A 57,671-nucleotide genomic window follows, 5' to 3' on the forward strand; every position below is an offset into this window, starting at 1 on the left:
AAGCCAAGAGGAGAAGTTCTTGTGCTTATCTCTTCCATTACCGGGCTGGAAGCCGTTAAGGAGAAAATGGAGAAGCTGGGGTTTACAGTTGATGTTATAGCGAGGAAAAAGGTTTCTTTTGAAGAATTAATGGTTGTTAGAGGAAAAATTTTGTGAACGAGTCTATCTTGAAACTAATATTCCGATATCATATGGAATAACTGAGTTCAAAGAAACATCTCCATGAGTTCAAAACTTAGAATATGAAACTACAGAGTAAATCTTAAAAATAGTAAAATAGTAGTAAAAATTGTTCAAAATTTTGGAATTCAGAAGCAGTAAATGCTAAAGTAACTCTCCTTATTCCATGCAGGTGGTTATACCTTCAATTCATTGAAAATACTTGAAAGGAGGAATAATACCAGCGTCGCTTAAACCAGAAGCAAAGCAGTGTAACTTTTTGAAGAGAAACTAATAACAGTTAGATAATCTCGTATCAAGTTAGGTCTTTTTTATGAATCTCAATCTGCTAGAGAGTGAGCGATTAATACCAAAAAGATTACTAGAATCATGATGACGGTCACATCTATCAGGGCAGTTGACCACAGCCCAATATCGTATGACCTCAAGATTTTTCTTAGGTTCTTCGAGCTCAACAGAAGTCCCGAAGAGAGCACAAATAATATCACTGCTATCACGCTCACTGATATCCAATGATGGCCCGTAAGTGCAGTCAACGATTGTCTGAAATCCTTTGATATATCATGAGTAATGATAATGCAGCCGGTTAAAAATATGGTAATTACGGCTGACACGATGGAAGTCGATGATTCCTTCATTTTAAGGTCTCCATCCCTGTCTGTCCAGCATTGGATATGATTGCTCCCATCAGGAACATGAACAGTACCATAAAAAGTGCTAGGCAGGCAATCATCATTAAGGCGTGCCTGGACTTAGCATCATCCTGAAAAGTATTTCTGTCAAGGCTGGACAGGGTAATGGATAGAGCAAAAGCGATTATGGGCAGAAAGACAAAGATGTGCTCTTTTGCCTCCATTATAACCTCGTGCGCCCAGGGATGCGGTCCTGCCAAGATTACAGGTCTTACCTGAGAACCATAGGCTGTTAAGTAATTGTAACCTCCTACAATCCAGCATCCTGCGGTTATCAGGAATGCAGAAAGATAGCTTGCTAACTTAGCCCTAGCAAGTGACTTATATGTCGGATACCGCATCTCCAGAATGATCCAGACCAGAACAAGGGCAGCCAGACCTCCAGATATCGAATGCAGGAGAACCAGGCTTTTTGTCACGCCAGTTACGCCATTATGCAGACCCCAACCAGCATCGATGACTAAGATTGGCGCCAGAGCGTATCCAATTATTCTGTGCAATCCCCTATATTTTGCTCGATTCTTAAAAATCAGGCTTGGAATATCCTGAAGAGTCACAACGAGAAGTATAAACAGCCCCAGCTTTCCGTGAACAGATGATAGTAGGGATTCTCCGTGTTGCAACCTCATCCACAAACCATAAATAAACGATCCCAAGACAAAGGATCCAAAGTAAATGCCAGACTTTCTATGAAGTTTAAAGATATTTCCTGATTTTCTCTTTAGCCTTCCCTTGAGCATAGCCCCAGTTGTGATAGCATAGCCCATAAGTAACAGGCTGATGATAGCTATCAGAGCATGGCCTATCCAGTTTTCGTACGCCAGAGCAATGCCACCAATAATCAAAAGTAAAGCTAGACCTATGTATATATCCGATATCGCTGATCTTCGATTTGATTCCTCAGAGATTTGGGCTCCCCCCTTGTCCCTATCAAATGCAAAAAACACTATGAAAAACATAGCTACTTTCCGTATGAATTCTTATTAAATACTCATGATGTAAAGTTGAAGTGTGATATCTATTTTGTATCATGCCTAATATTTCGAGCTTATTTTCTCAAAGTTCCAAAAAAAGGAAAACCCTTTATGATTTCAGGTCTTTGTGGTTTTTTCAAAGTTCCAACAACAGGAAAACCCTTTATTATGCCAGGCCCGTGTGCTGACTTATTCAATTCTTCAGTGAGATCCTTCCCTGCAGTGTGTCCCTTATGTATGCCACCTTTCCAAAGATCACTATTAGACACGTCATAGACTTTACCTTGATAGGCAACGTATGTCGTCCCATTTTTACCGTTATACTCTGCAAGTTCTTTAAGTGTATATTCTTTTGTTTTCGGTATCTCTGTCACATTCTGAATTTCAATTGCAGTCTGTCTTTCAGTTGCCTCTTCTCCAGCCGGAGTTACAGCCTGTTTTGGAGTTCCTGTTTCATTTGGAGTTACCGGTTTATTTCCCATACATCCTATTGCTAGGAATAGGCCTAACAACACTATCATTATAATCAGTGCTTTTCTCATTATTTCCCCCATAAAAATATAAGTTGCTTTATAATTTAGATTTTGCCGTTTTTCTTAAAACGACTTCTTCTCAAATATTAAATAAAAAAGATTGTTTTGCAAAAATTTAGTTAACAGAGTTTAAATATAATTGGAAATAATTTCCTGGGGTATACCCAAAAGTCAATGGACAACAAAGAGTTTATCAGCGCAAAAGAAGCAATTTTGAGAGCCGACATCTCCCCTTGTAGTCGATCTCTTTTTCCTTCTCTTCTTGTATTATCCGCTCAATAAGCTCAAAAGCCCTCTTTGAACTTAAATAGTAGTACTTTAGAATTGACAGATTAACGAAGGCAATCGTAAATTCCCTGCGGGTAGGTCAAAAACTTCAGTTTCCATGTTATTTTGATTATTCAGTGATCTTCATCCAGGAACACATCCTTCTCAATACTAAGTCTCAGATGCTCGTTGGTAGAAATCCTACACTTATGTAGACCAGATACCAGCTTGCCTTCATGACTTGATAATTTGATTATCATAAAATCTATGTGTTTTAGCTTCTTTTGAGCCAATTCCTATATGGCAAATTGCAGGAAATTCTTGGGCATACGCAGGTCTTTTAATGCAAACTATGTGTAAATTTATTAAAGAGCTTATCCCGAAACTCAAAATCTGGGTTTTGAATCTCGTATTTTAGAACAGTCAATCGAATATACGATCATGGAAAATGATCGTGAGAACTCCTGATGATTAGGGATAAAATAGGCGCTTTGGAGAGGCTCAAATTTAGTATTTTTATAAAATATAAAGCTTTATAAAATGCTGTAGTGATAATAATTTGCAGAATTTAACTAAATAAATAACTAAATAAAAGCGGTTTCTGATAATTATAGAATTCTTAATTATATTTCTATGGTATTTATATTTTGTGACGAATATAGTCGGTGTGAGCAATTGTGAAAACACTCTCAGGCATGTAAATCATCAGCATATAATATGTAAATAGACATCCCTATATGTAAATGATTTACCAATAATATTTGCTAATGAGGAACGAATCGAAAGACATTCAATAAAGAAAACTATATTCCTAAAACATATTCCTAAAACTATATTCACAATTGCATCTAATTAAGTAAAAATATGGAGGGTTACAAATGTGGCATAGCTACTGCAGATATGATAGATATAGGCACTGCTGGTGGTGCACAGGTAATTGCCGCGGTGGTAGATACTAATAAATCTTAGAAATTTTTAGAGCCCAAATTGAAACTATTAGGATTTACACAATTGAAAGTACAAAATATTGAAGGTTTAATGCTATCAATTTATTAATTTAACTGCGTAAGTCCTATCTATATAAAAGGATACACACATTAATTTTGCCTATATGTTTCCTACCTTTTTTTGCGTTGAATATATGGTTGTTGGCAGTAGACTGTATTCCGATTGTCTATAGAATTGTTGAGTTTAGGAAAGCATACCCGATCCAAACTCTAAAAGTAATTTTATTGTTAACCATCCTGCAGGTAGAAGGTAGGCTGAACCAACAGGTACTCTAAAAGAACAATATACAAAAGATTATATCTCTCAAAGCTAGACTAATTCTATGGCCGTGTGTAAAATCTAAAATTATAAACGTAACAAGGATAAGCAGTTCATATAATTTACAATCAAAAGATTGTACCTATACTAATCATTTTAAAAAATTGAAGAAAACCTGGAAGATTTTTTTGCTCCTGTTACCTATCCCCCGATAAAGCAACCCAAAGAATCTTCATTCAGTATGTTCTTTAGATTAGGACATCTTCCAGGCAATTCTTTATTCACATACCCTACCAGTCAGTCACTTTCCCCTTTATTTTGACCCATCCGTTTTTTTCTTATTGGTCTGCCCATTGATTTTGATTCGTTCGTTTTGGTCTTATTCTCTAACTCTCGTGGAGTTACAATCTATAATTATTCCTAAACTTATTTAAAATAAATTATATCAAAAATTGGTTCTGAACAAATAATATCTTCGTATAAAATGTTTTTTTAATGAACAACATTTAAATATTTATTATTTTATTATTAAATGACTTATTCTAAAGATATAAGGTTACACTTATTCATAAAAACCAAAGCGTATTAAAAGCAATATTTTACCATAAAATTGCTGCTATTCCTTTGATTTGGAGATCGCTTTTCAAACAAATAACTAATATAAAAGTCAAAAATAGCTATCTTTTTAGATTATGCTGCTATTATTCAATTATCCAGCTGTTCTCCTAAAATTACTTTTATAATTGCTTTATTTGAGCAATTATTGAGAACTCTATCTATCAAGATCTGGTTATGGATGGGCATTGTTTATCACTGGTCATTTTTTGCATCCATTAACCCTGTTGCGCATATTTTTGGCGTTCTTTTTGTACTAAGGGATTAATATTCTTATTTGAAGGAATTGTTAGAAACAATCTTGCATTTTCATTTGGAAAAGACTGGTATTCTGCTGTTGGTATAGTGCTAATGCTCTTGGTCCTATTGTATACCCAATTATGGGGCAGTTCCTGGGCCATAATTACCCCAACACTTCGATTTTTTGTTTACCATGCCCGATAACTATCTTCACAATCGGTGCCTTTTTGCTGGCTAATAGACCTCCAAAGTATGTAGCTGTAATCCCTCTGTTATGGTCAGTTATAGGTTTTTCGGCCTCAATATCCTTAGGTGTAGAAGAAGATGTCTCTTTACTCATAGCTGGTCTGATTGGAATGGGTGCTATCATCATCAAACGTGTGAAGGTAACTCAGAAAACAGGCCAGATAAGCCAATAATTTTGGAGGAAATTCTGCATTTTTCTGACCTGCCCTCTAACATTTTCTGACTTATTGCTCTCTGATAGCTTCTAACTTGTCTTCCTGCGTGAATTAACTGGATCAGAGATAATAGTATCAGGCGGGATTTTCTGGCTCAACTTATTTAATTAATTCACCCTTATATACTGAATACTAGATGTCCGCCGACTTTTACCTGTATATTAAAAAACCAAAAGAGGTTCTGGATACTTGAGTCTTTACTCAAGCCTGTATGCTGATTAACAATTCGATTTTTATTCATCTGCTATTATGAAAGTTGATTCTGAACTCATTTATTCCATAACCTATAGGAATATAGGTTTTATGACCGATAACCTAATATTCAACGTAAAAAATTGTAAGAAACGCATAGGCAGAATTTACAGATCTTTTGATACATTGTCGAATAGACCTAATAATCAGTATCTTTGAAGTGCAGATTTATAAATAGTCCATCATTATTAAGTTGTTAATATTTCCTAATGGAACTTCCAGCCTAACAGTTTCTTATTTTTCATTTACTCAAGCAGTGTGTTCTATCATTACTGAAGTCCGGAATAAAAAATTGAAAACAAAACCGAGTGTATTGTTGGAAACATTAACCAATTAAAAAGGACAGCTAAAGTATCCTTGTTACTAAACCCAGAATCAAAGATATCTTTGAGGCTTTTCTAAGGAATATAACTTATCATTTTTAATTTTTTTGTATCCCAAGTTCTATATTCTATTAATATTAATTACCACCTCGAATATTATATTTAGAACTGGCAAGTTATGGACGCTTTTAAACTCAAAGCGCTTGTCTGATTTACTGGAGATAAAACTGGATGTATTATGATGAAGCCGCAGATGCGGTTCTAAAAACCCTGAACACGTCCGAAAGCGGGCTAAGCTCGGCAGAAGCGGAAAAACGGCTTGAAAAATACGGAAAAAACGAACTTCAAGAAGGAGAAAAGACTTCGGTTATAAAACTTTTTCTTTCCCAGTTCAAGAGTTTCCTTATTATAATTTTGATTGCTGCAGCACTGGTTTCCGCTTTCCTTGGAGAGCTTGTCGATGCTTTTGTGATCATGTTTACTGTGATCCTTGCCGGCGTGCTCGGTTTTGTTCAGGAGTACAGGGCAGAAGAGTCGATCAAACTTTTGAAATCATTGACCAGCCCCGAAGCCCTAATTATAAGGGACGGAAAAGAAGTAAAAGTTCTTTCTTCCCTACTTGTTCCGGGCGATGTTTTGATTTTGCAAGCAGGAGACCGGATTCCTGCGGATGCAAGATTGCTTGAGGCTCTCTCTCTGAAAGTAGACGAATCCTCCCTTACCGGAGAATCCGTTCCTGTAGAAAAGAGCACAAATATTTTTCCTCCCGAAACCCCACAGCCTGACAGGAAAAACATGGTTTATACCGGAACCTCAGTCACTTACGGCAGGGGAAAGGCCGTTATTACGGCAACAGGTATGAGTACTGCTTTTGGGAAGCTGGCCGGGCTTCTGGGAGAAATCGAAAGGGAGAGAACCCCCCTTCAGGAGAAACTTGATCAGTTCGGGCGCTGGCTCGGGACTGCAACCCTTATAGTTGTGGCTTTTGTGGCTATACTTGGGATCTTCCAAGGCTTCGATCCTTTCGAAATGTTCCTATGGGGAGTTGCCCTTGCTGTTGCTGCAATTCCGGAAGCTCTCCCGGCAGTTGTGACAGTCGGGCTTGCTCTCGGAGTCCGAAGAATGGTAAAAAGGCATGCCCTTGTAAGAAAACTGCCATCAGTCGAAACGCTTGGCTCCACCAACATTATCTGTACCGACAAGACCGGGACGCTTACACAGAACAAGATGATTGTTGAGAAGGTGTACGCAAACGGAACTCTCTTTACTGTTACAGGTGAAGGATACAAGCCCACAGGAGATTTCTTCAAGGGAGACAGTCCCGTTTCTAAGGATGTACACCTTCACAGGCTGCTGGTTACAGGAGCCCTTTGTAACGATGCAGGGCTGGCTGAGGAAGAAGGTAAATGGGATATTATAGGCGACCCTACCGAAGGAGCTCTCGTAGTCGCCGCAGCTAAAGGAGGTCTCTGGAAAAACGCACTTGAGGAGAAACACGAGCGTAAAGGGGAAGTTCCCTTCTCTTCCGAAAGGAAAATGATGACTACTCTGCATACATCTGAAGATGGACTGTATGCGCACTCAAAAGGAGCTCCTGAGGTTATCCTTGCCTCCTGTACGAAAATTCTCCTTGAAGGACGTGAGGAAGAGTTAACCCCGGAAAGGAAACAGGAAATCCTGAATGTCGTAAACGACCTGGCAAACCAAACCCTCAGGGTTATGGGGTTTGCCTACCGTAAGGTTCCGGAAGACATCCTGCCTGAAGAAGCTGAGAAAGAGATGGTTTTCTCAGGGCTTACAGGTATGCGCGATCCTCCAAGAGAGGAGGTAAAGGTTGCAATTGCTACCTGTACCAGCGCAGGAGTTCGAACCATAATGATTACAGGCGACCACAAGACCACGGCTTTTGCGATCGCAAGGGAACTTGGGATTTACCGGGAAGGAGACCTTGTTCTTACAGGCACCGAACTTGAAGCCCTTAGCGACAGAGAATTTGAAGAGATCGTGGAGAAAGTCTCGGTCTATGCAAGGGTTTATCCCGAGCATAAGCTGAGGGTGGTTGAAGCTCTCAAGAAAAAAGGCTATATCGTTGCAATGACCGGAGACGGAGTAAACGATGCTCCTGCCTTAAAAGCCGCAGATATGGGCATTGCGATGGGTATTACAGGCACGGATGTCAGCAAGGAAGCGTCAAGCATGATCCTGACCGACGATAACTTTGCGTCCATCGTGTCAGCCGTTGAAGAGGGCCGGAATATCCTGAAAAACATTAAAAACTTTATTGCCTATGGTCTTACCTGTCATATAGGTCTGGTTCTCATCGTCCTTGTTGGAGTGCTTGCCTGGCAGACCCTGCCTGTTATTGCAGTCCAGATTCTCTGGATTAACCTTATTACGGACGGTCTGCCTCCAATGGCGCTTTCTCTGGAAGCTCCTGACAGAGGACTTATGAAGCAGAAACCAACTAAGGCAACAGAAGGGCTGGTTTCCAAGAGAATGCTTATAGCAAGCCTTGGACTAGGACTTTTGATTGCAATCCAGTCTCTCTGGGTCCTTCACGAGTCTCTCAACAACGGGGTGCCCCTTCCAAAAATCCAGACTATGATCTTTACCCTGGTGGTTATTTCCCTGATGTTCAACGCCTTTAACTGGCGTTCGGAGAGGTATTCGGTCTTCTCTTTGGGAATCTTTACCAACAAATCCCTTATTTATGCCGTATTGAGCACAGTAATCCTGCAGCTTGCTGCAATTTACTTGCCTATTATGCAGATCGCTTTCCAGACTGTTCCCCTCTCGCTTTCCGACTGGGCAATGATAATTCCACTGGCTTCGACTACACTTATAGTCATGGAGTTTGTTAAGTATCTGGAATGGAGAACGCACAGGTAAAGTAAGGAAATAGGGTTTGCTTTTAAGCATACCCTTTTCTATTTTTCATTATAAATTTTCAGAAATTGAAGGCTTTTTAGGAGCAATAAGGGTTAATCCCCGCCTTTTCAAAGGTGTGATACAGCCCGTCAACTTTCAACATAGTAACTTTTATTTAGGTAAAAATGCGTATATATTCGTTATGCCTAAAGTTAATCATTATAGAATCTACCCAACAAAATCTCAAGTGACAAAGTTAAATGAAACTTTGGAATTGTGTAGATGGGTCTATAATGAAACTTTGGCACTCAGAAAAAATGCTTGGGAAACGGAACAAAAGAGAATCAGCTATTATGATTCTAAGAAAATGATTCCTATCTGGAAAAAAGATAAACTAGAACTGAAAAATGTTCATTCTCACACTCTTCAAGATGTAACTATGCGTGTTGATCTTGCTTTTCAAGCTTTTTTTCCGTAGAGTAAAAGCAGGGGAAAAACCAGGATATCCAAGATTCAAAGGTAAAGGTTGGTATGACAGTATTACTTACCTGCAATCAGGGTTTTCCTTAAACAGTAATATATTGGGTCTCTCCAAAATTGGAGATATAAAAATCAAGTTACATAGACCATTTGAAGGAAACATTAAACGTTTAACTGTAAAAAGAACTTCAACCGGAAAATGGTTTGTATCAATTCTTACTGATTTTGATTATTATACCCCTCTTAAACATTCTGATAAATCAGTAGGTATTGATGTAGGTATTCTTTCATTTGCTACCTTATCAAACGGAACTTATATTCCAAATCCTCGATTCTACATTCAAGAAGAAAAAGCTCTGGCTAAAGCTAATAGAAGATTTTCAAAGACAGAAATGGGTACTCTTGAAAGAAAGAAATGCCTTAAAACATTATGTAGAGTCCATGAAAGAATCGCTAACAAAAGAGAAAATTTTACTCAAAAACTCAGTAAAAATCTTGTAGATCATTACGGCATAATCTGTTTTGAAGATCTTAACATTAAGAACATGTCAAGAAATCACAATCTTGCTAAACATATCCTTGATGCTGCTTGGAGTAAACTCGTAACTTATACTTCCTACAAAGCTGAAAATGCTGGTAGAAAAGTAGTTCTTGTTGATCCTAAGAATACATCAAAGATGTGTTCAAATTGTGGAATGTTGGTAGAAAAAGACCTGTCAGAAAGAACTCATAATTGCCCTTTCTGTGGCTTATCTATTGACCGTGACCTTAATGCTTCTATTAATATTCTCAGATTGGGACTACAATCTGGCCGTAAAACCGGAAGATGCCCCTCACTTCAGTGAGGGGAGTAGTCACATTTGTTTTAACTTACAGATACTTGCTCGTTTGATCACAAACGCTCGCTCGTTTGATCCGCGTTGATTTTTCTGGATTTGATGGCTGAATCATTTTGGTTCCTGATTATAAAGCCGGAGTAACTGAACCTTAAACTTGAAAGCCTGACTAACTAAGCCCTTAAACTTGAAAATGTGGAACATAGCTAAATGACATTAAATAAAATGCCCCTCTAATCATTTATAGGACAAAAAACAATAAGTATGAACATTATGACCCCAATATACAGGGAAAATCCCACTTGCCCGGAATTTATCATAGGCATCGAGCCGCCAGCCAACAGGACGGAAAAAGCGCTCTGGTTTATTTTCCGGGGCCGCGAGATTCTCCTAAAGCTTAATAAAAACCCCGGAGCAATTCCTAAACTGCTGGACTTTGGAGAGCTTGGGCTTTTGGGAATTCGGGAACAATATCTAGGAACCCTTGAGGGAACTCACTGTTATTCAGTTGAACTTTCTGAAGACGTACAGGCGCCTGAGGGAATGAGGTTTGTGGATCTCAGACAGGCGTATTCGGAGATAAATGAGAAGTGCTTTGCACTTGTGAATAAAGCAGTCCAGATTATGGAGTGGGACAGGACGAACCAGTTTTGCAGCCGCTGTGGGATAAAAACCCTGCAAATGCCCGGAGAAAGGGGAAAAGAGTGTCCTGACTGCGGGGAGCTTTTCTATCCGAGGATCTCACCTGCCGTGATCGTACTTATCCGGAAAGGGCATGAGATTTTACTTGCAAGGTCACCTAATTTCCCGCCAAGCATGTATGGTTTGATAGCCGGTTTCGTTGAGCCAGGGGAATCAGCTGAAGCTGCGGTAGTCAGGGAAATCAGGGAAGAAGTGGGAATTAAGGTCAAAAATATCAATTATTTCGGAACACAGGCCTGGCCGTTTCCTAATTCTCTGATGATCGGGTTTACTGCAGAGTACGATTCAGGGGAGATCCAGCCAGATGGGTTTGAAATCGAGGATGCAAGATGGTTTTCGGTTGAAAATCTTCCTGATTTGCCTGGAAAAATTAGTATTGCGAGAAAACTGATTGACCATTTCCTTAAAGAAGAAGGGATTGAAGTTTAAAGCCGGATTGATAATTCAATTCAGAATTTTATTCTTCCCGGTGCACCTTTTTTAATTCTTTTTATCATTCTCAGTATCATTATTAGGATGTCCATCGGACTTGCCATGTGCCCGGTTTTTTTCGATCCATAACCTGAGAAGGAACATTGCAATTCCAATTGTCATCACAGAGCTTATTGAAGTAGAAACCATATCCCCATACTTGGAAGGATAAAAGTTATTGCGGAAATCAACTCTGTGATAGTAGTTTTTAACCGTATACTTTTGGGATAGGCTCATTATAAAGAAAAAATCCATGCTATCAATTGTTTTTTAATATCCCTTAATTGCTTTCACAACTGCTGTTAATGATATTATTATGATTGTTATTACTAATACTGTTTTGATGGTCATCCAATATCTCCAAACTCATTGAATAAAACAAGTTAGAAATATGTTCCAATTGTGGTATTCTTTTTTAATTCTCTAGACTCGGCAGCAACCACATCCAGTTTATTTTTATAAGTGCCTTTATCTCCATCGCGTTCAGTAGCATCGGGATAAACTTCAAGGCTAATATCAAATTTTATGGCCTTATTGTTGATATTATCACTCATTTCAATATAAGTTTCATATGTGGTTACTCGGGAAATTAATCGAAAGTGTTGATATTCTTCTCCTACTAATGATACTTCACTTGCAATCGGATATAAAATAGGACTGTTTTCATTAATAGGGTCTTCATTGTTCATCTGCTCCAATACTACAATCTTTGAAAAGGAAATATCTGCAAGAACAGATTCGTTTGTCCTGAATTCTAGCATTAGACCATGTTTGGTATTTACAATAGAAGTGTCCAGTTTCCATTGAGTGATTTGTTGTCGAGTGACTCAGTAGTATTTTCAAAATATATTCCTCTTATGTACTTCTCTGGCGTGTGGAAAACACGCTCTTGTAGGAGACTTTTGAAAAAAGATGGTTCTTCCTGAGAAGGTGTGAGTGCAAAAACTCCTTCTTTTGTTGCAGGAATTGGAACTAAAATTTTAGTTGTTCCCAAGACTTCAATTCCTGAAAGACCACTTATTTTAACAGTATATTCGTAATGTGGCCTTAATTCGTCAGCCCTCCAGTCTCTTAGATTCATTTCAACAACATATAGCCCACTTAATACTATCAATAGGAGTATTAAAAAGAAATAAGTAATTATTTTTTTCACTGTTTCATCATCCTTAATTGAAAAATGAGAAAATGAGAAGATTCACCTTCTCATGTATTTAACAAGGCCTATATTTTACTTGGTAGATTTCATAATTCTTAGGCAAGGCTATCTAAACTTTGTAAATTATTAAAGTAAAGAACCATATGCTCATTGGGCATGAGAAGTTTAGTCTTGTCTTCCAGTTTGCCTGAACTTTGCACATATATTAAAAAAGCAATTACACTATATGAAAATTTTTAATTTTCTTATAAATATACTCACTTGAATTTAATATTTATTTGTCTTCGGTTAAGATATGAATCATTACAAATGTGTTATTTTGTCCCATCCGAACAGGTTAATGGTCAATTTGTATCTGAGTGGCATTATATCTCACATTCCGTAGTATTTTTTTGAAAATCAATATTTTTCATGATAGCGTTTTTGGAACAGATGCAAATAAGATCGCTCCAGATAGGTTAGATTCTTTTAGAACAAACCAGCGATTTCCAGATGTTACTGATTATGACCTCGGGCTGAACTCACCTATCTCGTATGGAGTAGGCGAGAATCAAGAATATGAAATGAAATAGAGGTGAAAAGAATTCAACCTCATATTCTAAAATTTAAGATTCTTCTTTCTTTTTCTTCTCAGATGCTACAGGCTCGGTTAAAAAGAATCCAAATGATGAAAAATCTTTGACATCCATTTTGTGAGATTTCTCACCGGAAGAGATAGCAGGAGTGATGAACCGGAAAAACTCACTGGCAAACTGCTCGTAGCTGAATCCCTCCGCCCCGATCACCAGTTTCCATTTAGTTTCCATTGACAGGATACCCATGAAGGAGATCATAAGGTACATCGAGGTAAGAAATGGATCGAGATCGGCACGGATTGTACCATCATCGATACCCTCCTGGATCGCATCCCGCAGGAGCAGACGGCAGGTACCGTATCCTTTTCCAATCTCTGCGGTACACGGGTTCTCTTTGGAAAAACGCTCCGAACCGTAAAAATGGATCATCCGAAGATAATCAGGGTATTCCTGTGCATATTGGTAATAGGCCTGACCCATCAGGGCTACCTTGACAATGCCCGGCACCTGTTTTTCCATGCATTCCATGTATTTTTCTTTAAGTATCCGGATACCGCGGAGTACAATAGTTGCGAAAAGTGTTTCCTTATTTTTAAAATATAAATAAATAGTAGCCTTATTCAGTTCGACCTCGCGGGCGATATCTTCCATGGAAACATCTTCATAACTTCGAGAAAAAAAGAGAAGCTCGGCTGCATCGATAATCTCTGTTTTTCGCTGTTCCTTTTCTCGTTGCCTTCTATCGGCGATTCCCATAGTTTCACTTCACCTGATCCATAATTATAGGCTTGTATTAATATTATGACTGTTAATTATATGATTTAATTATATGATTTAGTTGTATGATTTAGTTACATGATTTAATTATATAATTCAAGGAATGAATGTACTCCAATTTTCCGCTTTTACCAATCAGGATAATATTCGGGATATATTCATTAGATAAAACATTCAGGCTCCTTCGGCTGGCTATATAGCGTATGGAGACGCACTGATGCGTCTTTAACCAGCCCGGGTTTCATAGTTCTGGCACTTTGTGGGCAGTTTTTGATACACGCACAGCAGGTAATGCATTTTTCTATATCAATCAAACGGGAATTTTCCGCATCAACAGCACCAACAGGACACAACTCTGCACAGGTTCCGCACTGTGAACACCCATCACTGACTGCGATAAAATCAACAGTCCACAATTTTGTAACTCCTCCATAAGGATAAGTGCCAGGCACATTCACATCAGAAACCTGAGAGATCGATGAAACAGACTGCAGCTTTTCACGTATTTTCTGTCCGAATACTTCTGCATGATGTAAATCATCTTTATCGGGACGTCCCTGTGCTGTTGGTGTCTCGGAATTTGAGAATGAGTGTTCCCCGATATATGCTGCACAGGCAATGGGAATACAACCACATTTCGTTACAATATTTTTTAGCTCAAGTAGTGCATCGTCATACACCCGATTACCATAAACCACAACACAGACCGTTGGTGTATTATGAGCCTGAATTGCATTCAGCCATTCATTTAATAATGCTGGCACTCTCCCCATATATACGGGAACTCCAACAACGAGCAATTCATTTTCCAATGTCTTCAATGGTTGGTTTCTTGCATCCGGTCTGGTAATATCGATTAATTCAACGGTGCCTGGATTAATACCATGCGCAATGCCCTGAACAACCGCTTTTGTTGTTCCGGTAGGTGAAAAATAAACTAATTTCACAGATTCTATTTCCATTTCATTTCCTCCATCAACTGTGTAACTCCAAGGTATATTATAACTATTGGTGATTAAATAACTATTGGTTAGTAAGTAACTGCAAGTTAGTTTAAGAATATTTCCAAAGGAAAAAAGATTAGATACCGACAAGACTTTGGTACTAATTTTGCTTGAATCAGAAATCGAATAAAATAGTAGTAAAATTTCTCGCTTAAAATCAAAATAGGGGAATTTCTACACAGCCCTCTTTACTTTAACTAATTCTTAATATGAACCTATCCTGGAAATCGGAGCTCTATTGACTTCCCTCAACACCCACATGCTGCGGAGCAGCAGATATCGGGCGGTTGCTGACAAAAAAGAAGAATCTGCGGGAGCTTAAAAAATGCATTGCAATTTACACATTCGGTTGCAACCTATAAAGTTGTTAACCTGTATCTGCCTGAACTGCCGAAAAATCCCTGCTAATCTTGAATAAAAGTTAGCATTTATCTTATTTTAAAATGATACAATTTTTAAGTCAGCCTCTTATTGAGTATATCCTATTGATATACTTAGAAACTTTGCGATGCATAGCATTTAATTATTATTGATCTATCTATATAATATGGTAGACAATACGACACACGAAGATATAAACAAAAGGCTTGATAATATAGAAAAAATTCTCATGGAAATCAGGGATGAACTGAGAGCATCAAATCAAAGAGTAAGAGAAGCAAAAGGCGGAGGAATAGAAGTAAAGGGAGAGTAAAATTAGGTACTGTGTAGTCTACAGGGTATGGGATAAATTTTCGGTAAGCTCCAAAGTTGTTCAGGAGGGTAAAACCCGTCAACTACGCAGAGCCGAATATAAGTTTTAGATCCTGATTTTTTTCTTGTACTTCTTCGGGAAGCCTGTAGATTCTATGGGACATCTCTTTATGCTAATTTCTCCATCCTCTATGCTTCCACTATTTTCTTCGACTTTTTCCTTTACAGCTCGCAAAATATTAATTATTGTAAAATCGTTGTATTGTGTTTTGATCCGAACTATAACATTCTCTAAATTATCCTCATATTCTCTCTCAACCCACTTTTTAGCATCTCTTATAGCCTCAGCCTCATCTTTCCCCAGTCCATAGATCGCATATCCTGTTGCAACTTCTATGTATATTTCTTCCGCTTCTGGTTTCGCTTCACTATGCATACTTATTTTTTGATTATTCCCTAAGGTTTTTTGATTACTCCTTAACGTGGATGTTGTCGGAAATATTGGCAGTACTCCAGCTACACTGCTGGTCAGGTGATCAAAAATTTTAAGACGGTGTACTGAACTTTAAGGTATTTTAAATTTACATCACTTACTTTATGTTATAATCTTTTCTTTTTTGTTACATATTATGCAAAGGTAGGAAAATCAATTTTGAAAAAAATTTAATTTATATTAGGAATTTATTTCCGAAAAATAAGATCATCCGCTAGCTGAGGATAGATTTTCGTATAAAAGTCTTTCTAAAAAAAATAATTATCTATGTATTATATACTGGCTATGAATATGCTTAATTGTTATTTAATATGCTGAATTGTCATCTCTAGAATTTATCCTATCCGCAGCAAAAAACCAGACATAATAAGGCTGTAAATCCGGAAGGAAAAAATGAGGAAACAGTGATGAAATTAACGACCGCACATTATCTGAACCATTCAGGTACAAATTACGAAATAGGTCAGCATCTAGGGAAATGGATTTTGGCGACGCCAGAAGTGGCAAGGAGACTGCAATCGCCGCCAGGTATGTTTCCCGTTAGAACACAGGAAAAAATCGCGGCAATGTTTGAAATGTTTGATCGTTATTGTCCCGGTGTCAATGAAGAGATTAAGGGTTTTGCCGATATGGTCAACATTGACCCGGCACAGGTATTGTTTTATTCCATAAGTTTCTTTGCTCACGGATGCAATGTGATGGCGCTAAGGCCAGAAAAAAACCTGGAAGGACATACTATTTTAGCTTACACCTACGATTTTACCGATGTACTGGAGGAGATGTGCCTGGCGACTACTTCCGTTACCGGTAAATATAGCCATACAGGTTCTCAGTGCAATATTTTCGGACGGGCCAATGGCGTAAATGAACACGGATTAGCTCTCTGTCAATCGTCCAATGGTATACCCGTAACGCCTATTGAAGGTTTAGGATTGGATCCTCAACTTTCTGGCCTGAATTTCTGGTGCGTTATCCGTGCTCTGCTGGAAAACTGTAAAAATATCTCCGAAGCTTTGGAATACCTGGAAAAGATGCCTATTTCCTATAATATGAATTTGATGATGGGAGATGCATCCGGGGATATTGCGCTATTTGAGAATCTCCACGGGTTTAAGGCATATAAGATTGTAACCGCCTCAGATCCTAAAGGATTCCTCTGTGCTAGTAATCATGCCGTTTTACCTGAAATGTTAGCACAGGAAAATGACCGCTGGAAGGGTTCGGTAAAACGTTTTGAGGTAATCTGGAACACTTTTACTGCCAAACAGAAAATCTCCAAGGAAGATATCAGGCAACTGATTTCAACCAGCTACCCCCAAGGCCTGTGCACCCATTTTTATGACCCACTGAATATGTTTGGAATGTTATATGGAGGCATCTTTGATATCGAGGAAAAGACAATAAACATTACTTTTGGCACGCCACAGCATAATCCTTGGAGAAAGTTTAACGTGGGAGTAAAGGATACAAATCAAGTTTTCAAGGTTTCCTTGCCTTACGAGCAGCCGCCAAAGGACTTTTTTGAAATGACGGAAGAGATAATCTGAACATTAAATCGGAATGATATTCCTGTAGAGATATTTTTATAAAAACCCAAAACTGCAGACCTATTCCAATATCGGAAGATATCAAGCAAAGTACCTATGTGCTTCTTATCGTTTTTGCATTTACCCTTGTTTATCGAAGGAAACAAGTATATTCCTATATACTTTAGAATGATTGAGAAAACAAGCACATAGAGATTTGTGGAATATTTTGCCTGGAATGGACAATTTTATTTGAAAAACAAAAGTTCTTATAATTTTAACTCAGATGATTTCTTGGAGTTTTTTTACTATTTTTTAGTATTTTTTTGACTGTTTATATATTACTGAGATGTGTCAACATGCAATATATTTTTATATATTCTGTTAACAGATCCCTACTTGAGCCTCAAAAATAAAAAAGAAATATATCATGTTGTATCGTATTAAATGAAGGTGTAAACATGGGAAACAGATACCAAAAATAGATTTTGAAACCTGGAAAAGAAAAGAGTATTGTCAGATATATAAGAATGTAGTGTAACCTCAATATCGTGTGAGTTTTGAACTTGATGTGACGAACTTTAAAAATCGCGTTAAAGAATACAATTGGCCGTTTACGATGGCATTTATATTTGCCGTTACGAAATGCGCAAATGAAATCGAGGAATTTCGGTATCGTTTTCTTGATGGTGAAGTTGTGTTATACGAGTCCATTGACACCTCATTTACATATCTGGATAAAGAAACAGAATTATTTAAGGTAGTAAATGTTCCCATGCAGTACGCAATTGAGAAGTTTGTACAACTGGTAACCGTAACGGCAGAAAATCAAAAAGAACATTTTACAGGACCTGTAGAAAATGATGTATATCAATTCTCGGCCTTGCCGTGGATAACATTTACGCATATTTCGCATACGGATTTCGGAAACAGGGAAAAAGCGCAGCCCATATTTGATTGGGGAAAATATCAAGAAAGAGAAGGCAAATTTATGATACCGTTTGCAGTTCAGGTTCATCATGCATTTGTTGATGGTATTCATATTGGCAAACTTGCGGATGAGCTACAGAGATACCTGGATGAAGTGTAGATTATAAGCATAATGGAAAGGATCAGTAGTTCACTAATTTTTACTTTTCTTTAAAGTTATGTCCTCAGAATATTGGGTTTTACAGTAACTCTTGTGCATAAAACATTAAAATTACAAGATGAAGGTGCCTTGAAAAATAATGGTTTTAGTGCTGGAAAAAGATATAGCAATAAATGTTAACCAGAGATAATATAAGGTTTAAATTATATTCTTAGAAAAGTAAAATACTAAAATTTGCCTTTACAGGGGAAAAGGTTTTGAGGTTTTGTCAGGTCTGCGGGGAAGAAATAATTTACATGCTTAAATTCTGCTGGAAATGATTTTTTTCTAATGGACTTGATGATGTCTTCTTAATGTGAATATAAAAAAGTTACTTGAGAGCACATAGTTGAGGATATTTTATGAAAGGCGCCAAGTGTACGAATCCAATGGATAAAAATCAATTAGGTGAGCCCCTTCCAAGCAGAAACCAAACTGTGGGGGATACTCCTGAATTAACTACAGTAGCAGGAGCTCCGGTGGAAAGCAATCAGGATAGCATGACAAGCGGTAAACGCGGGCCTCTTATGCTTCAAGATATCTGGTTTTTGGAAAAATTAGCACATTTTGACAGAGAAGTAATCCCAGAGCGCAGAATGCATGCAAAAGGCTCAGGAGCGTTTGGAACATTTACTGTAACTCACGATATAACCAATTACACTAAAGCAGCCATATTTTCTGAAGTAGGAAAACAAACTAAAATGTTTGCACGCTTTTCTACTGTAGCGGGTGAGCGTGGAGCAGCTGATGCAGAGCGTGATATCCGTGGTTTTGCTTTGAAGTTTTACACTGAAGAAGGTAACTGGGATATGGTGGGGAATAACACGCCTGTGTTCTTTTTTAGAGACCCTCTAAAGTTTCCTGATCTGAACCACGCTGTTAAACGTGATCCGCGTACCAATATGCGGAGCCCAAATACTAATTGGGACTTCTGGACATCTTTACCCGAAGCTCTGCTACAGGTAACTATTATTATGGGTGACCGTGGACTACCTTCTTCTTACAGGCACATGCATGGATTTAGCAGTCATGCTTACAGTTTAATAAATAAAGATAATAAGAGAGTATGGGTAAAGTTCCATTTCAGGTCACAGCAGGGCATAAGAAACCTCACCGACCAGGAAGCTGAAAAAGTTGTCGGAATGGACCGTGAAAGCCACCAAAGAGACCTTTACGAAGCCATTGAAAAAGGCAAGTTCCCAAAATGGAAAATGTATATACAGGTTATGACAGAGGAACAGGCCAATTCTATGAAGAATAATCCTTTTGATCTAACTAAAATGTGGCATAAAAAGGATTTTCCACTGATACCGGTGGGTGAATTTGAATTAAACAAGAATCCTGAAAACTATTTTGCAGACGTGGAACAGGCTGCTTTTTCACCAGCTAACGTAGTCCCGGGGATTGGTTTTTCCCCGGACCGTATGTTACAGGGACGTTTGTTCTCTTATGGAGATGCACAGAGGTATAGATTAGGTGTAAATCACCATCAAATACCTGTGAATTATCCTCAGGGTGTTAAAAACTATCACAGCTTCCATAGAGATGGACAGATGAGAGTTGATGGTAATAGAGGAAGTCAACTGCACTATGAACCCAATAGCTATGGAAATTGGAAAGATCAACCTCAATATGCACTTCCGGTTGAAAAAACAGGTTCAACAGATATCTTAAGGTATGATTTCAGAGAAGATGACAGTGATTATTACACCCAGCCAGGCGAGTTATTCAGAGCTATGACTCCTGATCAGCAACAGGTTTTGTTTGAAAATACTGCCAGAAATATGGGAGATTCTACTCTCCAAATCAAGCACAGGCATATTTACAATTGCTATCAGGCAGATCCCGGATATGGTGAAGGTGTTGCAAAAGCATTGGAAATAGATATATCAACCGTTGATTTAAATTTGCCAGCGCGTACTTCAAGAAAAGCCAATTATGAAGCAAACAATAAACATCCTGAATTAAATCAACCTACAATGAAAAAAGATTCAGGCAGGGAGATTGATACGAATGGCGATCCCTACATTGAACCCGAAAATGATCCCTGGCTTTTGTAACTATTGAATAATGAAATGTGGCATTAGCGGTACTATCAGGTCTAAGAGGAATAGACAAATTTATAGGCTCGAATGTAGCTGAAATAATTCCTGGCCCTCATAGACTTGACAATACCTTATTTTTAATGCTCTTGGAGTATGGTAATGATTTGACTCTTAATCTGTTCTCAGGGTTATCCAGGCCATTACAGTATACCCTTAAGCAGGAGAGATGCAGAAAGCAGCAGAAATAAAGTATATCTTGCTCATATATTTCCTTTCCTTCAATGAACATTGCTATTAATTCGTCTGAAACTTCGGGATTTTCATCATATTCAAAGAACCTCTCTGCGTCTTCTCCTTCAAAAACAAGCCCGAGTTCAATAGGTTTTGCTATTTGCGAATCTTCTTTTTATGATTCTACTATCTGTGTTTTAGTGTTATTTATTTTAAAATAAAAACTGTACATTTTAGTCTAAATACGCTAATTATTTATAAACTTCTATCGTAAAATATAGGACATGAATTGTTTTTAATAAGGCCTGTGCATTACTTTAAATGATTATAACCTGAAAAATAATCCAATCCAGCTTATACAACTTCGTATTTGCAAATTGATAAAAATTATTAATTATATTACTAAGTTTTGAAAAACTTGCTTTATTATTAAAAACGTAACTTTTTTATGAAATAAATTACAATACAATTTAAAAAAATAGTAGTCATGAAAAGAATATTTTACACTGCCCAATTGAACAAATTATCATTCTTAGGACTTACGCAGTTGAACTGAGTAATCAATATGCTTTAAAAATTCAACTCTCTAAAATCTATATTATCTCAATGTCTATTGTGCTTGATTATGCACTTCAAGTTCGTAAGTCCTAATTCTCTGTAGGAGATAATAATCATGGAGGAAGATTTTTGCAAAGAAAACTTAGAGAAAATTGAAAAAAGATTCTTCTCCATAGCTGAGATAACGGGGCAATTAATATTTGACGGTGATGCAAAAACAGGAAAGATTGAATGGTCCGGATCCATAGAAGAGTTTACCGGTTACACTCCGGAAGAATTCAGCAAATTTGATTTCGCTGCCTGTAAAACATTGATACATCCAGAAGACAGAGGAAGAGTATGGAGTGCTTTGGAGAATTCTCTAAAGACCGGAGAGAGATTTGGGCAAAAGTTCAGGTTCAGAAAAAAAAATGGGAGCTATATTTATGTGGAAGACATCTCGGTTTTTCTTAAAAATGAAAATAATTATGTATACAGAGGAATCGGCTTGTTTAAAGACATCACAGAAAATAAACATGCTCAGGAAAAACTTAAGGTAAGCGAAGAACACATCGTGAAATATCTGCAAAACTTCAGAGGTATTGGATTTGAGTTAGACAATAATTTCAATCTCGTGCTGTTGCACGGAGCTGTAGAGGAAATTACAGGCTATAAAAGTGAAGAGTTTCTATCAGGAAAAACAAGTTTTGCTCAGCTAGTGAACCCTGAGGATAAAAGCAACTTTCTTCAAAATCGGAAAAAACTAAGCACTGGATCTAACTCCCTAGTTGAACAAGAATATAGAATTTTGAATAAGAATGGGAATATAGTTTGGGTCTTTGAGTCTATTCAGTTTGTACACGATATAGATAAGACAAACCAATTTTACCAGGGTTTCATTCAAGATGTGACTGAGAAAAAAATTGCTAAAGAAATTATTGACAAAGCTGAAAAACTTCGCAAAAAAGAAATCCACCACCGGATTAAAAACAATTTGCAGGTAATCTCCAGTCTCCTAGAATTAGAGTGCGAAAACTTAATGTCCAGTAATCTTGAACATGAAAAAATTACTGAAGCATTTCGAGAAAGCAATAATCGAATTGTATCTATGTCTATAATCCATGAAGAGCTGTATAACTCCAAAAATATGGAGACAATCAACTTTGCTTCATACCTAAAAAAATTAACAGATGATCTTTTCAAATCATATAAAGTAGGAAGTTCTGATATACAATTGATCTTAGACGTGGAAGATATTTTTTTTGAAATGGACAATGCAATCCCTTTGGGTATCATTGTCAATGAACTCATTTCTAATTCCTTGAAATATGCTTTTCCAGAAGATAGAAACGGGAAAATTCACATCAAACTCTACAGGGACGTTAATAATAAAAAAGAGGTTTTGACTTCTCTGTGCAGACATTATACATTAGTTGTTGAAGATGATGGTGTTGGTTTACCCGATTCAATTGACTTTAGAAATACTAGTTCTCTAGGCTTACAGTTAGTAAATATTCTTGTTGATCAAATCAATGGCAATATCGAACTTAAAAATGAGTCCGGAGCAAAATATACAATACAGTTTATGGATTCTCCAATCTAAATGCTTTCAATGAAATAACCTATGAAATTTATTAATTTTAGTTAAATCAGCTTACTAAGGATGGTAGTAATCATGATAACATCTATATATGATACGTTATGGGAAGGCTATTATTCGAGCTACAAGGGAGTTGCAAGCCCTCATCGAAAGCCAGGTCTTTTTAAATGGCTTTATGATAACTACATATTTCTTCATCTTTCTTGCGTTGATTCTTCTAGTGTCTACAAGCTTGCCGACTTCAAAGCATGTCTGGCTCTAGTGGATACAGCCATTGATGACTGTTGTGATAATGCATCTTTTATAGAGGAGAATGGTGGAGACAAATTCAGTTATGAAATGTTAAGTATCCTTTATAATGCGGACAAAATTGTACCCGGAACTTACAATCCATTACAACTTAACTTAGATAATCTTTATACAAAAACTACATTTGATATTTTTTCTGATTTCCTTATGAATCATCTAACATCCCTTCCAAGATACCATGATTTCAAAAGTGAGTTTTTCCTATCAATAAGAAACGTAGCCGGGTCAATGGAGTTCTCTTATATTTTGAACAAAAATAAGATTGCATACCCTTATTCTCTTGTTGTCCAGAATAAGGGTCCTTCCACAATGGTTGCAGTTCTCTCAATACTTGATTTGATGTCCTCCGAAAGTTTTGATGCTTCGGAACTTGGAAAAGCAATAGCTCTTTTTAATATGGCAGATGTTGTAGCAATGCTAAATAACGCGGTCAATACATGGAAGAAAGAAATAGTTGAAAGAGACTACAGTAGTCCGGTAATTTCATTAGCTCTTGAGAAAAAACTTATTAAATTCAGTGATTTCGAAAATCTCAGCACAGAAAAAATAGAAGAAAAGCTGTTACCATTATCTTTAATGGTAAATGAAGATCTTAACAGAAAGTTATTGTTTATGGAAGAGTTTGCTGAGATTTATGAAATAAAAAGCTTTGATGCGTTGAGGTATATTAACAATTATAGAACTTATGCATTTGAAAGCCAAAAAAAGAATAAAGAAATTTCTCAAAGACAAACAGGTTCAATTTAAAGAGTGTAAACAGGTTTTAGATAAAAACTATATATTCTCTTAAATGGCGATAATCTGAAAAAAATACCCTAAGTCAACTTATACAAAAGACAATGAAGCCTTGCAATCTTATGTCAAGGATGTAAGGATTCTCATCCCTCAGAAATAATGAGACCCTCGGGGCTGCAATTCCTAAGGACCAGCATAAAACCCCGTGCCTGGATATTCTCCTAATAACTGGTATGCGCTATGCTGAAATGCTCAGGCTCTACGACCATAAAGAATGGTACAACGAAAAAAGAAACATAATTCACCTTTCAGAAGTACAAAGAAAACACAAAAGAAGACAGTTAGAAAGAACTATTCACCCTCTGCCTTCAATGTTCAACTACACGCTTAAGGATATCTGGGAAGCTCGCAGGCTTGGAAGGAGAGAGCCAGATTTTCAGGTTTTGCAGCTTTTTCTTTCTTGGGCTCTCGTTGGATTCGAGGGCAATCTCGGCTGAAAATAGGCTTATGCTGTCCTTCCTGTACCTTCCTGTGAGACGATCTGAAGCCGGTTCTAGTACGCCCTTCAAAAAATAACGGCTTGTAGGGCTTCTATTGGCTTGGCTTTTTTGTCTTCTCTGATAGCGGGCTGGAACAAATCCAATTTTTTATTTCCATTACGCAGTATAAGGCTCCGTGTTGAGAACTCGTTGATTTTTCGAGATAGCCCTGAAAATAGTTGCCTACGGTCTTGTCTGCGGCTGTCGAGAAAGGAGTCTCCTACCTTATTGAGATAAAATCGAGGAGTTTCGGTATCGTTTTCTTGACGGTGAAGTTGTGTTATACGAGTCCATTGACACCTCATTTACATATCTGGATAAAGAAACAGAATTATTTAAGGTAGTAAATGTTCCCATGCAGGACACGATTGAGAAGTTTGTACAACTGGTAACCGTAACAACAGAAAATCAAAAAGAACATTTTACAGGACCTGTAGAAAACGATGTATATCAGTTCTCTGCCTTGCCGTGGATAACATTTACGCACATTTCGCACACGGATTTCGGAAACAGGGAAAAAGCGCAGCCCATATTTGATTGGGGAAAATATCACGAAAGAGAAGGCAAATTTATGATGCCATTTTCAGTCCAGGTTCATCATGTATTTGTTGATGGTATTCATATTGGCAAACTTGCGGATGAGCTGCAAAGATATCTGGATGAAGTGTAAATAAGCATAATGGGAGGACCGGTAGTTCATTAATTTTTACTTTTCTTGAAGTTATGTTTTCAGAATACGTAGGTTTAACAGAAAAACATCTGCATGTAAGAAATATGTGAGTGAGCCAATACCTTACACAATTTTGATTCCCAGAATCCACGCAGCGAGTTCTATTGCTTGCCCGACACTAACTGTAGCTCCTCTGAGTTCGTTGCGTGTATCGGATACTGTGATCCCGTCAATGATACAATCCGATAAGTCGATGTCTTTGAGTGAGGTTTTAAAGAAATCCGTTCCAGTGAAATTAACTGCTTTCAGCATGGGCTTCTTTAACCGAATCTCGGATAAGAAGGCTTCCGTGAAATTACAGTCAAGAATGGTGCAGTTCTCCAATACAGAACTTGAAAAATCTGCATATCGAAAGGAACCATCCGCTAAAGAGGTTTCTTTCATGTGGCTCTTGCTGAAGTTGCTGCCATCGCCCTTGCACGTTAATATTTTGGAGTCTTTCCAGTAGCTGTCCATAAAAATGCAATTTGCAAAATTGCAGTTATCAAATACCGAATTGTAAAAGCTGGCTTTTGAAAAATCACATTTGTTGAACTGGCATTCTATAAATTGTACTGATTCAAATTCTATCCTTGCGATGTCGACATCCGAAAGCATCTCGCCTTCAAAGCGCACCTTCTCTATATATTTATCATCAGATTGTGCAGCTATAATTTGGCTTTCCAGCATGCTTCCATCTCCATAGACTGATGTTTCTAAATGATTATTGACAGAATTATTTATTTGTTTTTTGTGAGTGCCATCTCATATTTGTCCATTGGCATTATGAGAATCTTCCATATAAGCCAGAAGCGATACAGGATATAGATATTATCTAATGATAGATGAGTGAGCCTTGCAGTGTTATGCGGTATATTGGACGTGGTGGCGCGCAAACAAACCGGAAACGGCTCTTGCATGAAGCGGCACACTATTACAAACGGAATCTTTGGAAGAACAATGAATGCTGGGTAATCACATTATCAAAATAGGCAAAAGTATAAAGGGAGAGTTCACCGTTATAAGCGATTACTAACTTTTAAGCAGTAAATTAATCTTAACTTTTCTAAAGTTGTGCTTATAGCTCTTAATTGTTTTTAATATGTCTTAAATATATGAATATGAAAAAGCAATTAAGTAGCTTTTTCAGAAAAATCACGGAAAGTCTAACTATGAATAATTTTAAAAAACTAGGCCTCAGTAATGCTGTTTTGAAATCAATAGATGAACATGGCTTTGAAAGCCCTACAGCAGTACAGGAAAAATCAATTCCCCTAATACTTGCTGGGGAAGATGTTATAGCCGGAGCCGCAACAGGTTCCGGAAAAACACTCGCATTTGCTTCCGGCATATTACAAAATTCCGAAAAAGGAAAAGGAATTCAGGCTTTGATCCTGACCCCTACAAGAGAACTGGCGGAGCAGGTGGCAAATTCTTTCAGGAAATTCTCAAAATACGACCCGTTAAATATCGTATCTATCTATGGCGGTGTAGGGATCAATCCACAAATTAAAGAATTAAAGAATGCCGAGGTTGTTGTGGGAACACCCGGCAGGCTACTCGATCATATCAGCAGAAATACCATCAAATTCAATAATGTGAAAACCCTTGTCCTTGATGAGGCAGACCAGATGTTTGATATGGGATTCAAAATGGATGTAGAAAAAATTATCAAGGAATGTCCTCAAAACAGGCAGACCCTTTTGTTCTCTGCAACCGTTACAAAAGATATTGCCCAGCTTTCCCGCAAGCACATGGAAAACCCGGTTCGAGTATCAGTAGAGTCTTATATCGACCCGCAAAAATTGAATCAGGTCGTTTATAAAGTACAGGATGACATGAAATTATCTCTGCTCGTGTATCTTCTACAAAATGAAAAGTCAAACCTCGGGATGGTTTTCTGCAACACAAAAAGAAACACTGAAAAAGTCGCAAAAAACCTGAGAAAATCAAGTATCAATGCCGTGGCAATTCATGGAGGATTGACACAGAACGAACGAACTCGCATAATGGAAAAATTCCATTCCGGGAACATATGTGTCCTTGTATGCACAGATGTAGCCGGAAGAGGACTTGATATACAGGGTGTTTCCCATGTTTACAATTATGATATTCCCAGGGAGAGTAAACAGTATATTCACAGGATTGGAAGAACTGCACGAGCAGGAACAGAAGGAAAAGCGATAAATATCCTTTCCAAAAATGATCATGCTAATTTCATGAGTGTGCTGAAAGACAATGATGTAGATATTAAGGAACAGGCACTACCTGCTCTGAAGAAGATTGTAATTGAAAGACCGGAAATAAGATTGCCAAAGCCGGTAAATAGGATGAACAACCCCTCCAGAAAAGGTCATAAACCCAGGCACAAAAACTATTAGACGCCGTTCGTCTGTGCATTGCATTACAACTAACCATTTGATCGATTGGCATCGGCAGGAGCAATGGACTGCTCCCGCAAAACCCAGGCACGAGAATAAGAACGACGGCCAGTTCGTGCCACTACGATGTCAAAATGCACCCTTCCGATGCCTTCGGACCAATGAGCAGAGGTCGTCGACTGCGGGGTGGAAGATCTATGCTAAAATCAAATTGCGTGCGGCCACCCCAACCTGAACAGGCTGCCCGACAATTACCCCCGGTAATAACTGAATTTCTTCTTCTCCAATTTAAAAGCCTTAAATGCCTTTTCTACCATCTTTTTAGGGACCTATAGTGAATAGAAAAAACAGACTTTTACTTTGTTGCCAGAACTTCCACCACGACTTTATTTCCGTGCTCTCCGGAATTAACTTGAATTTAACCAACTCTCCCATGAAGTCAAAAACCGGACCATAGAACTCAATTGACTCAAAGCCGCGCCGAATTATATTATAGGGTTTTGAGGTTCCAGCCGGTGGTGAAGACAGTTTTCCTTTAGGTTTAATTCCATGCGCTCCCTGGTTAATTAGCTTTTATTATTCCTGAATGCTCGTAAATTGCATCTCATATTCTTTCTTTTCACGCGCCGCGCTCCGCTTGAACCCACCTGCGTACAGTAGATAAAAATGAAATCATTAGCCGCGCTGGGAAGTCTGACCCCCAAAATATCAACCATGTAGCCAGGGACGACCAGAATTTTGGCTTCAGAAAAATTCCTGCAGGTCAGCAGGAAAGTGAAAGTACTCGGTTGAGCCGTTTAAAAGGCGAAAATAAAAAAATCGATTAATTCATTACGGGGTGTTTCATCCTCTCAGGAAGGAATTAAAAAAATGATTATTAATACTTTCTTATGAAGTTGTTTGAAAAATTTATCTAAATGATTGATCTAAATAAACTCAACTATTTACAAATTTATATTTACATGTACGTGTAATTGTACAAAAAAAAGCATTTAGAGGAATGATACATTAACAAAGAGATTATATACAGAAACTATTTTCTTTTTTCTAAATTTTTAGGCAGAAGTTGCCATGTTTTAAATATTTTGATTTCAGAATCATTCAAACGATAGGAAGAGAAAACGATAATGAACCATGCAGGATACGATTGAAAAGTTTGTACAACTGGCAACCGTAACGGCAGAAAATCAAAAAGAACATTTTACAGGACCTGTAGAAAATGATGTATATCAATTCTCGGCCTTGCCGTGGATAACATTTACTCATATTTCACACACGGATTTCGGAAACAGGGAAAAAGCACAACCCATATTTGATTGGGGAAAATATCAGGAAAGGGAAGGCAAGTTTATGATGCCGTTTGCAGTCCAGGTTCATCATGCATTTGTTGATAGTATTCATATTGGCAAACTTGCGGATAAGCTGCAGAGATATCTGGATGAGGTATAGATTAATCAGTCACTAATTTTTTACTTTTTTAGGTCTTCAGAATACTTAGGTTTTACGATAAGAACTATACATTTTTTTAACCTCAAAAGGAGTTTTGAAGCGAAATTATTTCAGACAAAGCATCAGTAAACAATCAAATCAATGATGAAGTAAATACCTTACATTCGGAATAATACTTACAATCAGGACTCTTTTCAAATATGCAGGTCTATTGCCTTATTACAATGATAATTTCTTCATTTTTTGTATGTTCCTTTTGTGAGCCCCATTATTGCACCTATTGCACCAGCGCCAATAGTAAGGATTGATTTATTGTTGCTTATTAGTTGACCAGTTTGTGGATCGGTTAATGCTACCATAAAAGACGAGATTAGATATATTGCTAACATAGCAACTATTGCAAAGAATAATATATTTACTATTTTTTTAGCAGGAGTTCTGTACGGTTCATCTAGCAGTTCTGCTAACCCCATAAATAATTCAAACAAGCCTGGTTCGGAGCTAGGTTGTTTTGTTGCTACATTGGGTTCCTTTTTAGTTCTTGATTTTTTTTGTGTTTGTACCATGTAGACTCCTTTTGTTTATGGTTAATTTTATATTTTTATAAAGTGTTACATTAATACTTAGTTAACATTTAGTAAATTATCTCTTTTAGTATATTAACACAGCTTGCTGTTTTTGTGTGAAATCATAAATCTAATGAAGTCTCTAAATAGAAAATTGCTTGAAATAATAAACATGATGAATAAACAGATTTTATTGTATAACTTTATTGAGACAGAAAGGTTAGCAAAATAATGTATGCTTTCTATTCTCGAAAACCAAAAAGGAAAATTTATAAACACCAACTTGATATGATTTTACGGTGTTTGGCAGTTGGTCGACCAAGATAAAATTCATAATCAATGTCCAAGCGTTGATCAAATAGAAAGTACTGTCAACTTCACAGTCCCTAGTTTTGAGCTCTACTTCTTCGTATTTCCGGCCATTGCCGACTTTATCAAAACTACTCTGAAGAAATGTTCCTGGTGTTAGAGTCAGTACGTTTGTCATATGTTATGCAAGTTCCCTGGATGTTAAAAAAGAAAATTGAATTCTTATTAAGGTCTTTTAATTTTAAGACTTTTATTATACTTGCAATTTGTAAATATGTAATGCACGCAGTATATAGTCTGTCAGTAATCCTGGAGCTCGGCTACATATCACCATTTTTGAGAATCAGTTCACAGATCCTACATTCCACAGTATTTTTTTCAAAAATCAATAGTTTTTATGATAGCGTTTTTAAAACAGTATCAAGTAATTTAAGCACGTAATGGCACTTGGTGAATATTGAATAATATCGTTTTTTTGGTCTCTAAATATATCATATAGTTGCTTTTACATCCTGCATAAAAATTCAATAAATCTGTGTTAGATTGAAAATCGATAACATGAACCATTATAAAATCTGAAACGTTACTGTGGAAAAAGTGAATTACATTAAGTTAACTCTTTAATCATTTTGATGATTTCTTCCACATTATATATAGCTTCAATGACATCTTTATGATTAAAGTTTTTAGCATTGTTGTGAATTACATTATTTCGATTAGTATATGCCCTACTGACAGAAGCAAGAACTGTGTTGATTGATTCATCCATTTTTACTTTTCCAACATAAAATAATGAAAATTTTATCAAATCCATCAAGCTTACTGGTTTAAAAATTTTATCTAAGTCTAATATTTTATTAGAATCTTTGAGGATTGTAGGAGATTTTTTCCGTAGATAAGCTCTTAATGTAGCTTCGAGTGATATGAATAGTTCAATATATACTAAGTTAAAATGATACTCTGTAAAATGGACTTTTGCCATCTCTAAATATTTCCTTTCTATTACAATTTTGTCAGTTGAACTTTCAGAAACAATCTCTATATCGTCAAAATCTTCTGGAGAAGTTTTACACCCCAAGACCTCAGACATCTCCAATGAGACTGTGTCTGAATCACTACAAATATCTAGCAGTGTCCGGATTTCTCTAAGAAGTACATAATTACCAAGTTCAAAAGCCTCATTATTTGAGAATGTTTCCTCTTCTTCTCTCTCATCTATTCCCTCTTTCTCATAGTCTCCTTCCCCACTCTCATAGTCAATATTAATATCAAAAGGATTTGAAAAATTTGGGTTGATATCACTAAGCCATCGATATTTATCAGCACATAAGTCAAAAATATATATTTTAACTTCTGGAAAAGGAATACCTGTTATTTCAGAAATAACATTATCTAAATCATTTAGTGTAAAATGAAGCTCTTCAAATCTACTTTTTACTTCAGATACAGTTGTTTGGTAACTGCACCAATATATTTTCTCTCCATTTTCTATTTCTTCTTCTATCTCCTTGTCCTCAGGCTTAAAAATAAAATTAGTAATAGGGTCGTTTACCGGTGGTAGCTCATATTTCCAAGCAAATACTGGATATTTTCCGATGTATAATCTACTCCAGTCACCCATTTTTATCCTTCATCTACTTTTGTGATCTAATATTTTCTAAAATTAATAGTCTCACTGTTTTTTTATGATTTATGCATAAATAATGAGCAGCTACTAGCTAAAAAAAGAAACAGCAAAAGTGCTGTTTAACTTGAAAAGAAATTCTGTAAAATCTGCCCGATAACTCCAACAATAAAGGGAGTTACCAGTTCTTTGGGTATGCGTAGCTTTCCTTCAACGGAGATCTTACCTTCAACTGTGATAAAAGATAAGCTCTCTGAGAAGCCTTTATATCCCTTGAATTTCATTTTCATATTGTTTATTTCTCGTGAAGTTTGCTCAGAGAAAGGTATTCGCAATGCCACTCGCAATACCTTTTTCTGGTTCTTTCTCGTTTTTTTAACATATTACACATGATTATATTGCTGTGTTCTATTTAAAGTTTGTCTCATATTTAAAGGCATAATAATCTTTTATTTTCCAAAAGAAGGCATTTTACATCTTTTGCATCTTTTGCATCTTTTGCATCTTTTACTACTGGCAACACCTTCTCTGGGTTTTTATTGTTTTTTGCAAATTAACTAATGACTTAATTATATTTATATGTTGCCTACCGTTACTGTTTACAACGTCATTTTATATAAGGATAACTGGTAATTTCTATTTATGATGCAGTTTATATATAATAAAGGGCTATAAAATTAAACATTCATTTAATCAAGTATATACAGAATAATAATTATCGAGAAGACAAGTAGCTAATTCAGGTTTTATCCAGCATGGCTTATGAAAATTGTTTGTTCACTCAATCATTTCACTCAGATAGGAATAAATAGGCCCTGATTGAAAAAGTGGCCAGAATTGCAAAATTTCACAGAAAAACAGGAACATAAGGGCTTTAGGTTGCTTCGGGCTGCTAAACCCTTATATCCATCATTGAGATACTACTCGCCAGCCCAAACCATTGGTTCTCAAACAAACCGATAAAACCATCAGTGGATCCAATAGAAGACTCGGTAAAATTTCAAGATTTGAATAATAATTGAGATAGTATTTTACTTTAAAACCCCATCTATCCAAATGAAATCCCTCTTTAGATCGTGATAATATTTCCTAAGTATATCTATGTGAATTTGTGAATTTTTAGCTTCTTCGAGGGGTACGCAAAATAATTCTATTGGAGAATCTGGATTTCCCCCTAAACCCAAAACTACATAAAACGGGATTTTCCTATCGCGAGAATAAGAAAAGTATCTGTCTATTGGTCTGGATACGACCAATTAAAAAATCCATTTATCAGACGAGATCGATATTTGCATTCAACACAAAAAGTTTCATTTGTCGTTCTATCTCTGACCACCAAGTCTGGATTGCAATCTGACTCTACGTAACGATTGTGCTTTCTACACATATCCGTAGTCCACTCTACTATAGAAAAAAGTTTGTCATCAAATTTATCAACAACGTATCTTTCAAATTTATTTCCTTTTTCTACATTCTCAGATTCGACATCAAGCTCATTTTGATAAGCATCTGGTGATAGCTGCTCTTCTGAATGATAACAATTTTCGGCATTTTTCTCTGAATCAGTAGATCCAATATTCGTAAATCTATGATTATACCTTATATAACAAATGATTAAAGATATCAAAGCAAGTGCTATGAATACATAATAATATGTAACAATTATCTGCATAATTTCTTTCAAAATCTTTAAAATAAAGTATAAGCATATAAGTACGATTACAAGCTTATCTCTATTCGAGATTCCTTTTTTATAAGATCTGTAAGATCTCTGGTTATAGTATCTGTAATTTTGTTTACGTGTCACCATCGATAGCTCCTAAAATTCTAGCATAGGGCCATAGATACATTAGCTAAAAAAATATAAAAAGTTAATCTAGATTTGAAAATAAAATCATTTTTGAAAAACCACAAAGGAAAGCCAAGCAATGGACTCAAGGAAAGTAACATTGAGAATTGTCACTTTTCCCCCTTTCGCACAAGCCAGATAGGTGAGCGGGCAGAATGCAGAATAAAACGAAGGAAAAAAGTTAATTTTACTTATCCTCATACATCACTTTATATACTCTTATTGGATTAATTAAACAAATTTATTTCCATATATTTTAAAGAATTGTTTCATATCATATACTATATATAATGAATTGATCTTTTGTAATTAAGTTGCTCTCAGCTTTGGAATTCTCTCTCGCCGGGGAGATATGTGTGGTGTTACATCATGCAAATGACATACTATGGCAAAGGTGAACCTCGTCATCAAAACTAGGAACGAGATCCGCTTCGCTAGAATCTCGTTTCATTAAAGCGCCCAGCGCTTTAGTGAGGGCAACTACATGAGGTTTATTGAATCCTAAATATATTGGTGGGATAATTGGCAAATAGATTAACAAAAAATGAAAGAATGAAAGTTTTATTCGATAATTATTTTGAAGAAGGAATTATTTCCCCACTAAGAGAGATAGAATATAATGACAATTTTAAATCTTTCAAAAAATTGAAGTCTCAGAAATTACCTTATATATATGATGCCAATCATTTTTGTCTCTTATCGAACTCTTCATCAAAACAAGTCAATTATCTTCTGTTAAAAAAAGAGAAAGCTTACGTTACGTTTAACTTACCTAAAAAAGTTGGAGGCTTTAGGGAAATAAACGCTCCATCAAAAAGCATGAAGCACGTTCAAAGATGGATATTGGATCACATTTTATACAAAATTAGCGTTGGAGATTATGTTCATGGCTTTGTTCCAAAAAGATCAATTTTGACAAATGCTTCAATTCATGTAAGTCAAAATTTAGTTTTAGGAATTGATATAAAGGATTTTTTTCCAAGTATAGATTTCAATTCGGTTTTTAGAATTTTTAAATCTGTTGGATATACTCAAAAAGTTGCTCATTTTCTCGCGGCTTTATGTACATACAAAGGTAAGTTACCTCAAGGAGCACCAACTAGTCCAATGTTAGCTAACTTAGCTATTACAAGTCTTGATACTATAATCGACAAGTATTGTCGGAGAAGAAATTTTAAATATTCAAGATATGCAGATGATATTACGATTTCGGGGTCTCATAATCTTCCAATGCACAAACAAAAAATAATAGAAATTATCGAAGGGAATGGGTTTACTGTCAACGAGGAAAAAACTAGATTACATTCAAGAGGCTCTAGGCAAAAAGTAACCGGGTTGGTTGTTAATGATAAAGTAAGTATTGGTAGGAGTCGGAAAAAGACTCTAAGAGCAATTGTACATAATATCTTAAAAAATGGATATGAAATAGAGAATCGAGAAAAAGATCCTTTTTTTAAGGAGAAAATTTTTGGTGAACTAGCATTTGCTAGAATGGTGGAACCTGACTTTGCTAATCCTCTTATAGAGAAGCTTAAATGTGCTAACTGGGCAAGTTACGATGAACAGACAATCGATTCAAGAGAAAGTGAACTTTTCATGAGATCACTTGAGAAAAAAAGTTATCATAAACCTGTTGATGCGACTCAAATTATTGAATCTGAGAGCGATTTTTTAAAGGCTATTTCTTCTACTATTGCAGAATTGAAGCACTATATAGAAGATCGAAGGTGGATTGAACCATTTTGGGATGATGCTCGTGTAATTGAGATAAATGGTGAAAAGCATAAGATACCAGCAAGCCCTAAAAAAGAAACAAAAATTCAACCTACATTACATGTTTTTTTTAACCGAAATTTGCTTCCTTTAGGCGTACAAGTTTTAAGGGAAACAGACGAAGGAGTTGGAAAGCTTGACTTTAAATTCCTAGTTACGCTAAAAGGAAATATTCCATTAAATGTTTGTGCTGAGTTTAAATTAGCTCATAATGAAGAATTGGAACATGGTCTAACTAAACAATTGCCTTTATACTTGAAAGCAAGCCCTTCTAAGTCGGGAATATTTTTGGTTATGTGGTTCAAAGATGATAAAGGGAAGTACTTTAGCAAGCCAATTAGTCAAAATAAATCACAGATGCTTAATATGATAGAAGAAGCGATAAAAGAAATCAATAACAAAGAAAAATTTAAGATAGAATCAATTTTAATTGATGCATCTAAAAAACCTTCTGCTTCTAATAACTAATAATTTTTAGTTTTTTTAAGAATATTAACTGGCTTCCCCAGTTTATACAGAAAATAACTAAATGAAAGTGAAATCTGCTGTTTTGTTGAAGTTATCAGAATAAATTGGAATAAGCAAGAGGTCTTTTAAGAAGTTTTCAATATTTATCTTATTTACTTGGCATGAAAGTATGTTATTATTTATTTTTCACGTACTATTTCTTCTCTTTTTTCCCATATAAAGCTCCAAAAGCCATTCCAAGAGCAGGTCCGAGAGCAATCCCCAGGGTTAGATTGTCCATCATAAGGCCAAGTATCAAACCGAATGACATGCCAAGGGAAAGTCCAATCGCCATTGCGTCTTCTTTTTCATTTTTGCTCTCATTTTCTTCCTCTTTAGCACAGCTTTTAATGCATTTATTAGCCTTATCGAGCCTTTTCCCTAGACGTGAGAATATAAGTAAAACGGCTATAACAATGACAATAAAAATTACAATTATTCGTAGAGATGCAGAATCGATCATTATTTTGAATTTGCCACTTTACTATAAAAAGAGTGTGAAAAGAGAAAAGAGTTTAAAATGAAGTCAGTTCTCCAACAGGGAACTTTTTCAGCCGGAATAAGAAGGAATTTTCAGGCACAATTGAATTATTACAGGACAAAATATCAAAATATTTATCCATTTAACCAGATACTTTCATCTTATGAACAATCATAGCGAAACAGAAAGTTCAGGTTATAATTCAGTCCATGTTGACGCCGATAAAATTCCAGGATGGAATAAAGAACTTGAACTGGCTTTTTCTGCCTACAAAGGCCCTTACATTCCCGGAAGAGTTGCATCAAGGCATAAAACGGTCTGCGAGGTCCTTGTCTCTGGAGCTGTCGTACAGGCTGGAATCTCAGGTGCGCTTCTGAAAATTGGGAAGCAGCCGGTTGTAGGAGATTTTGTCGTTTTGCTTGACCAGCCTGAACTGGGCTCACGCATGGTTGTGAATATTCTGCCCAGGAGGACCTGCCTTTCAAGAGGGTCAGCAGGAGATGGGGGCGGGGAGCAGGTAATTGCTGCAAACCTTGATACCATTTTTATCGTGACTTCAGTTGGTAAGGATCTCAACCTTCGAAGGCTTGAGAGGTATCTTGCCATTGTGTATTCTTCAGGTGCAAACCCTGTGATTTTACTTAACAAAATAGACCTTGAAGATAACCCAACCCGACTGGTAGAAAAAGTCCGGTCTATTGCAGGTGACGTGCCGGTTATTCCGTTAAGCGCCCTTTCAAAAGCCGGGCTTGATGAACTTAGCCCTTACCTCAACCCGGGGGAAACAGTTGCATTAATAGGTTCGTCCGGTGTCGGAAAATCCACGCTTATCAATGCTTTTCTTGGCGAAACCGTCCAGAAAACCGGAGATATCCGGAAAGACGATGAAAAAGGAAGGCATACAACCACAGTCCGCCAGCTCTTCCTGCTTCCGAATGGAGCGGTTCTTATAGACAATCCCGGGGTCAGGGAAATCCAGCTTGGGGATTCTGCAGACGGGCTTGAGAAAGCTTTTTCCGAGATCGTTGATGCAGCCCGCAATTGCAAGTTTAAAGACTGTACTCACCGGGACGAGCCGGGCTGTGCTGTACTGAAGGCGGTTGAAGACGGGATTATTCCTGAGGAACTGCTTGCCAGCTACCACAGATTAACTGAAGAACTCGTATTTCAGTCAAAGAAAGTGGAGATCGGGCTAAAGCGGCTTGAAAAAGAAAAATGCAGGAAAATAGCGTTGGATATTAAAAAATACAAGAAATCTACGGGGAAGCTGTAAGATGAAGCGTATTTCTAGGCAGGATCCATCAGGAGTTTATTAATCTCTTAATTTGTCAGTCGATTAGCATTGTATTGTGTTTATTGTGTTTATAGTTTTTATTTTACTGCCTCGGCATGCTGTGTGATTTAATCGACTGAAGCTAATCGACTGAATCATCATTTTTTGTTCTCTCTAAATAGCGCAATGCCTAAAAATAAACAACACTTTTTTAACTGCATAGGTTTCGTGAAAAGCACGAATCCAGATTTAGGAGGCACTTATATGGCAAGTAATGTTTATTTTGCAGACCTAAGGGCGAAAAATCCTCAGGAGAACACTATCAGCAAGATTCAGAGACTTTTTGACGAAGCAGGTTTTGCTGAACTTCTTGGAGAAGGTGATCTGACTGCAATTAAGATCCATTTCGGAGAGTATGGAAACGACGGATATATAAATCCGGTCTTTGTGCGGCAGGTTGTGGAAAAGATCCGGGCAGCCGGAGCAAAACCGTTTATTACGGACACAAATACGCTTTACTCAGGCAGCCGGCATAATGCAGTTGACCACCTGACTACAGCGATTGAACACGGTTTTGATTATTCTGTTGTCAGGGCCCCGCTTATCATATCGGACGGTTTGAAGAGCCAGAGTGCTGCAGATGTAGAGATCGGGAAGAAGCATTTCAAATCCGTAAAAATAGGGTCGGATATTGCTGCTGCCGATTCTATGATTGTGATGTCCCATTTCAAGGGGCATATAGTAGCCGGTTTTGGAGGGGCTATCAAGAACCTCGCTATGGGCTGTGCCCCAGCAGCCGGCAAGAAGGATCAGCACTTCAGAACAAGTCCGCATGTTATTCAGGATAAGTGCATAGGCTGCCAGAAGTGTGTTAAAATCTGTCCTGTGGGAGCTTCGTCTCTTCTGGGAGAGGTTTCAATGATTGAACCCACTATCTGTATAAGCTGTGGGCAGTGCATGGAAGTTTGTCCTGCAGGAGCTATAACTATAGATTGGGAACACGATATTCCGGAGTTTCTGGAGAGTCTTACAGAGTATGCTTACGGGGCAGTAAAAGGAAAGGAAGAGAAAGTAGGTTATATAAATTTCCTGCTTAAAGTTACACCTGACTGTGATTGTGTGCCCTGGAGTGATGCTCCTATCGTGCCGGATATAGGGATTCTAGCTTCAAAAGACCCTGTTGCCCTTGATCAGGCAAGCTATGACCTCGTAAATAGGCAGAAAGGGCTTGTTAACTCCTCTCTGGAATGCAATCACGAAGCTGGAGCCGATAAGTTCAAAGGGACATGGCCAATGATTGATGGAACTCACCAGCTCAAGTACGGAGAAGAAATAGGGATGGGGCGTCGTGAGTATAAATTGGTTGAGATTTGAGCTAATGATTTGAGTTAATATAAACACAGATTGAAGTCTGAGTTTTTAAAGACCGGTTGAAATTCGACTCATTTAAAGAATTAATTCTTTGAAAAATCAATTCTCAATAATTTTTTCTTTTTACTTATTCCGTTAAGTTGAAAGCCCTGAGTATAGGCTCAGTTATAAAGATTAAATAAGTCAATTTTCAGGTCAATTTTTAATCGATTTACAACTCAATTTTAGTTGATATAATCGCAAATCTATTTTTTAAAAAGATAAATATAGCAGATGCCACCACTTAGTATATGAATTAATCTTACCCAACTTTACTGGAGATGAATTAGAGTGACCATCTGGGAATATGATGTTAAAGAGATAAGGTTCAGTGAGTGGTCAAAGGCAAAAGAAGATCTTAACAGCCTCGGGACTGAAGGCTGGGAGCTCATCAAATTTGCGGATGATATCGACGAAAACGGTATGATAGCAGCTGTTTTTAAAAGGTCGGTCGATTACGTTGATGCATCTCTATAATGTTCTTTTTTAAATTTATCGTTTTTATCCTATTTTTTTCTGTGTAAACTGCCATTTTAAGTGTTGGGCCTATAAGTTGTTTAGGTTTTCTTAATTTTTTAATTTTTATCTTAACCTGAGTTAAAAATTTATGATCTTTTCCTGTGAATAATGCTTCTTTTTCCTTGAGCAGTATAGATTTTCCATAGGTAACACCTTTTATTAACAATGCTTACTTATTTTGTTATAAGACAAAGTTTTAATCATATTAAATATTACTATATCTTAAAAAATTAATATCCAGATGGATAATTAATATCTAGATGGATAAAATTCAGAGTGACATGTGGAAAAGTAAGAATCAGGAGCCAGGGAATGGAAAATCAAATTGGAAATAAAGTAGAACCCGACAAGGAAGATTGTACACAAAATAAAGAGAGAAATCTGGAACTCAACAAACAAAATAAAGAGAGAAATTTGGAATTCAACAAGCAAAATAAAGAGACATATGGGGTAGAAAGCCAACTGAGTGCCGGAATAAAAGTAAAATATGGAAATGGAACTGAAAAAGTCGCTGAATTGATGCAAAAGCCTGATATAGATTCCGACCGCTTTTTCAAGCTTATCGATTCTTCTATTCAGGGTTTAAAAGAGTACAGGCTGATTATTTCGGCTCTTGAGCTCGGAATATTTGAAGCGCTCAAAACTCCGTTATCCTCAAGAGACCTGGCTGAAAAGCTTGGCTGTGATCCTCTGCTCATGCCTCACTTCTGTGAAGCTCTTTATAATCTTGGCCTGCTCGATCGGTTTGAAGAAGGGGCATTTGAGGAAGAGGGGAATGTACTGAGTAAGGAAAAAGCTGAGAAAAGAGACCTCGATTCCGAAGGCAGATGTGGATATAAATCGGAAGACGAATCTGAAGAAAAATCTGAAGAAAAATCTGAATCCCAAATCCAGAGCGGCGGAGCAAGAAACGGTACTGCCGTATACCTTGTTTCGGAGCTAAGTGCTGCTTATCTTCTGGAAAGCTCTCCGTTTTCGCAGCAGCACTACCTTGCCGGAAGGTTAAAGAATGTCGAACTCTGGAATCGTCTCCCTCAAATAATGAAAACTGGACCTGAGATTTTCGAGAAAGGAACTTATTTCCAAGAGGTTGTCCATTCAATGGCTGAAAACGCACGCTGTGGAATGCTTCAGGAAACCGTAAAAATCGTTACGGAGCATGTTGAATTCGAGAAGGTCAAAAAGCTGCTTGACCTTGGAGGAGGGCATGGACTTTATGCTATTGCTTTTGCAAAACTGAATGAAAAACTTCGAGCCTTTGTGTTTGACCTGCCTCCTGTCACGGAAAAAACAAAAGAGTTTATTGAAGAGTACGGAGCGTCAAATGTGGGCATAATTCCAGGAGACTTTTTTAAGGAAGAAATTGGGGATGAGTATGATCTTATCTTTTCTTCCTTTAACCCCGGAGGGAAAGTTCCTTCCCTTATCCCCAAGCTTGCCGAAGCCTTAAATCCGGGAGGAATTTTCGTAACCAGGCAGATGCCTGACGAGAAAATGGAATCCAGCTCGCTTCTCAGCCTTGACTGGAACCTCTGGACTTTTGAAGGGGTGAAAAAAGGAGGATCAGGTTACAGTTTCGAAAACAGTATTCCTTTCACCGAATATATAGGAATGATTGGCAATTACGGGCTTGAAGTCTTCCATCAACTTGATATGAAGGACGGATCAAGAATTGTATTTGCGCGGAAAGCAATCTGAAATTGTGTTTGCGTGGAAAGCAATTTGAACTTTGCAGGAAAAAATTATAGTCCCTAATGTAAGATTTGCATTTACTTTATAACGAAGACACGGAAAGCGCAAAAGAATTGACTCCCTATTTACTTTATTCTATATTTTCCTTGCTTTCCGTGGTTAACCTTTCACTTAACATTGGTGAAGAAATTCTGGTTTTTAGCTATGAATTGTTTAGAGTTATTGTTTTCTCTAACGAAATTTAGAGCGGGAGTGCGAACATACACGCTGCTTGCAGCGGAGTGTGCCAGCACAACTTTAATTTCTTCCTGCGGAGCTGGAAAAATCTGAAACAGCAATGTTATTATGCTGTAAAACAATTTCTAAATGGGGATTGCTGTGATAAAAGAAGCCATGTTCTACGAGAAAATCGGAGACAATAAAGTACATTGCGAACTCTGCGCCCAGAGTTGCAAAATTTCCCCAGGAAAAAGGGGCTTTTGCGGGGTCAGAGAAAACAGGGACGGAGAGTTATACACTCTTATTTACGGGACGGTTTCAAGCGAAGCAGTTGACCCTATCGAAAAAAAACCGCTTTATCACTTTTATCCGGGATCTTACGCTTATTCAGTCGGGTCAATAGGATGCAATTTCCGCTGCAAACACTGCCAGAACTGGTCGATTTCCCAAGCTTGCCTGGAGGACGCTTACACAACGGATATTCCGCCTGAAGAGCTTATTCAAAGGGCCCTCCTCTCACGTTCAAGCTCAATTGCATGGACTTATAATGAGCCCACTATCTGGCACGAATACACGTACGATTGTGCAAAACTGGCAAAAGCCTCAGGGCTTGCAACAGTCTATGTGACGAACGGGTATATGACTCCTGATGCCCTGAGGCACATAGCACCCTATCTGGATGCCGCAAACATTGATATCAAGGCTTTCACTGAAAAATTCTATCATGATGTCGCCAGCGCAAAACTGGCTCCTGTGCTCGAGGCTTCTGCTCTTGCAAAACAGCTCGGGATCCATGTAGAGATTACAAATCTTATTATCCCCGGAGTAAATGATTCTCTTGATGAGCTCAGGGAACTTTCAAAATGGGCATATAAAAATCTGGGGCCTGAGACTCCCCTGCATTTTACCCGTTTCCATCCCCAATATAAAATGCAGAACCTCTCCCCAACACCTGTGAAAACCATGCAGGAAGCCTGTAAAATCGCAACCGAAGAAGGGATGAAATATGTTTACATGGGCAACGTCCCTGGCAGTGAGCACAATAATACTTTTTGCCCGAACTGCGGAAAAATGCTGATCAAAAGAGGCTTTTTCGAAATTGAAAATTACGATATTACCCCAGAGAAAACCTGTCCTAAATGTGGGGAACATATTCCCATCGTAGGTGAATATGTCGGCACAAAACAGATACCGCACGAATACTAATATTAAATGCATATAAAAACTAAAATAGAAAGAAGAGAGAAATTTTAGGGCAAGCCTCCGAATGACTAAAAAGATAGTCTCTACAAGGAGGTCTGTCATTATATTTCAGAAAAAATATTTCCCGTACCCTTCCTGAAATATTTTTTGAATTCCTTCTCGCAGGGAAGGAGTATATTTCTCGGGTTCAGCTTTGATGGTTCCATGCAGTTCTTCAAGTTCAACCCATTCCACAGACATGGCTTCTTCCGGGTCAGGACGGATTAAGTTCACAGTTTTTTCCGAACACAAACCTGAAAATACCGTGTGGAAGGCTCCTTTGTTTTCGAATATGCATGGGATTTTAAATAATTTCCGGAATGGAACCGAGATTCCTATTTCTTCAAGCATTTCCCGTTCCATGCAGGCTTCATAAGATTCGTCTGCTACAGTACCGCTTACCGAATAGGTATAACGGCCCGGATACCACCGTTTTTTAGGCGACCTTTTCTGAATAAGCATCTTATTTTCAGGGTTGAGCAGAATAAGGTGAGCAGCCCTGTGAATGTGCTTTCCCGAATAAAACTCTTCTCGCTCGCGCAGCCCAAGAAAGTTATCGTTTTTATCAACTTCACTTATCAGCTCTCCCACGAAAACACTCCTGTTTGTTGGATTGTCCCACTAATCGGTTCGGTTGAGTATAAAAAGAAAGAATTTAGATTAGAATAAAAATGAAAAATGACAGGCTTCAATAAGAGGCTAAACCTGAATTAAATGCCGTGAAAGAAAAGAGAAACTCACTTTTCAGGTATTCTCAGGGTTCAGAAACTTCTTTTGGCCTTTCTGTGGATTTCTGGATCTCATCCAGAAGCTGGTCGTCGGTCTTGCCTCTTATGTCAATCCCAAGATTCTGGGCGGTTTCCTGTAACTTAGTCTTTGGAGTTGCAGGCTCTTTTAAGGATTTCTCAAATTCCCTAAGGTTTTGTTCGGATTCCTTCTGAGCTTTTTTGAATTCTCCCACTGAACTTCCCATGGATCTGGCTAATTCAGGAAGTTTAGCTGCGCCAAAAAGGAGCACAACTACTGCAAAAATCATTATGAGTTCATTTGTGCCTATCATCGCTTGACCTCAAGCTTTTCGTTTTCTTAAATAAATATAATTTAACAGATAATAATGATCTGAATATTGTAAATATCTATAAAGCTAAGATTTTTTATATTATATAAAGTTTCTATTTTCATTTATTATTTTTAATATATTATATATTTAACTCTTCTAACATTATATATTTAACTCTTCTAACTTTGTCTCTTTTTCTAATTATATTTCTTCCTTTTGAGTCTTCTACGCAGATCTGTCTCCTTTTATCTCAGCTTGATCCCAGGATTTCAGCTTTTCCGGTGATCTTCCGGTTCAGAAAGAGATTTTTCGGCTCCCTGTTTATCTTCTAGGTCTGTACCGGTTTTCACTGTGTCGGTTTTCAGTTCTGTGTCGGTTTTTATTTCTTTACTGCTGCCTGGAGTGTCCTTTTGTTCTTTCTCTTTCTCTTTCTCTATGGGAGTCACTGTATTCCCGGTTTTTCTAGTGTAGGCATCGAACTGATTGAGTTCAAGCTCGGCAGCGCGCTGGGCTTTTTTAAATTCTCCCATTGCACCTCCTAAAGACCGTGCAAGCTCAGGAAGCTTCTGGGGCCCAAAGAGAAAGAGAGCAGCAACGATAATTGCTATCAATTCAGGTGTACCTATCATATTTGGTTATTATCAACAATCTAATATAAAAGTTCTTGTAAAAAGATTAATGAACGGCCTTAACCTGGAAACTTATTAGAATTCCCTGTATTTAAACAAGAAACGATTTAATTAGATCTGCAACTAGTCCTCAAAATAGCCGAACTAACAGCAGGCTGAACTCAAATAGGACTCCCAGTAAAAGCGCTACAACAATTTGTGCAATGAAAGTCGGGTCAGGGGAAAGAAATAGCGAAATTGCCATAATACCACTGTAGACCAGTATTCTCTGCTTTTTGAGTGTCTGATATTCAACAAGCCCCATTTTCACGGCAAAAACCACAAGCAGTGGAAGCTGGAATACAAGCCCGAAACCTGCCAGGATCGTGGTTACGGCTGAAAGGGTATTCTGAACTGAAAGCTGCGCTGTAGCCATATCGCCTGAGTAAAGGAGAATGTACTTGAACATCACAGGCAAGACAACAAAATAACCTATAGCGGTCCCGAAAATGAAAAGCAAGAAAGACGCCGGGATGACTTTGAGGAAAAAGCGCTTCTCATGCGGATAAAGCCCTTTGCCTGCAAACCTGTAAAGCTGGTAAAAGAGCTGCGGAATCGAGATCGCAAGGGCAAAGACCAGACAGAGCTTGAGGCGAGCAAAGGTCCATTCTAGGGGTGAGTATGCTGTCATATAAATGTCAGTACTTATAAATTCCTTCCAGACAAGTAACATTCCTTTCGCCGAAAATGGGAAAGAGATAATTATTCCCAGAAAGAGCCAAATTAAAACAATTGCCAGTCGATTCCTTAGCTCGATAAGGTGGGCCACAATTGGTTCTTCGACATCTCCCGGAACACCGGAAGTATATGAGTTCACCCCCGAAGCTTTTCCGGCAGAAGTTGCTGTTCCGTTGCCTGTGTGCTGTGAGTTCATTTTTTCCGCTCTTACATGTACTGAATAAATATATTAATATTAAAGTATGTTAAGTGTGAATCTAAAACCTTTCTGAGATGTTCCGATTTTCAAGTGTAAGATATCTTCATAATCCATTTTACAATCCTTTTCACAATATCTTTCTACTATATATTTACGTGCTGATAGCTTCAGAAATTAATATTTATGACACTGAATCAGTATATATAACCAATTAAAAATAATTAATATAACCTGATTAAGATAATTTGATTAATATAGTTATCGGAATTAATATATGTTGAATACGATAATTTGTGTAATATAATTATGATACCAGAGAACTAAATTAAGATAATTAATAACTAAATTAAGATAATTAATATAATCTGGTTGAGATAACTGAGAACTTAATTAAGACAATTGATAGCTTGATTAAGATAATTAATGTAATCTGATGAATTGTATAATCAGATTCAGATAATTAATATAATATACTCGTTATAAATAATATAATCTATTAAGGTAACCACTGTTATTAATCTATTAAAGTAATTTCTATTTCCCGATACTTGAACACCATTGATTCCGTACTTGAACTTAATGACTTCCTTCAACTGAATTTCTCCTGAATGGCTGGAAGTTTCAGGAAATCTTTGAAGGATTCCATGAAAAAAACTGGATAAACCCAAAGCGAAAAAACAAAATAGGTAAAAGGAAAGTTGATGATAAAATCACCTCTTTGAATTAATGTTCCCTTAAATGAGACATCGAACTTTCTTTTGCTTTTCCGGATAGGTACTCCATATGTCTGAAGCCATTGAAAATCTCAGTGTAATCCTACTGACCCTGCGAAATAAGTTACTTGTCATTGCTGGGGTCCTTATTACAGCGATCATTCTCTCTTTCCAGTTTACTGAACCCCTCATAGAGAGGATGAAAGAAGATCTCCTCCCCGAGGGCGCAAAACTCGTTTATGTTTCCCCTCTGGAAGTAATGATGCTGGAGCTTAAGCTCTCGGTCATAATCGGGATACTCATTACCCTGCCTCTTATTGCATTTTACATATACAGGGCAATTTCGAGGCGGTATTCAATTCAGGTTCCGATTAATATAGGAAAAGGCCAGTTTGTTGTACTGGGTATTTCTGCTGTCATCATGTTCATCCTTGGGGCTTCGTATGCCTATTTTTTCATGCTGCCTATATTCCTCAAGTATCTCTATATGGATGCAGCCAGTTCAGGGGTGACTGCGACTTATTCGATCTTCAAATTTATCTCATTCGTAGCTTCAGGCACGGCAATGTTCGGCCTGGTTTTTGAACTTCCGATAGTGCTCACCTTCCTTACCCGAAACGGATTTGTAAAATACAGGACACTTGTAACCTATCGAAAGCACCTTTATGTCCTTATTATGATTATTGCAGCTGCCATTACTCCGGGAGCTGATGTGCTCAGTCAGATAATGATTGCCGTGCCCATGGTAATATTCTTTGAGATCAGCCTGGTGATTGTCCGGATACTTGGAGTGAAGAATAGCCTTCCCAAGCCTGAGACTTCCGCATCGACATTCGGGATTACAAGAAGGAATTAAAGAAAAGTAAAAGCTTAAACGAAAATGAGAACTGGAAAATAAAAAGAGTTAAAGAGTAGAAATAAGAGCTCAAGAATGAGAGAATAAGAATTCAAGAATAGAAATAAAAGTTTAAGATTGAATACAGGCGTGTTTGGGGGTGATATGATGATAGTTGAGAAAGCAACCCAAACACGCCTCTCATCATTCTTTTCTGCACTCGCCTATCAGCTTATATTTTGTTTTGACAGCACTTAAGATTATCGAAATTAATTTTATAAAACAGTTTTTTGGCTATTTTTGAGACTACCTTTCACAAAATATCGACTGCTAATATTTCTACTGTCTGGATTACTTTCAATACACTCAAGATAATCTTATTAAACAGAAACCCTTATTTGAAGAGTTCATGGAGCCACATCACGTAAAAGCAAATATCCAGGTAATTGCCGCATCCGTCATATACGGATTTTCAGGAATTTTTTTCATGTATATAAAGAACATGTCCGCAGGAGCTGTTGTGTTTTACCAGCTTCTTTTTGGGCTTCTTGCACTTGCAGGTTATCTGGCAGTTACCGGAAAACTATCAGGAATCAGGCTCCGGGGAAAAAGAAAAACCCTGATGCTGCTTGGGGCCCTCAATGCAGGCGCAATGGTCTCTTATTACATGGCTGTGAGCTTTACTAATGTCTCAATATCCGTACTTCTGCTTTATACTGCTCCTTTTTACGTTTTGCTGCTCGCTCCTATCTTCCTGAAGGAGAAACATAACAAAAAGAGCCTTCTTGCCCTGATTCTCTCTCTTGCGGGTGTAGTAATTGTGATCGGCCCTGAAAACCTTGTTTCTGGATCGGGAATTGAGCCAGGATATCTTGCTGGAGTGCTTATGGGCCTTTTTTCAGGCCTTTTTTACGCCTGTGTTACTATCACTTCTCGTTATCTCAGGAACGAGTATTCAGGTTTAGAACAACTTTTTATCTCAACCTTCGTAACGCTTGTATTATTACTTCCTTTTGTAAAACAGGCCTCAGTAACTGCCCTTGTTGAGAACCTGCCTGTTCTCCTCTTTCTAGGGGTAACAATCACTTCAGTGGGTTCGATTCTTTACTTTACAGGGCTTTTGCACGTCAAAGCCCAGAATGCAAGCATACTTTCCCTGCTTGAACCTGTAAGTACGATTTTTTTCGCTTACCTACTCTTAAAAGACCCTATATCCGCTGAAACCCTGCTTGGCTGTGTCCTTATTCTTTCCAGCTCTCTCCTGGCAAGCCTGGAGGAGGAAAGCAAAACCGAAAACGAACCTGTTTTCAGGGAAAAACTGCCTGCAGGTCCTGAGCTTGCTGAATGCTGGGAAAAGTAATTTGAATAGATCGAGTCCAGTAAGCTTTTTTTGAAAAAGCTTGCTCGAAAATCCCCAAGCAGTGGGGTGGTCAACCGACGTAAAGGTTGCGTTTGAGCTTGAGAGCCTTATCTCCAACTCCTAGCGACGGCGTAACCGGCGCAAAGCAAACCTTTTGAGAATAGGCATGACCTAAAACCTCTAGTAGTGGTATAATAAACTGACTAGATGTTTGCACTCAAGAGGGCTGAAGTATAACGAAAATACGAATAATCGTAATTTTTAGAAAAGCTCTAATAGTAGGGAAATAGTTCTCAGATATAACAAAGAAAATATTCTCAAATGTATTATTCTTAAGTATATTATTCTTAAAGAGCTCCTCGCAATCCGGATTTTATTTTTTTCTAATTATAGCTCTGTTTCCGGGCAAACAGGATAAAATTTATTAGTACATGTTTTATTCTATTAATCTTAAATATATTTAACTGATTGTTTCAAAAGGGCCTGGTATTCTTATGGTAGACGTAGTTAAGGAATTGGAAGCCCTGAGGCAGAATTTACTTGATCTGTCCCTTAGAAATAACCTTCTCAATTACCGCCCTTCTCAGAAAAGGACTATCTCGATCACAGGCCGGAAGCCGGAGGAAATTTACGAGCTCTTTGTTCTCCAGGAAAAATCAATGAGGTTCAGGGCAACAGCCCAGTTAAGAAAAGGCAGGAAAACTGGAAATGGGGAGGAAGGCGAAGCTTCGGAAAAGGAAAACCGACTTTTGAAAACAATAGGAAAAATCCTGGTCTCCGAAGACAAACCCCAGCCTTCCCGCTCCGAGCAGTTCCTAGAAACTCAGAATGACAGCGAGACCCTTAATAAAAAGCTCTTTTATGTCTTTAATCAGGCAAACTCCATATTTGAAGAACAGGGATATCCTGTGCTTTACCTTGCTCTTGGCTTTCTACAGTGGAGTGATAACCGATCGGCTGTAAAAAATCTGAAAGCACCCCTTCTCCTTATTCCTGTCGAACTTAAACGCATAGGAAAAGGCAGGATTTTCAGCATCCAGTGGACAGGAGACGAGATTTTTACCTCGATTACCCTTCAGGCTAAAATGAAAGAATTCGGGATTGTGCTTCCCGAATATGAAATGCCTGAGGAAGCTGCAGGAATTGAAGAATATTTCAGGGCTGTATCCAGAGAAATTCATGGGAAGAAGGACTGGAAGCTTTTACCTGAGATCTGCCTTGACCTTTTTAACTTCAAAAAATTTGTCATGTATAAGGATCTTGACCCTGCAACCTGGCCTGAAGACATGTCTCCTGCAGACCATCCCCTGGTCCAGAAAGTCTTTAACCCTGAAGGCCCTCAATGTGAGGTTTCCGGTTTCCTGGAAGAAGAGGTTGACCTGAAACTTTCAGCAAAAGATACTTACCAGATAATGGATGCCGACTCTTCCCAGATCGCAGTCATTGAAGATGTGAAAGCCGGAAAAAACCTTGTTGTTGAGGGCCCGCCTGGAACTGGCAAGTCCCAGACGATTGCAAATACTATTGCGGAACTTATTGCTCAGGGAAAAAGCGTACTTTTTGTGAGCGAAAAAATGGCTGCTCTTCAGGTTGTAAAAAGCAGGCTGGATTCGGCAGGCCTGGGAGAGCTCTGCCTGGAAATCCACAGCAACCAGACCCGCAGAAAAGCCGTGCTTGAAGAACTGCAAAAAACCCTGAATCGCGAAGCACCTGCGCCTATACGCCCTGACAGGGATATCAATGAACTCGAAAAACTAAAACATGAGCTAAATCAGTATGCCCTGTCCCTTGGGGAACCTGCTGGAAAACTCTACCCAAGCCTCTATACCCTTTACGGTATAAGGGAAAATACAAGGGCTTATTTTGAATCAAAAGGCCTGAAAATGCCTGCTTACAAATTTCAGGAGCCTGAAACCTGGGACCCTGAAGCCTGGACCGATGCAGTGGCTGTTCTGGAAAAACTTGGTCAGATCCTTCCTTTTCTTGGGGCGGTCCGAAAAAATCCCTGGTACGGCTGCGATCCAGGGCTTGTACTTCCTTCGGACTTAGGGGAAATCGAATCCCTTACAGATGAATGCGCTACGGCTTTTGATTACCTGGAAAGCGCCATAAAAAATCTTAATGACCTTTCTGCAACCTCAAAGCCCGCAACTCCTGAGGGAATTACAACCGTAATCAATGTCGCAAAATTTCTTGGGAACTCAAAACACCTGCCTGAAAAAATGCTTCAGAATTCTGAATGGGAATCTGAAAACTCAAAAACCGAATCCGATGCTCTGGTTTCAAAACTCAGACGATACATCGAGCTCAAAACTTTTGCGGAAAAAACTTTTCGCCCTGTGGTTTTTGACCTTGATACCACTAAATTTGAGGATCTTTCCAACAATTTCCTTAAATTTTTAAACCCTAAATACAGGAAGCTCAAAAAGGAGATTTCAGCCTGCTATATCTCACGAGTGCCTTTAAGGAACAGTAAGATCCTGCTTGACCTTGCCTACCTTTCCGAATATAAAGCCCTCAGACTGGAACTTGAAAGTTCGGGCGCAAAAGGCAAAAAGTACTTTGGGGATTACTGGAAAGACTTGGAAAGCGATCCTTCCCTGCTTGAAGAGTGCAGCCAACAGATAATACTCTTCCGAAAATACCTGAAAGAGGGCACTCTTACAGAAAGGAGTTTCAGGCTTATAGGATCTGGAATTGACGGCCCGATCCTCGAATCCGCTATCAGCCGTGTACTGGCGGCAAAGCAAGAATTTCTGGAGTCGCTTGAGAAAGTTGGGGCTCGCATAGGTGCAGATTTTGGGAAAATGTTCGCAAACGGCCTGGAAGCTGCAAAGCTAAATTCGTTAAAAGCCCGTGTAATCAACTGGAAAAACGAGACTTCATCCCTGGTATTATGGAGCCAGTATCTCGGATACAGGCAAGCCTGTCTGGAAACAAAGGCAGCCCCAATAATGGAAGACCTTGAATCTGGAAAAATCGCGGTTTGTGACGCGATCCCTGCTTTTGAAGGCAACTATGCTGAGATTCTCCTGAATCGTACCTTCAGGGAGAGGCCTGCACTTTCAACTTTCATCCGGGAACTCCATGAAGGCAAGATTGAAAAGTTCAGGGAACTTGACAAAAAGGTCCTGATGGAAAACAGGAACAGGATCACATGTTCGGCTTATGAGGAAACCCCTAAATTGGCTTCAGGCGCGTCAAGAGCCTCAGAAGTGGGCATTCTGCTTAACGAATTCAACAGAAAAAGAGGGCATATGCCGATCCGTACCCTAATGAAGAAAGCAGGCGGGCTGATCCAGAAAATCAAGCCCTGTTTCCTGATGAGCCCGCTTTCTATTGCCCAGTACCTTGATCCAAGAAGCACCCGTTTTGATGTTATTATTTTTGACGAAGCTAGCCAGGTCAGACCCGAGGATGCAGTTGGCGCTCTCCTTCGCGGAAATCAGGTAGTAGTAATGGGGGACTCCAAGCAGCTTCCTCCTACTGATTTCTTCGATAGCGTACTCGACTCTCCGGAGAGAGAGCCCGATTATTCCGTTACTGCAGGAGATATGGAAAGTATCCTGAATGTGTGCAAACACAGTTTTCCGGTAAAGACTCTGCGCTGGCACTACAGGAGCAGGCACGAGTCCCTAATTGCAATCTCAAACCAGGAATTTTATGATAATCGCCTCTATTTTTATCCCTCCCCCATGCAAAAAGACGAAAAACTCGGGCTGAAATTCGTGCATCTTCCGGAAGCGGTTTATGAAAGGGGAAAAAGTGGAGCCAATCGAGTAGAAGCAAGAGCCGTTGCAAGGACAGTTCTCGAACACTTCAGCAGGTATCCCGATAAAAGCCTTGGGGTCGGGACTTTTAATATTAAACAGCAGGAAGCTATCCAGGAAGAAATCGAGGCTCTGCTTAAAGTAAATCCGGTTTTTGACCTCAATTTTGGGAACGGAAAAGGTGAGCACTTTTTTGTTAAAAATCTAGAGACTATCCAAGGCGATGAGAGGGATGTTATACTGCTGAGTGTAGGTTTCGGCTTTGACGGCAACCGAAAACTCTCCCTTAACTTCGGTCCTCTAAATCGCGAGGGAGGGGAAAGACGCCTGAATGTTCTCATTACGCGAGCCCGGGAAAAATGTGTCGTTTTTGCAAATTTTACCTCAAGAGACTTAAATCTGGAGGAAAATACACCATTCGGGCTTCGGGCCCTCAAAGTCTTCCTTGAATTTGCAGAGACTGGCAGGCTTCCCTTTCCTGTAAACAGCAGAGGGGCCGTTGATTCGCCTTTTGAAGAGGCGATCTCCGATTTCCTGGCAGAAAACGGCTGTGAAGTCCACAGGCAGATCGGCTGTGCCGGATACAGGCTTGATCTTGCAGTTCCCAATCCCGCTCATCCAGGACAATATATTCTTGGAATCGAGTGTGATGGAGCAAGCTATTATTCCCTGCATGTTGCAAGAGACCGTGATCGACTGCGTCAGCAGGTACTCAAAGGACTTGGCTGGAAAATCTACCGGGTCTGGTCGACGGATTGGTACCTGCATCCAAAAGAGAGCAGGGAAAAGTTACTTGAAGCTGTGAAGGAGGCTGTAAAGCAGGCAAAAGTTAAAGCAAAATCTGAAATCGAGCTCGAGGTTCCGAAGATTAACAAACCTTCTGCCTGGGCTGAACCCGTAAATAAAAGTCCTTCAGGACAGTTTTCTAATTCCCCTGCTAATTCGGGTTTATTCACAGTTCCTGTTTTGCCTGCAGTGAGTGTGGCGAGTGAAGGAGGAGATGAACTTGAAACTCGATTTTATAACAGATCCCCCCTTCCGGAAACTTTTGAAACTGAAATTCTTCCAGAGACCTCCTTTGAAGCCGAAGCTGAAGAGTCCTATTCAGGCTCATTTTTTAAACTAGAAGAAGGACTTACAGATCCTTCAAGCATGGATTTCCTGCCAGAAATGGATACAAGAGCCAGATCGATGGCTTTAGTTGCTGACGAAAACTCCCGCAAGAAGCCTGTAAGAAGGTCAAAAAAATCAAAAGTCCTTAAATTCAGCGTAGATCCCCGTTCTAATAAAGGCGAAACCGAACTCATACCTGAGCCAGAGCCTGAGAAAGTTAGTTTTTTCCAGGCTTATCCTGAGATTGATTTCAGTGCAGGCCCTGAAAAGAAAAAAAAGCGCAAGCGAATTAATGAGTTTGAATATATCTACGGTTCAGGTGGCTATTTCGAATCCGAGTCTGAATCCGAGGAAGACAACTATGCAGACGAAGGCGACAGTTATACAGGTATATGGGATTCGGAAACTCAAATCGAGACCGAAGCCGAACCTGTAATTAAGCCTGACACAAAACAGAGAGCTCAGGTTCAGCTAATTGAGCCCACTCTCGAAGATACATCTAAGGCTGAAACTAGAACCCCTAAGAGACCTCTTTCAACCCCAGTTGAAAAAATAAGGAAATTTCCTAAGGGATCCGATACTGAAAGCTCCTTAAAATTCAGAGCATATAACACCGGATCAAGAAATGTTGAAACACCAGACATTCCGCAAAAAAAATCTGATCCAGAAATTCCACGAAAAGAGCCTGAAAATCTGTCCGGAAAGACCGATTCTTTCGAGACTGCCGTACCTCTTTACCAGGCCTGCCTTTCCTCAGGACTTCCGCAATCAAGCGATCTTTCGGAGGTTTCAGATAAGCAGCTTGAGGAGGCAATTATACGGATCATCGCAGTTGAAGGCCCCATTCATGTGCAACTCCTTTTACAGCGAATGAAATTACATGCAGGAATTCCCCGAATGCTCTGGAAAATCAAGCAGAAGATAATTGATATTGCAGTTCTTGCCGAAAGTTCCGAAAAAATCCGGGTCAAAGGAGAATTCTACTGGCCAGTTTCGGAACCTACCTGTCTCCTGCGCAGGCATGATGGAGACGCTTCTGCAAAAATTGAGTGGATCTGTGATGAGGAAATAAAAGAAGCTATTCGTTTTGTCCTGAACAGCCAGTATTCAACCCCTCTTGAAGATCTTATTGTCCAAACCTCAAGAGTACTCGGGATAAAAAGTACACGCAAAAATACCTGGGAAAGAATTGAAAAACTTATACAGGCAGGAATAGAGAATAAGGAACTGACTCTCCTGCCTAATGAAATGATTTATTTTGTTGAGTGAGAGAGGTTTTTCAGAAAATAGGATTTTCTAAAAGCTATTTTTTCGTAAAAATCTTATTCCTTATTTTTAGTTTCTATGTTATTTTCTTGTTATTTTCTTGTTATTCTCTATTTAGACTTGCTATTTTTGATTTTTCATTGTTAAATCCTAATTTTTATATAAGAGTAATTTTATTGTTTTGTAGATAAATTCGTGGAGAAGTTTTTGCTGAAAATTGAAGCTTGTGATCCCCGCCAGTAAGCTTTATTTAGGTTTATTTTGTAGAACAAAAAATCCGAGAGAAATAAAGAATTAATTTGAAGCTCACAGAAATTAGTTTTGTAAAAACTTCTATGTGGCTAAAAATATTGCTTAAAAATATTATGTAAAGAGCTTTGTTTCAATTTGCTGTCAATTTCAGTCAAATCTTCCTCTATTATTGAAACAGGGTCTAAATTAGACTTGATGAGTATAAACTTGGTTTCAGAACTTCCGTAAATCGTAATTTTACAGATAAGCTGAAGCACTGTTTAGGAGAAAACGGTAATGTCCAATAAACTGGATCTCTCAATCGTAATCCCAGTTTGTGATGAAGGAGAAAATGTAGAGGAATTATATGATGAATTGCATAGAGTTCTCTCCCGGCTGGGGAAAAAATATGAGATCATTTTCGTAGATGACGGATCTATAGATGATACTTTTAAGAAATTACAGGCAATCAAAGATAGCACAGTCAAGCTTATGAGGTTCCAGAGGAACTATGGAAAGGCTGCGGCGCTCTCATGCGGGTTCAGGAAATCAAAAGGAAATATTGTTATTACTATGGACGGCGATCTGCAGGATGATCCCAAAGAAATACCAAGATTTCTTGAGAAACTAGAAGAATATGACGTGGTTTCAGGCTGGAAGAGTAAAAGACAGGACCCTGTTTCAAAGACTATTCCCTCAAAATTCTTCAATGCGTTGACCCGGTTTATCACAGGAGTCAAAATTCATGACTTTAACTGTGGATTCAAAGGTTATAGAAATTATGTTGTAAAGAATATAAAATTATATGGAGAATTCCATCGCTATATTCCAGCTCTAGCTCACTGGAAAGGATATACTGTTGGAGAAATCGAAGTTGAACACCATCCCAGAGTTCATGGAGTATCTAAATATGGGGTTGAAAGGCTTTTTAAAGGCTTTCTGGATTTGATTACAGTCACATTTTTGAATATATACAAGAAAAGACCTCTTCACATCTTTGGAGGTATAGGCTTCTTACTGATATTCTCAGCAATAGTCATAAGCCTGCACCAGGTCTCTCTCTGGATCAAAGGCATCAGGATAGGAGACAGGCCTCTGCTAATGTTGAGCATATTACTCATGGTAATTGGAGTTCAGTTTATTTCCATTGGTCTGATAGGAGAACTGATCACAAACTCCAGAAATAACGACGATTATATTATAAAGTACGATAGCTATGAACTGGAAAACGATAGGTAAGGCTGCAGTCAGTTTGGGGCTAATGCTTTACCTTATAGCCAAACTTGACCTAAGAGCGATCTACGAGACCTTTACCCAAATGGATCTGACATTGCTTTCTCTCTCATTACCTTTTATTGCTCTGATGTACCTGATAAAAGCAAGAAAATGGCAGGCTTTGCTTGATTGTATAAATGTTCAAATCCCAGTAAGACGATCACTTGAAATAATCTTAATAGGTAATTTTTATGGAGCTCTTACTCCAGGCAGAGCAGGAGAAGTTTCAAGAGCTTTTTATTTAGATGCTGAGAGATCCAAAAGCATACCAACCGTAATAATGGACAGAATTATAGATATGATCTGTCTTCTGGTCTTGAGTGTACTATCTATAGCTTTCTTCTTTAATGATCGAAATTTAATTTATCTAATGACGCCTATGATAATGATTTTTATCGCTGGCATATTCGTTATCACAAATGAAAAGATAGTAACTTTTATTATTGGGATATTTTCAAAAAAAGATGAATTCAAAGAAAATTATATTAGAACGATAAGAGAAATCACTGGAAACAAAAAAGCTATTTTTTCTGTTTCTGCACTAACTCTTGAATATTACATATTAAATTTATTTGTATATTGGATTGTCATAAAATCCTTAAATCCCGCATTAAACAGTTTACTTACCTTTTCTCTTCCAATAGTAGTAGTTCTGGGCAATTTTCCAATTTCTATATCAGGATTTGGAGTTCGAGAATTTGTAAGCGTTACAATATTCAAACTATTAAATGAAAGTTCTACATATGGGTTCTCCTGCTCTATAGTTCTATATTTCCTGACTACATTACTACCAGCAGTGTTTGGATTCATGCTCACTTTAAGAAAAAAACCTTGAAATTTCGAGGATTTAGGTAGAATTTATAAAAAGGGATCTGGCTATTCAGGGAGCATATATGAAATTTCGTTTAAAAAAACAGTTTCGATCTTGTTATAGCAGCCAAAGTACTGGAACACCTAGAAAAACCGGAATTAGCTTTAAGAGGTTCGTAGCTGTTTCCCTGGACTATGGTTCTATGCAAAAAATAAATTATTAGCGTTCACTCACTATTGAAGTTTATCTACTATTAGAATATTATTAAATTTACTTTAAAAAACTAGAATAATAAATATTCAAAAAACGGGAGACAATTTAGTGGAACCAGGAAAAACATCTAACCCGGAAAAAAATCGAGGTTTTAAGAATAAGCATTTTTACAATTTACGGGAATATTCTCTGGCGGGAATCTCATATACCCTTTTGACAATTATTCTTACTTATCCTGTCCTGTTTAAGATAAAAACCGATATTCCTGGAACGGGAGCGGATTCGTTTCAGTGGATGAGAATCTTATGGTACACAAAAATACCAATACAGGAAGCAGACTTAGCGGCTTTTACGCATGACCATCTCCTTTTTTATCCAAACGGCATAGAATCAATGCCCTTTTCATCAGCCTTCAATCAAATGCTCTATGTATTGATTTCTCCATTTTTAGAACTACACGTCATATACACGATATTGTGGCTCTTAACCTTTATAATCGGAGCTATTGGTGCGTATCTGCTGGTAAAGTACCTTACGGATAATAAATATGCTGCTTTTCTTGCAGGACTTGTATTCGCATTCTCCCCATACCATTTTTCCAGAGGACTATACTTTTTCGGAGCAGCGACAGTTCAGTGGATACCCTTTTGTGCGCTGTATCTCATGAAAACCGTTAAAGAAGAAGGAATCAAGAATCCGATCCTAGCAGGAATCTTTTTTATTCTGGTGACAATGAGCGACCTGCAGTATTTGGTCTTTATGGGGATCTTTGCAGGGCTAGTATTTTTATACGATTTTTACCTGACTTTCAGGGCCGAGAAAAACTTCACTCTTTTAGTGAAAAAGATAGCTAAAAATTACTTCATTTTTGGCGGGGTCGCTTTTCTCGGAGTACTGCCTTTGACCATCAATGAAATACTTATTGCTCTTTCAAATCAAAACTTCTTAAAGCCAAGCATGGCTGAGA

At 38.0% G+C, this 57,671-nt stretch carries 49 protein-coding genes (2 of these 49 cut by a window edge); 30 read left to right on the forward strand and 19 right to left on the reverse strand.

What is annotated here, in order from left to right:
* Both BP549_RS05820 and BP549_RS05825 read left to right on the forward strand, forming a co-directional pair.
* Positions 1-156 carry the 3' end of a HemK2/MTQ2 family protein methyltransferase gene (locus BP549_RS05820; RefSeq protein ID WP_292378958.1) on the forward strand. It extends 453 nt beyond the left edge of the window, so 156 of the gene's 609 nt are visible here — the last part of the coding sequence; its start codon lies beyond the left edge, outside the window; its stop codon occupies positions 154-156.
* A gap of 393 nt (positions 157-549) precedes the next feature.
* Positions 550-696 carry a hypothetical protein gene (locus BP549_RS05825; RefSeq protein WP_292378960.1) on the forward strand — a complete coding sequence of 49 codons (147 nt, stop codon included), beginning with the start codon at positions 550-552 and terminating at the stop codon, positions 694-696.
* 118 nt (positions 697-814) lie between these two features.
* On the opposite strand, the gene BP549_RS05830 is transcribed toward BP549_RS05825, so the two are convergent.
* Positions 815-1,372 carry a hypothetical protein gene (locus BP549_RS05830; RefSeq protein WP_292378962.1) on the reverse strand — a complete coding sequence of 186 codons (558 nt, stop codon included), beginning with the start codon at positions 1,370-1,372 and terminating at the stop codon, positions 815-817.
* 548 nt (positions 1,373-1,920) lie between these two features.
* Positions 1,921-2,388, reverse strand: coding sequence for a cytochrome b5 domain-containing protein (locus BP549_RS15775; RefSeq protein ID WP_349682342.1), 468 nt, complete (start codon positions 2,386-2,388; stop codon positions 1,921-1,923).
* A gap of 2,266 nt (positions 2,389-4,654) precedes the next feature.
* On the opposite strand from BP549_RS15775, the gene BP549_RS15860 reads away from it, so the two are divergent.
* From BP549_RS15860 to nudC, 6 genes are all read left to right on the forward strand, one after another.
* Positions 4,655-4,795: a DUF6064 family protein gene (locus BP549_RS15860; protein WP_394339066.1), complete on the forward strand. Its 141-nt coding sequence runs from the start codon at positions 4,655-4,657 to the stop codon at positions 4,793-4,795.
* A 112-nt stretch (positions 4,796-4,907) separates the two neighbouring features.
* Positions 4,908-5,186 (forward strand): DUF6064 family protein, encoded by a 279-nt coding sequence (locus BP549_RS15865; protein WP_394339064.1) that lies wholly within the window; start codon positions 4,908-4,910, stop codon positions 5,184-5,186.
* An 848-nt stretch (positions 5,187-6,034) separates the two neighbouring features.
* The gene (locus BP549_RS05845; protein ID WP_292378966.1) at positions 6,035-8,692 is read left to right on the forward strand and encodes a calcium-transporting P-type ATPase, PMR1-type; all 2,658 of its coding nucleotides are present in this window, start codon (positions 6,035-6,037) and stop codon (positions 8,690-8,692) included.
* A gap of 16 nt (positions 8,693-8,708) precedes the next feature.
* On the forward strand, positions 8,709-9,149 hold the full coding sequence (locus tag BP549_RS05850; protein WP_292378968.1) for a transposase: 441 nt from the start codon (positions 8,709-8,711) through the stop codon (positions 9,147-9,149).
* On the forward strand, positions 9,124-9,996 hold the full coding sequence (locus BP549_RS05855; RefSeq protein ID WP_292378970.1) for an RNA-guided endonuclease InsQ/TnpB family protein: 873 nt from the start codon (positions 9,124-9,126) through the stop codon (positions 9,994-9,996). The genes BP549_RS05850 and BP549_RS05855 overlap by 26 nt, the downstream gene beginning before the upstream one ends.
* Before the next feature lie 264 nt (positions 9,997-10,260).
* The gene (gene nudC, locus BP549_RS05860) at positions 10,261-11,118 is read left to right on the forward strand and encodes an NAD(+) diphosphatase (protein WP_292378972.1); all 858 of its coding nucleotides are present in this window, start codon (positions 10,261-10,263) and stop codon (positions 11,116-11,118) included.
* A gap of 51 nt (positions 11,119-11,169) precedes the next feature.
* On the opposite strand, the gene BP549_RS05865 is transcribed toward nudC, so the two are convergent.
* The 5 genes from BP549_RS05865 to BP549_RS05885 form a co-directional block, all read right to left on the reverse strand.
* Positions 11,170-11,415 (reverse strand): hypothetical protein, encoded by a 246-nt coding sequence (locus BP549_RS05865; protein WP_292378975.1) that lies wholly within the window; start codon positions 11,413-11,415, stop codon positions 11,170-11,172.
* 128 nt (positions 11,416-11,543) lie between these two features.
* A complete protein-coding gene (locus BP549_RS05870; protein ID WP_292378977.1) occupies positions 11,544-11,921 on the reverse strand; it encodes a hypothetical protein in 378 nt (125 codons plus the stop codon).
* Between the two features lie 17 nt (positions 11,922-11,938).
* The gene (locus BP549_RS05875; protein ID WP_292378979.1) at positions 11,939-12,313 is read right to left on the reverse strand and encodes a hypothetical protein; all 375 of its coding nucleotides are present in this window, start codon (positions 12,311-12,313) and stop codon (positions 11,939-11,941) included.
* A gap of 608 nt (positions 12,314-12,921) precedes the next feature.
* Positions 12,922-13,647 (reverse strand): TetR/AcrR family transcriptional regulator, encoded by a 726-nt coding sequence (locus BP549_RS05880; RefSeq protein ID WP_292378982.1) that lies wholly within the window; start codon positions 13,645-13,647, stop codon positions 12,922-12,924.
* A gap of 182 nt (positions 13,648-13,829) precedes the next feature.
* Positions 13,830-14,630, reverse strand: coding sequence for an EFR1 family ferrodoxin (locus BP549_RS05885; protein WP_292378985.1), 801 nt, complete (start codon positions 14,628-14,630; stop codon positions 13,830-13,832).
* A gap of 589 nt (positions 14,631-15,219) precedes the next feature.
* Here BP549_RS05885 and BP549_RS05890 point away from each other — a divergent pair.
* A complete protein-coding gene (locus tag BP549_RS05890; protein WP_292378988.1) occupies positions 15,220-15,366 on the forward strand; it encodes a hypothetical protein in 147 nt (48 codons plus the stop codon).
* 105 nt (positions 15,367-15,471) lie between these two features.
* Here BP549_RS05890 and BP549_RS05895 read toward each other — a convergent pair whose 3' ends face one another.
* Positions 15,472-15,801 carry a hypothetical protein gene (locus BP549_RS05895; protein ID WP_292378991.1) on the reverse strand — a complete coding sequence of 110 codons (330 nt, stop codon included), beginning with the start codon at positions 15,799-15,801 and terminating at the stop codon, positions 15,472-15,474.
* Positions 15,802-16,265: 464 nt separating this feature from the next.
* Between BP549_RS05895 and BP549_RS05900 the strand changes: the two genes are divergently transcribed.
* From BP549_RS05900 to BP549_RS05920, 5 genes are all read left to right on the forward strand, one after another.
* The gene (locus tag BP549_RS05900) at positions 16,266-17,405 is read left to right on the forward strand and encodes a C45 family autoproteolytic acyltransferase/hydolase (protein ID WP_292378993.1); all 1,140 of its coding nucleotides are present in this window, start codon (positions 16,266-16,268) and stop codon (positions 17,403-17,405) included.
* 550 nt (positions 17,406-17,955) lie between these two features.
* A complete protein-coding gene (locus BP549_RS05905; RefSeq protein WP_292378996.1) occupies positions 17,956-18,474 on the forward strand; it encodes a CatA-like O-acetyltransferase in 519 nt (172 codons plus the stop codon).
* Between the two features lie 401 nt (positions 18,475-18,875).
* Positions 18,876-20,573, forward strand: coding sequence for a catalase (locus tag BP549_RS05910; RefSeq protein ID WP_292372419.1), 1,698 nt, complete (start codon positions 18,876-18,878; stop codon positions 20,571-20,573).
* A gap of 889 nt (positions 20,574-21,462) precedes the next feature.
* Positions 21,463-22,929, forward strand: a complete 1,467-nt coding sequence (locus BP549_RS05915) for a PAS domain-containing sensor histidine kinase (protein WP_292378999.1) — start codon at positions 21,463-21,465, stop codon at positions 22,927-22,929.
* Positions 22,930-23,001: 72 nt separating this feature from the next.
* Positions 23,002-23,982 (forward strand): hypothetical protein, encoded by a 981-nt coding sequence (locus tag BP549_RS05920; RefSeq protein WP_292379002.1) that lies wholly within the window; start codon positions 23,002-23,004, stop codon positions 23,980-23,982.
* Between the two features lie 356 nt (positions 23,983-24,338).
* Here BP549_RS05920 and BP549_RS05925 read toward each other — a convergent pair whose 3' ends face one another.
* Positions 24,339-24,539: a hypothetical protein gene (locus BP549_RS05925; protein WP_292372713.1), complete on the reverse strand. Its 201-nt coding sequence runs from the start codon at positions 24,537-24,539 to the stop codon at positions 24,339-24,341.
* A 208-nt stretch (positions 24,540-24,747) separates the two neighbouring features.
* Between BP549_RS05925 and BP549_RS05930 the strand changes: the two genes are divergently transcribed.
* Positions 24,748-25,179: a CatA-like O-acetyltransferase gene (locus tag BP549_RS05930; protein ID WP_292379121.1), complete on the forward strand. Its 432-nt coding sequence runs from the start codon at positions 24,748-24,750 to the stop codon at positions 25,177-25,179.
* A 123-nt stretch (positions 25,180-25,302) separates the two neighbouring features.
* Here BP549_RS05930 and BP549_RS05935 read toward each other — a convergent pair whose 3' ends face one another.
* Positions 25,303-25,908 carry a pentapeptide repeat-containing protein gene (locus BP549_RS05935; protein ID WP_292372712.1) on the reverse strand — a complete coding sequence of 202 codons (606 nt, stop codon included), beginning with the start codon at positions 25,906-25,908 and terminating at the stop codon, positions 25,303-25,305.
* 521 nt (positions 25,909-26,429) lie between these two features.
* Here BP549_RS05935 and BP549_RS05940 point away from each other — a divergent pair.
* Together BP549_RS05940 and BP549_RS05945 are read left to right on the forward strand one after the other, a co-directional pair.
* Positions 26,430-27,599: a DEAD/DEAH box helicase gene (locus BP549_RS05940; RefSeq protein ID WP_292379004.1), complete on the forward strand. Its 1,170-nt coding sequence runs from the start codon at positions 26,430-26,432 to the stop codon at positions 27,597-27,599.
* 1,134 nt (positions 27,600-28,733) lie between these two features.
* Positions 28,734-29,048, forward strand: a complete 315-nt coding sequence (locus tag BP549_RS05945; protein WP_292379006.1) for a CatA-like O-acetyltransferase — start codon at positions 28,734-28,736, stop codon at positions 29,046-29,048.
* 236 nt (positions 29,049-29,284) lie between these two features.
* On the opposite strand, the gene BP549_RS05950 is transcribed toward BP549_RS05945, so the two are convergent.
* The 4 genes from BP549_RS05950 to BP549_RS05965 form a co-directional block, all read right to left on the reverse strand.
* Positions 29,285-29,614, reverse strand: a complete 330-nt coding sequence (locus BP549_RS05950; RefSeq protein WP_292379007.1) for a hypothetical protein — start codon at positions 29,612-29,614, stop codon at positions 29,285-29,287.
* Positions 29,615-30,530: 916 nt separating this feature from the next.
* Entirely contained in the window at positions 30,531-31,544 is a 1,014-nt protein-coding gene (locus tag BP549_RS05955) for a hypothetical protein (protein WP_292379010.1), read from the reverse strand.
* A gap of 125 nt (positions 31,545-31,669) precedes the next feature.
* Positions 31,670-31,837: a hypothetical protein gene (locus BP549_RS05960; RefSeq protein ID WP_292379012.1), complete on the reverse strand. Its 168-nt coding sequence runs from the start codon at positions 31,835-31,837 to the stop codon at positions 31,670-31,672.
* A gap of 944 nt (positions 31,838-32,781) precedes the next feature.
* Positions 32,782-33,231 (reverse strand): YqaJ viral recombinase family protein, encoded by a 450-nt coding sequence (locus BP549_RS05965; RefSeq protein ID WP_292379014.1) that lies wholly within the window; start codon positions 33,229-33,231, stop codon positions 32,782-32,784.
* A 687-nt stretch (positions 33,232-33,918) separates the two neighbouring features.
* Between BP549_RS05965 and BP549_RS05970 the strand changes: the two genes are divergently transcribed.
* On the forward strand, positions 33,919-35,637 hold the full coding sequence (locus tag BP549_RS05970; protein ID WP_292379015.1) for a retron St85 family RNA-directed DNA polymerase: 1,719 nt from the start codon (positions 33,919-33,921) through the stop codon (positions 35,635-35,637).
* A 193-nt stretch (positions 35,638-35,830) separates the two neighbouring features.
* Here BP549_RS05970 and BP549_RS05975 read toward each other — a convergent pair whose 3' ends face one another.
* Entirely contained in the window at positions 35,831-36,139 is a 309-nt protein-coding gene (locus tag BP549_RS05975) for a hypothetical protein (RefSeq protein ID WP_292379016.1), read from the reverse strand.
* Positions 36,140-36,320: 181 nt separating this feature from the next.
* Between BP549_RS05975 and rsgA the strand changes: the two genes are divergently transcribed.
* From rsgA to amrS, 5 genes are all read left to right on the forward strand, one after another.
* On the forward strand, positions 36,321-37,430 hold the full coding sequence (gene rsgA, locus BP549_RS05980; RefSeq protein WP_292379018.1) for a ribosome small subunit-dependent GTPase A: 1,110 nt from the start codon (positions 36,321-36,323) through the stop codon (positions 37,428-37,430).
* Positions 37,431-37,694: 264 nt separating this feature from the next.
* Positions 37,695-38,804 (forward strand): DUF362 domain-containing protein, encoded by a 1,110-nt coding sequence (locus tag BP549_RS05985; protein ID WP_292379020.1) that lies wholly within the window; start codon positions 37,695-37,697, stop codon positions 38,802-38,804.
* A 327-nt stretch (positions 38,805-39,131) separates the two neighbouring features.
* On the forward strand, positions 39,132-39,317 hold the full coding sequence (locus tag BP549_RS05990; protein ID WP_292372699.1) for a hypothetical protein: 186 nt from the start codon (positions 39,132-39,134) through the stop codon (positions 39,315-39,317).
* Positions 39,318-39,671: 354 nt separating this feature from the next.
* Positions 39,672-41,057 (forward strand): class I SAM-dependent methyltransferase, encoded by a 1,386-nt coding sequence (locus BP549_RS05995; protein ID WP_292379022.1) that lies wholly within the window; start codon positions 39,672-39,674, stop codon positions 41,055-41,057.
* A 360-nt stretch (positions 41,058-41,417) separates the two neighbouring features.
* On the forward strand, positions 41,418-42,476 hold the full coding sequence (gene amrS, locus BP549_RS06000) for an AmmeMemoRadiSam system radical SAM enzyme (protein ID WP_292379024.1): 1,059 nt from the start codon (positions 41,418-41,420) through the stop codon (positions 42,474-42,476).
* Between the two features lie 105 nt (positions 42,477-42,581).
* Here amrS and BP549_RS06005 read toward each other — a convergent pair whose 3' ends face one another.
* The 4 genes from BP549_RS06005 to tatC (BP549_RS06020) all read right to left on the reverse strand — a co-directional run bounded on the left by BP549_RS06005 (position 42,582) and on the right by tatC (BP549_RS06020) (position 45,114).
* On the reverse strand, positions 42,582-43,103 hold the full coding sequence (locus tag BP549_RS06005) for a Nudix hydrolase (protein ID WP_292379026.1): 522 nt from the start codon (positions 43,101-43,103) through the stop codon (positions 42,582-42,584).
* A gap of 163 nt (positions 43,104-43,266) precedes the next feature.
* On the reverse strand, positions 43,267-43,572 hold the full coding sequence (locus tag BP549_RS06010) for a twin-arginine translocase TatA/TatE family subunit (RefSeq protein ID WP_292379028.1): 306 nt from the start codon (positions 43,570-43,572) through the stop codon (positions 43,267-43,269).
* 269 nt (positions 43,573-43,841) lie between these two features.
* A complete protein-coding gene (locus BP549_RS06015; protein ID WP_292379029.1) occupies positions 43,842-44,201 on the reverse strand; it encodes a Sec-independent protein translocase subunit TatA/TatB in 360 nt (119 codons plus the stop codon).
* A gap of 130 nt (positions 44,202-44,331) precedes the next feature.
* Positions 44,332-45,114, reverse strand: a complete 783-nt coding sequence (tatC, locus tag BP549_RS06020; RefSeq protein WP_292379031.1) for a twin-arginine translocase subunit TatC — start codon at positions 45,112-45,114, stop codon at positions 44,332-44,334.
* Between the two features lie 786 nt (positions 45,115-45,900).
* Between tatC (BP549_RS06020) and tatC (BP549_RS06025) the strand changes: the two genes are divergently transcribed.
* The 7 genes from tatC (BP549_RS06025) to BP549_RS06050 all read left to right on the forward strand — a co-directional run.
* Positions 45,901-46,686 carry a Sec-independent protein translocase TatC gene (tatC, locus tag BP549_RS06025; RefSeq protein ID WP_292379033.1) on the forward strand — a complete coding sequence of 262 codons (786 nt, stop codon included), beginning with the start codon at positions 45,901-45,903 and terminating at the stop codon, positions 46,684-46,686.
* 388 nt (positions 46,687-47,074) lie between these two features.
* Positions 47,075-48,025, forward strand: coding sequence for a DMT family transporter (locus BP549_RS06030; protein WP_292379036.1), 951 nt, complete (start codon positions 47,075-47,077; stop codon positions 48,023-48,025).
* A gap of 494 nt (positions 48,026-48,519) precedes the next feature.
* Positions 48,520-54,177, forward strand: a complete 5,658-nt coding sequence (locus BP549_RS06035; RefSeq protein WP_292379038.1) for a DUF3320 domain-containing protein — start codon at positions 48,520-48,522, stop codon at positions 54,175-54,177.
* A 525-nt stretch (positions 54,178-54,702) separates the two neighbouring features.
* Complete coding sequence (locus BP549_RS06040) at positions 54,703-55,644, forward strand: glycosyltransferase family 2 protein (RefSeq protein WP_292372680.1); 942 nt, start codon at positions 54,703-54,705, stop codon at positions 55,642-55,644.
* Positions 55,622-56,515, forward strand: coding sequence for a lysylphosphatidylglycerol synthase transmembrane domain-containing protein (locus BP549_RS06045; protein ID WP_292372678.1), 894 nt, complete (start codon positions 55,622-55,624; stop codon positions 56,513-56,515). Before BP549_RS06040 ends, BP549_RS06045 begins: the two co-directional genes overlap by 23 nt.
* A gap of 95 nt (positions 56,516-56,610) precedes the next feature.
* Positions 56,611-56,670 carry a hypothetical protein gene (locus BP549_RS15780; protein ID WP_349680992.1) on the forward strand — a complete coding sequence of 20 codons (60 nt, stop codon included), beginning with the start codon at positions 56,611-56,613 and terminating at the stop codon, positions 56,668-56,670.
* Positions 56,671-56,812: 142 nt separating this feature from the next.
* Positions 56,813-57,671, forward strand: the 5' end (the start) of a protein-coding gene (locus BP549_RS06050) for a hypothetical protein (RefSeq protein WP_292379040.1). It continues 1,361 nt past the right edge of the window; only the first 859 of its 2,220 coding nucleotides appear in the window; its start codon is at positions 56,813-56,815; the stop codon falls past the right edge of the window.

The organism is Methanosarcina sp. UBA289, from assembly GCA_002496565.1.
GTDB lineage: Archaea > Halobacteriota > Methanosarcinia > Methanosarcinales > Methanosarcinaceae > Methanosarcina.

Excerpts from the sequence above, each read along its gene's own strand:
- rsgA (WP_292379018.1), top strand. The coding sequence starts at position 36,321 with ATGAACAATCATAGCGAAACAGAAAGTTCAGGTTATAATTCAGTCCAT.
- BP549_RS06045 (WP_292372678.1), top strand. The coding sequence starts at position 55,622 with ATGAACTGGAAAACGATAGGTAAGGCTGCAGTCAGTTTGGGGCTAATG.
- BP549_RS06010 (WP_292379028.1), bottom strand. The coding sequence starts at position 43,572 with ATGATAGGCACAAATGAACTCATAATGATTTTTGCAGTAGTTGTGCTC.
- BP549_RS05975 (WP_292379016.1), bottom strand. The coding sequence starts at position 36,139 with ATGATCGATTCTGCATCTCTACGAATAATTGTAATTTTTATTGTCATT.
- BP549_RS05910 (WP_292372419.1), top strand. The coding sequence starts at position 18,876 with ATGAAAGGCGCCAAGTGTACGAATCCAATGGATAAAAATCAATTAGGT.
- BP549_RS06030 (WP_292379036.1), top strand. The coding sequence starts at position 47,075 with ATGGAGCCACATCACGTAAAAGCAAATATCCAGGTAATTGCCGCATCC.
- BP549_RS15865 (WP_394339064.1), top strand. The coding sequence starts at position 4,908 with ATGGGGCAGTTCCTGGGCCATAATTACCCCAACACTTCGATTTTTTGT.
- nudC (WP_292378972.1), top strand. The coding sequence starts at position 10,261 with ATGACCCCAATATACAGGGAAAATCCCACTTGCCCGGAATTTATCATA.
- BP549_RS05915 (WP_292378999.1), top strand. The coding sequence starts at position 21,463 with ATGGAGGAAGATTTTTGCAAAGAAAACTTAGAGAAAATTGAAAAAAGA.
- BP549_RS05950 (WP_292379007.1), bottom strand. The coding sequence starts at position 29,614 with ATGGTACAAACACAAAAAAAATCAAGAACTAAAAAGGAACCCAATGTA.
- BP549_RS05920 (WP_292379002.1), top strand. The coding sequence starts at position 23,002 with ATGATAACATCTATATATGATACGTTATGGGAAGGCTATTATTCGAGC.
- BP549_RS05995 (WP_292379022.1), top strand. The coding sequence starts at position 39,672 with ATGGAAAATCAAATTGGAAATAAAGTAGAACCCGACAAGGAAGATTGT.
- BP549_RS05865 (WP_292378975.1), bottom strand. The coding sequence starts at position 11,415 with ATGGATTTTTTCTTTATAATGAGCCTATCCCAAAAGTATACGGTTAAA.
- BP549_RS05985 (WP_292379020.1), top strand. The coding sequence starts at position 37,695 with ATGGCAAGTAATGTTTATTTTGCAGACCTAAGGGCGAAAAATCCTCAG.
- BP549_RS15775 (WP_349682342.1), bottom strand. The coding sequence starts at position 2,388 with ATGAGAAAAGCACTGATTATAATGATAGTGTTGTTAGGCCTATTCCTA.
- BP549_RS05900 (WP_292378993.1), top strand. The coding sequence starts at position 16,266 with ATGAAATTAACGACCGCACATTATCTGAACCATTCAGGTACAAATTAC.
- BP549_RS06040 (WP_292372680.1), top strand. The coding sequence starts at position 54,703 with ATGTCCAATAAACTGGATCTCTCAATCGTAATCCCAGTTTGTGATGAA.
- BP549_RS05870 (WP_292378977.1), bottom strand. The coding sequence starts at position 11,921 with ATGCTAGAATTCAGGACAAACGAATCTGTTCTTGCAGATATTTCCTTT.
- BP549_RS06015 (WP_292379029.1), bottom strand. The coding sequence starts at position 44,201 with ATGATAGGTACACCTGAATTGATAGCAATTATCGTTGCTGCTCTCTTT.
- BP549_RS05885 (WP_292378985.1), bottom strand. The coding sequence starts at position 14,630 with ATGGAAATAGAATCTGTGAAATTAGTTTATTTTTCACCTACCGGAACA.
- BP549_RS05880 (WP_292378982.1), bottom strand. The coding sequence starts at position 13,647 with ATGGGAATCGCCGATAGAAGGCAACGAGAAAAGGAACAGCGAAAAACA.
- tatC (WP_292379031.1), bottom strand. The coding sequence starts at position 45,114 with ATGAACTCACAGCACACAGGCAACGGAACAGCAACTTCTGCCGGAAAA.
- BP549_RS05825 (WP_292378960.1), top strand. The coding sequence starts at position 550 with ATGATGACGGTCACATCTATCAGGGCAGTTGACCACAGCCCAATATCG.
- BP549_RS05960 (WP_292379012.1), bottom strand. The coding sequence starts at position 31,837 with ATGAAAATGAAATTCAAGGGATATAAAGGCTTCTCAGAGAGCTTATCT.
- BP549_RS05935 (WP_292372712.1), bottom strand. The coding sequence starts at position 25,908 with ATGCTGGAAAGCCAAATTATAGCTGCACAATCTGATGATAAATATATA.
- BP549_RS05955 (WP_292379010.1), bottom strand. The coding sequence starts at position 31,544 with ATGGGTGACTGGAGTAGATTATACATCGGAAAATATCCAGTATTTGCT.
- tatC (WP_292379033.1), top strand. The coding sequence starts at position 45,901 with ATGTCTGAAGCCATTGAAAATCTCAGTGTAATCCTACTGACCCTGCGA.
- BP549_RS05895 (WP_292378991.1), bottom strand. The coding sequence starts at position 15,801 with ATGCATAGTGAAGCGAAACCAGAAGCGGAAGAAATATACATAGAAGTT.
- amrS (WP_292379024.1), top strand. The coding sequence starts at position 41,418 with ATGGGGATTGCTGTGATAAAAGAAGCCATGTTCTACGAGAAAATCGGA.
- BP549_RS06035 (WP_292379038.1), top strand. The coding sequence starts at position 48,520 with ATGGTAGACGTAGTTAAGGAATTGGAAGCCCTGAGGCAGAATTTACTT.
- BP549_RS05845 (WP_292378966.1), top strand. The coding sequence starts at position 6,035 with ATGTATTATGATGAAGCCGCAGATGCGGTTCTAAAAACCCTGAACACG.
- BP549_RS05945 (WP_292379006.1), top strand. The coding sequence starts at position 28,734 with ATGCAGGATACGATTGAAAAGTTTGTACAACTGGCAACCGTAACGGCA.
- BP549_RS05890 (WP_292378988.1), top strand. The coding sequence starts at position 15,220 with ATGGTAGACAATACGACACACGAAGATATAAACAAAAGGCTTGATAAT.